The organism is Streptomyces sp. NPDC059861, from assembly GCF_042731435.1.
Taxonomy (GTDB): domain Bacteria; phylum Actinomycetota; class Actinomycetes; order Streptomycetales; family Streptomycetaceae; genus Streptomyces.
Genome location: NZ_JBHWJQ010000040.1, coordinates 1 through 54766, shown reverse-complemented (window position 1 = coordinate 54766; position 54766 = coordinate 1). Strand labels below are relative to the sequence as shown.

The window sequence follows — 54766 nt, the reverse complement described above, 5'->3', positions numbered from 1 at the left end:
CCGTCCGCCGCACCGAGGAGACACCCGTCGCCCCCGAGCGGACCCTGGTGGAGACCGCGGCCTTCACCATCGACCTGCTCGCCAAGCGGGCCGTACGGGACGGACGGGACGTGCGGCTCACACCGACCGAATGGCATCTGCTGGAGATCCTGGTCACCCACCCCGGCCGGCTCGTCACGCAGAAGCACCTGCTCCAGGAGGTCTGGGGGGTGTCCCAGCGCAACAAGACCAACTACCTGCGGGTCTACATGGCCCAGCTCCGGCGCAAGCTGGAAGCGGATCCCTCGCACCCCCGCTACCTCGTCACCGAACCCGGTATGGGTTACCGCTTCGAAGGGTGAACATGGCACGCGGCAAGCTTCGGATCTACCTCGGCGCCGCCCCGGGCGTCGGCAAGACGTACGCGATGCTCTCCGAGGGGCACCGGCGCGTCGAACGGGGCACCGACTGTGTGGTGGCGTTCGTCGAGCACCACAACCGCCCGCGGACCGAAGTGATGCTGCACGGTCTGGAACAGGTCGCCCGTCGGGAACTCGAATACCGGGGCGGCGTGTTCAGCGAGATGGACGTGGACGCCGTGCTGGCCCGGCGACCCCAGGTGGCGCTGGTCGACGAACTCGCCCACACCAACATCCCCGCCTCCCGCAACGCCAAGCGCTGGCAGGACGTCGAGGAGTTGCTGGCGGCGGGCATCGACGTGGTCTCCACGGTCAACATCCAGCACCTGGAGTCCCTCGGCGACGTCGTCGAGTCCATCACGGGCATCCGGCAGCGCGAGACCGTGCCCGACGAGGTCGTGCGGCGCGCGGACCAGGTGGAACTCGTCGACATGTCGCCCGAGGCGCTGCGCCGGCGGATGGCGCACGGCAACATCTACAAGCCGGACAAGGTCGACGCGGCGCTCTCCAACTACTTCCGGCCCGGCAATCTCACGGCCCTGCGCGAACTGGCGCTGCTGTGGGTGGCCGACCGTGTCGACGAGTACCTCACCGAGTACCGCAACGAACACCGGGTCTCGAAGATCTGGGGTTCGCGTGAGCGGATCGTGGTCGGGCTGACCGGCGGCCCGGAGGGCCGGACCCTCATCCGGCGCGCCGTGCGGCTGGCGGAGAAGGGCGCCGGCGGCGAGGTGCTCGCGGTGTACATCTCCCGCAGCGACGGACTGTCCGGTGCCTCGCCGAAGGAACTGGCCGTCCAGCGCACCCTGGTGGAGGATCTCGGCGGCACCTTCCACCAGGTGGTGGGCGAGGACATACCTGCCGCGCTGCTGGACTTCGCCCGCGGTGTCAACGCCACCCAGATCCTGCTCGGCGTCTCCCGCCGCAAGACCTGGCAGTACGTCTTCGGGCCGGGCGTCGGCGCGACCGTCGCCCGTGAGTCGGGGCCCGACCTCGACGTCCACCTCATCAACCACGCCGAGGCGGGCAAGGGCCGCGGACTGCCCGTGGCGCGAAGCGCGCGCCTGGGCCGGTCCCGCATCATCCGGGGCTGGCTCGTGGGCGTACTGGGTCCCGTGCTGCTGACCCTCCTGCTGACCGCCGTCACACCCGAGGTCGGCCTCGCCAACGACATGCTGCTGTACCTGACGCTCACGGTGGCGGCGGCCCTGCTCGGCGGACTGCTTCCGGCGCTGGCCTCAGCTGTGGTGGGCTCACTGCTGCTCAACTGGTTCTTCACACCACCGGTCCACACCCTGACGATCGCCGACCCGAAGAACATCGTCGCCATCGTCATCTTCATAGGAGTGGCGGTGTCGGTGGCCTCCGTGGTGGACCTGGCCGCCAGGCGTACCCACCAGGCGGCCCGGCTGCGGGCGGAGTCGGAGATCCTGTCCTTCCTCGCCGGCAACGTGCTGCGTGGCGAGACCAGCCTGGAAGAACTGCTGGAGCGGGTGCGTGAGACGTTCGGGATGGAGTCCGTGGGGCTGCTGGAGCGGCATTCCGACGTCGATCCCTGGACCTGCGCGGGCAGCGTGGGTCAGCGGCCGGCCGCGTCACCGGACGACGCGGACGTCGACATGCCGGTCGGTGACCACATGGCGCTCGCGCTGAACGGCCGCGTGCTGCCCGCCGAGGACCGGCGGGTGCTCGCCGCGTTCGCCGCGCAGGCCGTGGTCGTCCTGGACCGCCGACGACTCCAGGAGGAGGCGGACCAGGCGCGCAGGCTGGCCGAGGGCAACCGCATCCGTACGGCGCTGCTGGCCGCCGTCAGCCACGATCTGCGGACGCCGCTCGCGGGCATCAAGGCCTCGGTGTCGTCGCTGCGTTCGGACGACGTCGAGTGGTCCGAGCAGGACCAGGCGGATCTGCTGGAGGCGATCGAGGAGGGCGCGGACCGGCTCGACCACCTGGTCGGCAACCTGCTCGACATGTCCCGCCTGCAGACCGGCACGGTCTCGCCGCTGCTGCGGGAGATCGACCTCGACGAGGTGGTGCCGATGGCCCTCGGGGGCGTTCCCGAGGGCAGCGTGGACCTGGACATCCCGGAGACGCTTCCCATGGTCCACGTCGACAAGGGGTTGCTGGAGCGGGCGGTGGCCAACCTCGTGGAGAACGCGGTCAAGTACAGCCCGCCGGACACACATGTCCTGGTGTCGGCGAGCGCCATCAACGACCGCGTGGAGGTACGGGTCATGGACCGCGGGCCCGGTGTCCCCGACGAGGCCAAGGAACGCATCTTCGAGCCCTTCCAGCGCTACGGCGACGCCCCGCGCGGCGCCGGGGTCGGACTCGGCCTGGCCGTCGCCCGTGGCTTCGCCGAGGCGCTGGGCGGCACGCTCGACGCCGAGGACACGCCCGGCGGCGGCCTCACCATGGTGCTGAGTCTGCGCAGGGTGCCGGGCCGCAGACCGGGCCGTCCGGACTATTCGACGCAGGTGGTGTCGTAGCGAGGGACGGTCCTGCGGCCGGTGGTGCCTTCCGGCCTCCGGACCAGATGCGTCCCGGCCTCAGGACTCGATGTGTCCCGGCCTCAGGACTCGGGTCGGACCGACTCCGGCCGGTCGGTGACTTCCCGGGTGTCCAGCCGCAGCCGCCAGGCGTTGCGGCGGTGCAGGGCGGCCAGTTCGGACTCCAGCGGGGACGGCGGCACCGCGAGCACGGGGCAGCGGGCGTGGGCCAGGCAGTAGCGGCTCACCGAGGGGCCGAACGCCCGGTGCCAGGGCCCCCGGCGCCCGGCGCCGACGACCAGGACGTCGTCCGCACGGTCCGCGACGTCCACGAGGGCGCGCCCCGGCGTGCCCTGGGCCACCAGCGCACACATCACCACCCCGTGTCCCCGCTCGCCGAAGGCCCGCCGGAGGGCGGTCAGCAGCCGCTCACGGGCCGGCTCCCGCCACTCGTACGCCTGGACGCACGACGCCGTGGACCGGCTCGCGGCGAGCTGCCCGCCGGGCGGCTCCCAGGCCGGCACCGGCCACAGCTCGGCACCCCGGCACCGGGCCTCCCGGGCCGTCCGCCCGAGCGCCGTCAGACTCCCCAGGGAGCCGCTCACGCCGACGACGACGCGCGCGGCACCGGAGTTGTCGTGATCGGACATGGCGCCACCGTTCCCTCGCACACACTCGCGCGGCCGCTTCCCGCGTGCGGCCGCACCTCATCCCACCTCGGCGCGAGGGACGGGAACGGGCGGAAAGTCACTTCTTCGCACGCCTCCAGCGCCTTCCGGCGAGACCGACCGGCCGCTCCGTCAGCAACCCGTCAGCGTCGGCCCGCTCGCCGTCAGCATCGCGTCATGACCCGTCGGCGCCGCCGGACGCCGGGCATAGCGTCGGGCGAGAGCCCCGGCCCGCCTCCCCGCTCCGGGGCCCTTCAGCCACAGAAGGCAATCAGTTCAGGATCCTCCAGGAGGCATCCCATGGCAGATCTCATGTGCGACGACCCGGAGCCCTGCGAACGGTTCCCGGCCGGACCTCTCCACGTTCCCGTCCGGCCGGGACCGGCAGGCTTCACCGCGCGGCTCTTCCGCACCCCCCTCGGCGACCGTACGGCCGTGGGTTTCACCTCCGAGCAGCGGCTCAGGGCGACCCTGGGCCCCGACCAGGCGTGGATCCGGCTGGCCGAACCCGCCCTGCGCGCGCTGACCGCGCCGCTCGGGGTCACCACCGTCACGATCGACCCTCAGTTCTCGGCACCCGCGCCGGCCCGAAACACCGCCGCGGCGCCCGCGCCGAAGACCTCGCCCGCCCCGGAGCCCGCCTCCGCTCCCGGGAACCCCGTGCCGCACGCGGTGCCGGTACCGACGGCCCCGCGAGGCGCCTCCTGGAACCCGCAGGGCGTCGGCGTCCTGCGAGCGACCGGTGCCGCCGCCCTCGTTTCGGCGCTCGCGCTGTGGATCGGTTGAGAGGACCGCACGATGACAACGCTTCACGAACCCGCCGTCGCCACCACCGACGCCCTGTCGGTGTGGCCGGCCTCCACCACCGAGCAGCACCCCGGCGAACTCGCCGTGGGCGGCGTACAGCTCGCCGGCGTCGCCGAGCGTTTCGGCACACCCGTCTACGTCCTCGACGAGGCGGAAGTGCGCGAACGCTGCCGCACCTACCGGCACGCCTTTCCCGAAGCCGATGTCGTGTACGCGGCCAAGGCGTTCCTGTGCCGCGCGATGGTCCACTGGGTGGAGGAGGAAGGCCTCGGACTCGACGTCTGCTCCGCCGGTGAGCTGGAGCTGGCGGTCACCACGGGCTTCCCGCCGGAGAAGATCGTGCTGCACGGCAACGCCAAGTCGCCCCGGGACCTGGAGACCGCGCTGCGGCTCGGGGTCGGCCGCATCGTCATCGACGGCCCGTCCGAGATCGCCCGGCTGGCGGCGGCCGTCGGGCCCGAGGGGCACCAGAAGGTCATGGTCCGGGTGATACCCGGCATCAGCGCCGGCGGGCACGCCAAGATCCGCACCGGCACCGACGACCAGAAGTTCGGCCTGTCCATCGCCGACGGCTACGCCCAGCACGCCATCGCCCGCATCCTCGACCAGCCGCAGCTCGAACTGACCGGCCTGCACTGCCACCTGGGCTCGCAGATCACCAGCGTCAAGCCGTACCTCTCGGCCGTGCGGCGCATGGTCGGCCTGATGGCCCGCCTGTACGACCAGTACGGCCTGGCGCTGTCCGAACTCGACCTCGGCGGCGGCCACGGCATCGCCTACCGCCCGGGCGAACCGGCCCTGGACCTCACCACGCTGGCCCGCAAGGTGCGTACCGAGCTGACCGAGGCGTGCGCGGCGGCCGGGCTCAGGGTGCCGCGTCTGGTGATCGAACCGGGCCGCGCCATCGCCGGCCCGGCCGGCGTCGCCGTCTACCACGTCCTGGCCGTGAAGCGCACGGGCTCGCACACCTTCGTCGCCGTCGACGGCGGCATGAGCGACAACCCGCGGCCCGCCCTGTACGGCGTGCGTTACGCGCCCCGGCTGGTCGGCCGGCACAGCACCGCGGCCCAGGCCCCGGTGACCGTGGTCGGCCGGCACTGCGAGGCCGGAGACGTCCTTGCCGCCGACGTCGAACTGCCCGCGGACGTACGGCCCGGCGACCTCCTCGCCGTCCCCGTCGCGGGCGCCTACCACCTGTCCATGGCCTCCGGGTACAACATGGTCGGCCGACCGCCCGTGGCCGCCGTCGCCGACGGCCGCGCCCGGCTCCTGGTCCGCCGCGAGTCCCTGGACGACATCCGCAGCCGCGACGTGGGTCTGTAGGCCCGCGCGGCCCCCCCCGCAGACCGCCTCCGGCCGAGTGCCGCTCACGTCCTCGGCCGGAGGTGGCCCAAGCCCTTCGAAACGACATCTGAGGAACCCGTGACGGCCGAGAACGTGGTGGGGCTGATCGTCGCGATCGCCCTGCTCGCCTACCTGGTGATGGCCTTGATCAAGCCGGAGCGCTTCTGATGAGCGCGCCCGCACCCACCCGAGACAGACCCGCCGAGGCGGCACGGCCGCCCGGTCCGGAGCCGGCACGCAGGATCGGCGCCGGTCTGCTCGATCCGCAGCAGCTCTGGCGCGCCTTGCCCGCCGCGCTGCGCAAGCTGAACCCGCGCACGCTGGCCCACCACCCCGTCATGTTCGTCACCGAGATCGGCGCGGCCCTGACCACCGGACTCGCGATCGCCCGCCCGTCGCTGTTCGGCTGGCTCATCACCGCCTGGCTGTGGCTCACGGTCGTCTTCGCCAACCTGGCCGAGGCGGTCGCCGAGAGCCGCGGCCGGGCCCAGGCCGAGACGCTGCGCGGCATGCGCGGCCGGACCGTCGCGCGCCGCCTGGTGGGCGGCGTCGCGCACTTTCGCGCGGGCCGGTACGTCGAGGACCGCGTCGGCGCGGCAGAACTGCGCCGAGGTGACCTCGTGGTCGTCGAGGCCGGCGAACTCGTCCCCGGCGACGGCGATGTGGTCGAGGGCGTCGCCAGCATCGACGAGTCGGCCATCACCGGTGAATCCGCGCCGGTCATCCGCGAGTCGGGAGGCGACCGGTGTGCCGTCACCGGCGGCACCCGCGTGCTGTCCGACCGGATCGTCGTCCGCATCACACAGGAGCCCGGCGCGTCCTTCCTGGATCGGATGATCTCCCTCGTGGAGGGCGCCGACCGGCAGAAGACCCCCAACGAACTCGCGCTCAACCTGCTGCTGGTCATGCTGACCTTCGTCTTCCTGGTCGCGGTGGTCACGCTCCAGCCGATGGCGGTGTTCTCCAAGGACTTCATGGGGGCCGCGCACGACACCGAGGTGCTCACCGCGGACGGCGTCACCGGCATCGTGTTGGTCTCCCTGCTGGTCTGCCTGATCCCCACGACCATCGGCGGGCTGCTGTCGGCGATCGGGATCGCCGGTATGGACCGGCTGGTGCAGCGCAACGTCCTCGCCATGTCGGGGCGCGCCGTCGAGGCGGCGGGCGACGTCAGCACCCTGCTGCTGGACAAGACCGGCACCATCACCTTCGGCAACCGGCGGGCCGGCGCGCTGCTCCCGATCGGCGCGGTGACGGGACGGCAACTCGCCGACGCCGCCCTGCTGTCCAGCCTCGCCGACGAGACGCCAGAGGGCCGGTCGATCGTGGAGTACGCGCGGGAGAAGTTCGCCATGGAGCGGAGCGCGCACGCCGACGCCGCCTGGGTGCCGTTCAGCGCCACCACCAGGATGTCGGGCGTGGACCTCCCGGGAGGCCACCGGCTGCGCAAGGGCGCGGCCGCCGCGGTGGCCGCCTGGGTCCGGGACAACGGTGGTGAGGTGCCCGCCGGACTGCACGTCTGCGTGGACCAGGTCTCGGCCTCCGGCGGCACCCCGCTCGCTGTCGCCGAACACGTCGGCGACGGCCCCGCGCGGTTGCTCGGCGTCGTCCACCTCAAGGACGTCGTCAAGCCGGGCCTGCGCGAACGCTTCGCGGAGCTGCGCCGGATGGGTATCCGCACGGTGATGATCACCGGTGACAACCCGGTGACCGCCCGCGCGATCGCCGAGGAGGCGGGCGTGGACGACTTCCTCGCGGAGGCCGCTCCCGAGGACAAGCTCGCGCTGATCAGGAGGGAACAGGCGGACGGCAAGCTGGTCGCGATGACCGGTGACGGCACGAACGACGCCCCGGCGCTCGCGCAGGCCGACGTCGGCGTCGCGATGAACACCGGCACGTCGGCCGCCAAGGAGGCCGGCAACATGGTCGACCTCGACTCCGACCCCACCAAGATCGTCGACATCGTCGAGATCGGCAAGCAACTCCTCATCACCAGAGGTGCGTTGACGGCGTTCTCGCTCGCCAACGACATCGCCAAGTACTTCGCGATCCTTCCGGCGATGTTCGGCGGGGTCCACTCCTCCCTCGCCGCGGTCAACGTGATGCGACTGCACTCACCGACCTCGGCGATCCTGTCCGCGGTGATCTTCAACGCGGTGATCATCGTCGCGTTGATCCCGCTCGCCCTGCGCGGCGTGCGCTACCGCCCTGGCAGCGCCGACAAGCTGCTCACCCGCAACCTGTGGATCTACGGCGCGGGCGGGCTGCTCCTGCCCTTCCTCGCGATCAAGTTCATCGACGTCGCCGTAGTCCAGTTCATCCCGGGGATCTGACCATGAACCTCCTCTCCAGGACGCCTGCCTGGATCGGCCACCACGTGGCGGCGATCCGAGTGGTCGTCGTGCTCACCCTGCTCACCGGTCTCGCCTATCCGTTGGGGATGACCGCGATCGCCCAGGTGCCGGGACTGCGGGACAACGCCCGCGGCTCCGCGCTCGCCGAGGGCGGCAGCAGGCTCGTCGGCCAGTCCTTCCAGGACGGCGACGGCAACCCGATCCCGTACTACTTCCAGCCCCGGCCCTCCCACGCCGGCGACGGCTACGACGCCTCCGCCTCGGCCGCCGGAAACCTCGGCCCGGAGTCGACGGTGGACATCCTCGGCCCCGACGGCAGGCAGAGCCTGCTCACCGAGGTGTGCGGCCGCAGCAAGGCGGTCGGCGAGCTGGAACAGGTCGACGGCTCCCGCCCGTACTGCACACACGACGGTGTCGGGGCGGTCCTCGGTGTCTTCCGCGAGGACGGCACCACGGGCCGCGTCACCCGCGTGGTCAGTCTCAACCAGACCTGCCCGTCGAGGCCGTTCCGTGCGGCGTACGAGGGAGTCGGCGTCGAGTGCGCCGATCCGGACGAGGACTACGGCGATGCCGTCGTCACCCCGATCCGCGGTGACGCGCCCGCCGACCCGAGAGTCCCGGCCGACGCGGTCACCGCGAGCGCCAGCGGTCTCGACCCGCAGATCAGCCCCGCGTACGCCGCGCTCCAGACGCCGCGGATCGCCCGTGAACGCGCTCTCAGCGAGAACGACGTGCGCAAGTTCGTCGACGCGTCCACCACCGGCCGGGGCCTCGGCATCCTCGGCGAGCCGGCCGTGAACGTGGTCGAGCTCAACGCGGCACTCGACCGCGCCCATCCCATGAAGGGGATCTGACCGACATGTACGGCTGGCTTCAGGCCACCCTCGTCCTCGCGGTCGTCGTCGGACTGCACGTCCCGCTCGGCGACTACATGGCGCGGGCCCTCGACGGCGGGCGGCACGGACGCCCCGAGAAGGTCCTGTACAAGGTCTGCGGCATCGACCCGGACCAGCAACAGGACTGGCGGCACTACCTGTTCGCGCTCCTCGCCTTCAGCGCGGCGAGCGTCGCCGCCCTCTTCGCGCTGTTCACCCTGCAGGGCCGGCTGCCCTGGTCCACCGGCCACGAGGGCATGCCCTGGCGGCTCGCCCTGCACACCGCGGTCAGCTTCACCACCAACACCAGCTGGCAGAACTACGCGGGCGAGTCGACCACCGGTCACCTCGCGGTGATGGCGGGCCTGGGCGTCCAGGCGTTCGCCTCGGGTGCCGTCGGCCTGTGTGTGGCGCTGGTCCTCATCCGCGGCCTGAGGAGCCGCGACACCGACCGGCTGGGCAACTTCTGGGTGGACCTGTTCCGATCGGTCTTCCGGATCCTGCTGCCCCTGGCGGTCGTCTTCGGCATCGTGCTGATCGCACTGGGCGTCCCGCAGAGCCTGGGCGGCGCGCACACCGTGACCACGGTCGCCGGGGGAGAGCAGACCCTGCTCGGCGGCCCGGTCGGCTCCTGGGAGCCGCTGAAGCTGATGTCAGGTGACGGCGGAGGTGTCTTCAACGCCAACAGCGCCCACCCCTTCGAGAACCCCACCGCGGTCACCAACGCGATCGAGATCGTGCTGATGCTGCTGATCCCGACCGCCTTCATCCGCACCTACGGCCGGATGATCGGCTCACTGCGGCAGAGCTGGACCCTGCTCGCCGTGGTGGGCATCCTCTTCGGCCTGCTGCTCGCGGCCGGCAATCTGGCTCAGAGCGCCCACAACGGCACGGTCACGGAGGCGGTCGGCGGCCAGTACGAGGGCACCGAGACCCGCTTCGGCGTCCCGGCCTCCACGCTCTTCGGCGTGGCGGCCACCGGTACGGCCGACGGAGCGGCGAACGCGGCCTACGACAGCTTCTCCAGCCTCGGCGGCGGAGTGCTGCTGTCGGCGATGATGCTCGGCGAGATCGCTCCCGGCGGCACCGGCAGCGGGCTGTACGGCCTGATCATCGCCGTGATGGTGGCGGTCTTCATCGGGGGACTGATGGTCGGCCGGACACCGGAGTATCTGCGCAAGCGGCTGGGCTTCGCGGAGATGCGCTACGTCGTGCTGTACGCGCTGGTCTCTCCGACCGTCGTGCTCGCCTGTGTGGCGCTCGCGGTCGCGCTCGGCCACGGTCCCTCCTCCATGGGCAATCCCGGACCGCACGGGCTGACCGAACTCACCTACGCGTACACCTCCAACGTCAACAGCAACGGCAGCGCGATGGCGGGCTTCAACGGCGCCACCGACTTCCACAACCTGCTGATGTCGGCGGCGATGCTGATCGGCCGCTACGTGCCGATGGCGTTCCTGCTGGCGCTCGCCGGGCGGCTGGCCAGGCAGCGACCCAGGGTGGTCACCGTCGGCACGCTGCAGGCCCGCGGTGTGAACTTCGTGGTCCTGGCCACCGGTGCGGCTCTGCTGCTGGCGCTGCTGAACTACCTCCCCGCACTCTCCCTGGGGCCGCTCGCGGAGGGCCTGACATAGGGCGCGCATGACCGACTACTGGCAGTGACCGCTGCCGAACACGCGTCGGGGCCGGTGCGCGGTGTACGTCCGCGGGCCGGCCCCTCGTTCTCCCCGGGCGGTGCGAGCCGCCCGGTCCGTGCTCAGGCGGCGGTCATCACCTGGCTGCCGGCGGGCAGCCGGTGCGGGGCGATGATCTGGCCGTCCGGCAGGAGCTCACCGGTGTCCTCGAAGAGCACGACACCGTTGCACAGCAGGCTCCAGCCCTGCTCCGGGTGGTGCGCCACGAGACGGGCGGATTCCCGGTCGGCGGAGTCGGCGGTCGGGCACGGTGATTGGTGCTGGCACATGGAAGGGATCTTTCGCTCTGTTGTGTCGTCGGTGATCGCTGTCGTGTCTGTCCCGCGGCGTGAAGCTTCGTTCATGGCCGCCCCCCGTTGTCATAAGTCGGTCGAACCCAGTGTTGCCCCACGGGCGGCTTTCCGCAGGGATTTCGCCGCACCGCTTCCTCACAGGTTGATGACGCATCACCCGCGCGGACGGTTCATCCCAACTGCACTGTCACTTCGGGTGGTTCGGGGTGGCCGGATGGGGCTAGTCCGTACGGGTCGGACCGCGTTCCCGGCTCGTACGAGCGAAGCGGAACTCGTAGGAGCGGCAGCGGCGTACCCCGCCACCGGTGATCCGGTGACGGGGTACGGGAGACGGAGTGCGCCGCGTGACGTCCGCTCGGCGGTCAGGCCGGGGAGCCGAGCAGGGGCGTGGGCGGGGCCGGCGGCACCCGGAGGGTCAGCACCGGGAGCAGTTCGGCGACCCGGTGCGGGCGGTTCGCCGCGATGCCGGGCGGGGCGGGAGCGAGCGGGACGAGCAGATCGGTCGCCGCGGGGTGGCCGGCGGTCCCGTCGGAGGCGCGGTCCCCGTGGAGCCAGAGCGTGAGCATGTACAGGCCCGGCACGGACAGCAGACGTGCTTGGTACGACTGGGTGAGGGTCTCCGCCTGACGCAGCGCGCGCTCGGTGGAGACGATGTACGGCCCCTCGAAGAAGTGCGAGAACGCCCAGCCGTCCGGCGTGAGCATGCTCTCCGCCGCGGCGACCACATGGTCGCCGGAGCGGATCAGGAAGCGCCATCCGGCCAGTCGGGTGACCGGCTCGCCCTTCGTGGTGATCCGGTCCAGCACATGGACCGGCAGCGGCAGCTCGGGCGTGACAGGGCCCTGGGCGTTGCGCAGGGCGGGGGTTCGGGCCTCGCGGACCGCGGTGGGGGAACCGAGGGCCGTGAGGACGGAGCGAAGTGCGGGCGCGGGTGCCGGGGGGACAAGCAGCGGCATGGTGGGTCGCCTCTCATTCGACAGGCAGGGTGGCGCGACGGGGCGGGGGCGGACGGCGCTGTCAGCTCACGAAGGGCAGGGAGGCAGGCGAGGCCGGGGTCCGCGAACGATGGTGTGGTGTGAGGCCTGCCGGGCGTGATCGACGACGACAGTTTCCTCCGACCATGGGCGACGGCCTGCTGCCCTGCCGACCGAGTTTATACGACATTTGTTCAGCCGGTGTTTCGTCTAACCGTTCCCGGGCACTCGCACAAGAGTTCATTCGGTCAGCGATACGTGGAAATCATCCCGTTTTCGAAGGGGGGACACCGCGATGACCTCGGGCAATGCCCGAACAGCGGTCGGCCAATTCTCGTCGGCGTTTTTCACGAGGTCCTCGACGTCGAAAAGTGCATGCTGCGTCATGCCCGGTGAATGTGCCACCGATCTTCTTGGCTCAAGGGGCCAGAGTAGCGGCTGCGGTCGTTCACCGGGGGCGTTATGGATCGCTGGGGCTGGGCATCATCCACCCTGACCCGGACACCGGCGGCCGGATCTTTCGGCCCGCCCACCGAGGAGGGACGCTTCGATGGGGGAGAAGGTCGTGGCGGGCGCGTTCGACCTGTCCGATCGCCAGCGCTACCGCACCAAGCTCCAGCAGTGCCTGCTGGGGCTGGAGCGGCTGCTGGAGGAGAAGCGGTTCGATCGGCCCAAGAACCTGATGGGGCTGGAGATCGAACTGAATCTCGCCGGTGCCGACGGTATGCCGAGAATGCTCAACGGTCAGGTCCTGGAAAGGATCGCCAGCCGCGACTTCCAAACAGAACTCGCCATGTTCAACCTGGAAGTCAACATCGCCCCGCACCGGCTGGGGGGTCGGGTTTTCGACCGGCTGGAGGAAGAACTCCGTACGTCACTGGCATATGCCCACCGGAAAGCCGGTGAGGTGGATGCGGGAATCGTGATGATCGGTATTCTGCCGACCCTCGAACGCGACGACCTGGTCTCCTCGAACCTCTCCGACGTGGATCGCTACGTCCTGCTCAACGACCAGATCGTGGCCGCCCGGGGGGAGGACTTCACCCTGGACATCGACGGCGTGGAGCATCTGACCTGCACGTCGAAGTCGATCGCGCCCGAGGCCGCCTGCACGTCCGTGCAACTGCACCTCCAGGTCACCCCGGGACGGTTCGCCGACGTGTGGAACGCCGCGCAGGCCGCGACCGCCGCGCAGATCGCGGTGGGTGCGAACTCGCCGTTCCTGTTCGGCAGGGAGCTGTGGCGCGAGTCCCGGCCGCCGCTGTTCCAGCAGTCCACCGACACCCGCCCGCCCGAGCTCCAGGCGCAGGGCGTGCGGCCGCGCACCTGGTTCGGGGAACGTTGGATCAGCTCGGCGTACGACCTCTTCGAGGAGAACCTGCGCTACTACCCCGCGCTCCTGCCGATCTGCGACGACGAGGACCCGCTGGCCGTCCTGGACGCGGGCGGCGTGCCGAAACTCGCCGAACTGGTGCTGCACAACGGCACGGTCTACCGCTGGAACCGTCCCGTCTACGGCATCGCCGACGGCGTCCCGCACCTGCGCGTCGAGAACCGGGTCCTGCCCGCCGGGCCGACCATCACCGACGTCATCGCCAACGCGGCCTTCTACTACGGCCTCATCCGCGCGCTCGCCGAGGACTCCCGGCCGGTGTGGACCCGCTTGCCCTTCGAGGCCGCCGAGGCCAACTTCGACGCCGCGTGCCGGTACGGCATCGAGGCGCGCTTCACCTGGCCGCGGCGGGGCCGCTACGGCGGGACGACCGAGGTGGACGCGGTGAGTCTGGTACGCGACGAACTGCTGCCGCTCGCCGAGGCCGGGCTGGACGCCTGGGGCGTGGAACCGGCCGACCGGGACCTGTATCTCGGCGTGATCGACGAGCGGTGCAGGCGTCGGGTGAACGGCGCGTCCTGGCAGGTCGCGACCTTCCACCGGGCCCTGGAGAGCGGCCTTTCCCGCGAGGCCGCCCTGGCCGCGACGACGCGGCGCTACGCCGAGCTGATGCGCCAGGGCGAGCCGGTGCACACCTGGCCGGTCGGGGTGCCGGAGGCGGCTGCCCGGACGTCGTGAGCGCCGCCCGGCCGGTTCTCCGCGGCCGGGGCGGAACCAGGGGCCGGAGGCCGGGGCACAGGTACGTCTGCGAGGCTGTGCTGCGCACGTCTTGGACCAGGACGAAGATGTGCGCTGGGCAACTCGGCTGGAGGCGGGCGTGCAGGGTGAGTCGGGAACCGTGAAGGGCGCCCCGGCGGGCGGGGTGCCGTCGCGGCGGGTGCTGCGGGACGAGACCCTGCTCGTGCTCGGGCTCTCGCTGGGCGCCAGCGCCCTGTCCGCGCTCATCAGCTTCGCCGGGTCCGTCACCCGGCCCGGTGGGCTGAAGGACCAGGCCGCCACGCTCAACGCCTCCGCCGCGCCGGGTCGGCCCTGGCTCGATCTGGCCTGGCAGCTGTTCGGGATCACCACCGCGCTGATCCCCGTCGCCCTGGTCGCGCACTTCCTGATGCGTGAGGGGAAGAGCCTCAGGACCCTCGGCTTCGACCGCACCCGTCCCTGGCCCGACCTCGGGCGCGGGGCCGTGCTCGCCGCGGTGATCGGCAGCAGCGGCATCGCCTTCTACCTCGCCGCACGCGGGCTCGGATTCAACCTCACGGTCGTCCCCGAGGCCCTGCCCGAGGTGTGGTGGAAGTTCCCGGTGCTGATCCTGTCGGCCCTGCAGAACTCGATCGTCGAAGAGGTCATCGTCGTCGGCTATCTGCTGCGCCGGCTGGACCAGCTGGGCTGGTCGCCCGGCGCCGCGCTGACGGCCAGCTCCGTGCTGCGCGGCTCGTACCACCTCTACCAGGGCATCGGCGGCTTCATCGGCAACATGGTGATGGGCGTCGTCTTCGTCCATCTGTACCGGCGCTGGGGCCGCGTCGGCCCGCTGGTGGTCGCACACTCGCTGCTCGACATCGGGGCGTTCGTGGGATATGCCCTGCTCGCCGGCAAGGTGGGCTGGCTGCCCACCGCCTGAGGCTCCGTCGGGGCCCGCGCGTCCGAACGACAGGCCCTACTAGGCGAGCAGCTCGCCCTCGATCACCGTCACCGCCCGGCCGCCGAGCAGCGTGCGCCCGCCGCGCAGTTCCGTGCGGACGCGGCCGGAGCGGGGCGAGGCCTGCAGCCCGGTCAGCTCGGCGCGGCCGAGGCGCTCCGACCAGAACGGGGCCAGCGCGGTGTGGGCGCTGCCCGTGACCGGGTCTTCGTCGATGCCGACGTTCGGGAAGAAGCACCGGGAGACGTAGTCGTACCCGAGGGCCGGCTCCTGCGCGCGGGCGGTGGCGATGACGCCGCGCGCCGAGTGGGCGCCGACGGCCCTGTGATCGGGGCGCAGCGCGTGGACGGTCCGCTCGTCGGCGAGCTCCACCAGCAGGTCCCCGACGTTCGGGCCGGTGTCGAAGGCCGTCAGCGGCCGCGCGCCGAGCGCCTCGGCGAGCCCCTCGGGGACGTCGACCGGCGTGAGCGGCGCGGTGGGGAAGTCCAGCGTGATCGAACCGTCCTCCCGGGGCGTGGCCACGAGGACGCCGCTGCGCGTCGCGAACCGGACCGGGCCCTCGCAGGCACCCGTGGTGTGCAGCACATGGGCCGTGGCGAGCGTGGCGTGACCGCACATCGCCACTTCAGCCACCGGGGTGAACCAGCGCAGCGCCCAGTCGGCCTCGCCGCCCTCGGGCAGCGGGTGGGCGAAGGCCGTCTCGGCGTGGTTGACCTCCACGGCCACGCTCTGCATCCAGCCGTCCTCGGGGAACGCGTCGAGGAGCAGGACCCCGGCCGGGTTGCCGGTGAAGGGGCGGTCGGTGAAGGCGTCGACGATTCGAATCCGCATGGCCCCTGACGTTAGGACCCGCGCGAAGCCGCAGGCCAAGGCCAATTCGCGAGCACTGGACCCATTCCGGGCGCGGCTCCCGGCCGATGAGCGTTGCTCACCGAGCTGTTCCGATATATCGTTGAGACATCGCGACAGGTCAACGGTAGGTCTGCGCTAGATCAACGAACAGATGGAGTGATGACCATGCACAACCACGGATACGAGCGTGGACACGGACACGAGGGCCCCCGGCGCGGTCGTGGCGACTTCGACGCACTGCGCGCGGCCTTCGGCCCGTTCGGTCCGGGCGGACACGGTTTCGGTCACGGCGGCCCGGGCGGCTTCGGTGGCTTCGGCCCCGGCCCCTGGGGCGGACGAGGGCGCGGAGGTCCGAGGGGAAGGGCGCGGCGCGGTGACGTACGCGCCTCGATCCTCGCCCTGCTGAAGGACCGGCCGATGCACGGCTACGAGATGATCCAGGAGATCGCCGAGCGCAGCGGCGGGGCGTGGAAGCCCAGCCCCGGCTCGGTGTACCCCACCCTCCAGTTGCTGGAGGACGAGGGGCTGATCGTCAGTGAGTCGGAGGGCGGCAAGAAGCTGTTCTCGCTCACCGAGGCGGGCCGCACGGCGGCCGAGGAGGGCCCGGAAGCCCCCTGGGAGGAGGCCTCGCGCGGGGTCGACTGGGAGGCTCTCGGTGAGATCCGCCAGGCCGGCTTCGGACTGATGGAGGCCTTCAGCCAGGTCTGGAGGACCGGCGACAAGGAGCAGCGCGAGAAGGCGCTCACCGTCATCAACGAGGCGCGCAAGAAGCTGTATCTGATCCTCGCCGACGAGGCCTGACACCTGCCCCACGGCACCACAGGCGCCCCGCGGAACGATCCGCGGGGCGCTCTGCCGTGCGTCGAGGCCCAGGTGCGCGGCGGCATCACGTCACCAGGCCGGCCAGCTTCCTCAGCGACTCGTCCAGTGCGGCCGTCGCCGAGTCCTTGAGCTTGCCCGCCATCAGGGAGACCGCGGCACCGGTGAACTCCCCGTCGATACGGACCGTCGTGGCGTCTTCGTCGGGGACCAGGGTGTAGCGCGTGGTGACGGTCACGGACATCGGGCCCTTGCCGCGAATCGCCAGCACCCGGGCCGGTGTCAGCTCCTCCACGGTCCACTCGACCTCGGCCGGGAAGCCCATGAGCTTCATGTTCTCCTGGAAGGTGGCGCCGATCTCCAGGGTCGTCGGGCCGCCTTTGGGGAAGCTGGTGTGGGTCGCGTTCCACTCACCGTACGCGGACCAGTCCGTGAGCTGGGCCCACACCTTCTCGGCCGGTGCCTCGATGCGTGCCTCCGCGCTGACTTCGGCCATGCGACCACCTCTTCGTGTCGGGCTTCGGTGTCGCGGAACGTAGCCGCAGGGCCTGCAACATTCAATACTGACGAGGCGTCAGGAAATGTGGACGTGCCCGGCGCTGTGCCGGCGCGCGGCAGGCGGCGTGCGTCGTGCCGGTTTCGGCCTGATCTCATCCCTGAGGAGGAGATTCCGGCCAGGGATGTCCCCTGTCCGTGGGACGGGAAAATGGTTCTGGCCGGGGATGACCGGATCCGACGGGACTGGTGGGGTAGGGGTGTGCAATACCCGATCCCCCGGCAGCAGGCCGGCGAACACCCCCACGCGGACAACGATGCCAGTCTCAGCGACGAGCTGGCGGCGGTGGTCGCGGGTGCCCGCAGGCGGGCCGTGCGGGACGGGGACCGGCAGGTCGACACCGCCCATCTGCTGCACTCGCTCCTGGAGTACGACCCCGAGGTGCGCGCCGTCTTCGACAGCGAACCGCAGCTCGCGCGGCTGCTCGGCTACCTCGTGCAGCGCAGCATCGGCTACGGCCTGCGCTGGCAGAGCGCGGTCGAGGACTCCGGCGCGATCCCGGTCGTGACCGGGGTCCCGGGCCACTCGCCGCTGGCCGCCACGGCGATGGCGTACGCCGGGGAACGCGCCGCGCGCCGCGGCGACGGGCGGGCCCGGGGGCTCGATCTGCTCGCGGGGATCGTCGTGGATCCGCGGTCGCGGGCCGTCGAGGTGCTGGAGCGCGCCGGGGTGGAGGCGCCCGAGCTGTTCCTGCGGATCGAGCACGGCTCGCAGGAGTGCGTCGGAGGCGCCGAGGCCGGTTCCTGAGCGGGCGGCCGGAGTCCATTCGTCGAGACAGGAGCCATCGGGGATGACGGTCATGTCGCCGCCTGTCATCATGTCCGGGTGCATACGTCAGTCAGCAGTCGGGGAAGCCGCGGAAAGGGCACCGGGCTCACGCTCGCGCTCGGGTCGGCGGTCGCCTTCGGCGGATCGGGAGTCGCGGCCAAGCCGCTGATCGAGGCGGGCCTCGACCCGCTTCACGTGGTGTGGCTGCGGGTGGCCGGCGCGGCCCTCGTGATGCTGCCGCTCGCCGTGCGCCACCGCGCGCTGCTGCGCCGCCGGCCCGCGCTGCTCGCCGGGTTCGGCCTGCTGGCCGTCGCCGGTGTGCAGGCCTGCTACTTCGCCGCGATATCGCGCATCCCGGTCGGCGTCGCGCTGCTCGTCGAGTACCTCGCGCCCGCCCTGGTGCTCGGCTGGGTGCGGTTCGTGCAACGGCGGCCGGTGACGCGCGCCGCGGCGCTCGGCGTGGTCCTCGCGGTCGGCGGCCTCGCCTGCGTGGTCGAGGTGTGGTCCGGACTCGGCTTCGACGCCCTCGGACTGCTGCTCGCCCTCGGCGCCGCCTGCTGCCAGGTCGGCTACTTCGTGCTGTCCGACCAGGGCAGCGACTCCGGCGCCGACGCCCCGGACCCGCTCGGCGTGATCGCGTACGGGCTGCTGATCGGCGCCGCCGTGCTGACCGTCGTGGCCCGCCCGTGGGGAATGGACTGGTCGGTGCTCGCCGGCTCCGCCCGAATGGACGGCACCGCCGTCCCCGCCGGCGCGCTGCTCGCCTGGATCGTGCTGATCGCGACCGTCGTCGCCTACGTCACCGGCGTGGTCTCGGTACGCCGGCTCTCCCCGCAGGTCGCGGGCGTCGTGGCGTGCCTGGAGGCGGTCATCGCGACCGTGCTGGCCTGGGTGCTGCTCGGCGAGCACCTCTCGGCGCCGCAGATCGTGGGCGGGGTGATCGTCCTGATCGGTGCGTTCATCGCGCAGTCGTCGACGCCCGCCAAGGGCTCGCCGGAGCCGGTGGTGGCCGGTGGCGGACCCGAGCGTGAGTTGTCGGCCCGGGGAACGGCCGCATAGAGTGCTGATCATGTATTCGGACGCGCGCGTTCTTCCGCCTCCGGCCGCCTGAGGCGGGCCCTCCGGACCTCCATGCCCCGCGCTGTCGCGCAGGGCTGAACGGTGCTGCCCGCGGAAGTCGTCCGCGGACCCCGCACAGCGGCGGTCCTTCCCGAACTTCTGCGCTCCTGGCGCAATGCGGAGAAACGCGTGTCCACCATTGCTTCCGGCCTGCCCGTCGGGCGAGGCCTCCTGTATCTGATCGTCGCCGGTGCCGCCTGGGGCACCGCGGGCGCGGCAGCCTCACTGGTCTACCGCTCCAGTGACATGGGCTCCGTCGCCCTGTCGTTCTGGCGCTGCGCGGCCGGCCTGCTCCTCCTGCTCGCCGCCCGCCATCTGCGCCCGCGCGCCGTCGCGGCCGCCCCCGAGCCGCTCGCCCGCAAGGCGCTGCGGATCGGCGCGATCGGCCTCGGGCTGGCGGTGTTCCAGACGGCCTACTTCGCCGCCGTCTCCGCCACCGGCCTCGCCGTCGCCACCGTCGTCACCCTCGGCGCGGGCCCCGTCCTCATCGCGCTCGGCGCACGCCTGACCATGGGGGAGCGGCTCGGCCGCGCCGGCGTGCTGGCGGTCACCGGCGCGCTCAGCGGCCTCGGAGTGCTCGTGCTCGGCGGCGGCGACACCGCCGTACGCCCCTGGGGGATCGCGCTCGCCCTGCTGTCCGCGGCCGGGTACTGCGCGATGACCCTGCTCACCCGTTACTGGGGCCGCGGGGGCGGCGCCGACGCCTCCGCCACCACCGTCTGGGCGTTCGCGGTCACGACCCTGTGCCTGCTGCCGTTCGCGCTGACGGAGGGCCTGGTTCCGCACACGGCGGAACCCGCCCTGCTGCTGTGGCTCCTCGTCTACATCGCGGCGATCCCCACGGCCCTCGCCTACGCCCTCTACTTCGCGGGCGCGGCCGTCGTACGGTCGGCCACCGTGTCCGTGATCATGCTGCTGGAGCCGGTCAGCGCGGCGGTCCTGGCCGTCACCCTGCTCGGCGAGCAGCTCACCACCGCCACCCTGGCCGGCACCCTGCTGATGCTGGGCTCGGTCGCGGGACTGGCGGTGGCCGAGGCGCGCGGGGCGCGTGGGCTCAGCGCGCGGTGAGGTAGCCGGGCAGGTCGGTGCCGGGCGCCAGGTCGGCGGCAGGCACCGGTGTGCCGTATCCCTTGCGCAGCGGGACCAGGCCGGCCCAGTGCGGCAGCGCCAGGTCCTCGGGCTCGTCGTTGACGCCGCCGGTGCGGGCCTTCGCGGAGACCTGGTCGAGGTCGAGGCGGATGACGGCGGTGGCGGCGAACTCCTTCTTGTTGGCGGGCCGTGAGTCACGCGAGCGGCCCGCCACCACGTGGTCGACCAGCGCGTCGAGGGCCAGCCGCTTCTCCTCCGGATCCGTGACGTCATGGGCGACGCCGTGCACCAGCACGGAGCGGTAGTTGATCGAGTGGTGGAAGGCCGAGCGGGCCAGGACCAGCGCGTCGACGTGGGTGACCGTCAGGCACACCGGGAGGCCGGGCTCGGCCTGCCCGGTCATCCGCAGCGGGCGCGAGCCGGTCGAGCCGTGCACGTAGAGCCGCTCGCCGACCCGGGCGTAGAGCGTCGGCAGGACCACCGGCGCGCCGTCGCGGACGAAGCCGAGGTGGCAGACGTACCCCTCGTCGAGTATCGCGTGCACCAGGTCCTTGTCGTACGACGCGCGGTCCGGTGAGCGGGTGGGGACGGTGCGGTCGCTCGGGGTGTAGGCGGCGGCCTGCGACGTCGTCTCCTGGGTCCCCTGCATGGCGTTCTCCATTGTACTAGTGCATACTGGTCTTTGTGCTAGGAGAATATCGGATCGAGGGCCGGGGCGCAGCGGAGATTTCCGCGAGCGTGGAGCGCGCGGTGGCGGCGGGCGCGCTGGCGCCGGGGCAACTGCTGCCGCCCATGCGGGAGTTGGCGTTCCGCCTCGGAGTGAACCCGAACACCGTGGCCGCCGCCTACCGGACCCTGCGGGAGCGCGGGGTCATCGAGACCGACGGGCGGCGCGGCAGCCGGGTGCGGTACAAACCGGCCACCACCGGCCGTGAGGAGATCGCGGTGGACGTGCCGGAGGGCGTGCGGGACATGGCGGCCGGTAACCCGGACCCGGCGTTGCTGCCGTCGCCGGCGGCCGCCTTCGCCGAGGCGACGGGCGGGGCGCCGGTGCTGTACGGGGAGACGCCCGTGGAGCCCGAACTGGCGCGCCTCGCACGGGCCGGGATGGACGCCGGGGGAGTGCCCGCGGGCCCGATCGCGGTGACCTCCGGTTCGCTGGACGCCGTCGAGCGGGTGCTGGCCGCCCACCTCAAGCCCGGGGACGCCGTCGCCGTGGAGGATCCCGGGTGGGGCGGCCTGCTCGACCTGGTGCCGGCCCTCGGGCTGCGCACCCTTCCCGTCGCCCTCGACGACGACGGCCCGCTCCCCGACGAGGTGGACGGCGCGCTGAAAGCGGGCGCCCGGGCCCTCGTCGTCACGGACCGCGCGCAGAACCCCACCGGCGCCGTGCTGAGCGCCGCACGCGCGCGTGCCCTGCGTTCGGTGCTCGGAGAGCATCCGGCGACCCTGCTGATCGAGGACGACCACGGCCACGGCATCGTCGACGTGCCCCTGCATCCCCTGGCCGGCGTCACCCGGCACTGGGCCTTCGTCCGCTCGGCGGCCAAGGCGTACGGACCCGACCTGCGGCTGGCCGTGCTCACCGGTGACGAGGTCACGCTGGACCGGGTGCGCGGGCGGCAGCGGCTCGGGCCCGGCTGGGTCAGCCGGATCACCCAGCGCGCGGTGGCACATCTGTGGGCCCACGGCGCGGTGGACACGGCGGCCGTCTCGGCGGCGTACGGACGGCGCCGGGGCGCGCTGATCGACGCGCTCGCGCGGCGCGGGGTGGCGGCGTACGGACGCACCGGCCTGAACGTCTGGATCCCGGTACCGGACGAGACGGCGGCCGTCTCCCGTCTGCTGCACGCCGGGTGGGCCGTCGCCCCCGGCGCCCGCTTCCGCATGAGCGCCCCGCCCGGGATCCGGATCACCGTCGCCACGCTCACCGAGGCCGAGACGGAACCGCTGGCGGACGTGATCGCCGCAGCGGTGCGGCCGGCGCCGGCGCGCAGCCACGTGTAGGAGGTGTCCGGAACGATGGCGCCATGAACGAGGACGTCATTCCGGTCCTGCGCGTGGCCGACGCCGCCGCGGCGGTGCGCTGGTACGAGCGCCTGGGGTTCGTCCGGCTGGGGGAGCACCGCTTCGAGCCGGGACTGCCGGCGTTCGTGGAGGTCGCGCGGGGGCCGGTGAGCCTGTTCCTGTCGGAACACACCGGCGACGCCCGGCCGGACACGCTGGTCTGTCTGAGGCTCACCGACGTCGACGGGGTCGCCGCCGAGTTCGGCGTGCCGGTGGAGGAGGCTCCGTGGGCCCGGGAGATCGAGCTGCGGGACCCCGACGGCAACGGCTGCGGATCGGCACGCCGAAGGACTGAGCGCGGGGCCCACCCACGCGGCGAGCCCCGATCCGCCCCTGAGGCGAGCGCCGCGCGCGTGGGCGGCGTCGGCGCCCCGGCTTCATCTCCTGGGGCGCACCTGGGTCAGTGCCGCCCCCGCCAGCACGATCACCGCTCCCACCGGTGTCGACCACGTCAGCGACTCGCCCAGGATGGCGACGCCCGCCGCCGTGGCGATGACCGGGATGAAGTAGGTGACCATCTGGGCGGTGGTCGGCCCGACCTCGGCGACCAGGCCGTACTGGATGAGCACCGCGAAGCCCGTGCCCAGGGCGCCCAGGGCCGCGACGGCGAGCAACGGCACCACCGGGAGACGGCTCGGCATGCTGGTGAACAGCGGTGTCACGACGGCCAGTTGCAGCGTGGCCAGCATCAACTGGGCGCCGGTGAGCGACAGATGCGAGTTCCCGGATCCGGCCAGTGTGCGCCGGACGTAGATCCAGCCGATCGGATAGCTGAGCGAGGCCAGCAGTGCCAGGGCCGTGCCGGTGGGGTCGACGCCGGTGAAGCCGTGCCAGGCGCCGAGCACCGTCAGCACGCCGAGAAAGCCCAGGCCCAGCCCCGCCACCCGGACCCGGGTGGGCCGGTCCTCGGAGAGGGCGACCATCGAGAGGGCCATGCCCCACAGCGGCGAGGTGGCGTTGCAGATGCCGGCGAGCGTGGACGGGATCGTCAGCTCGGCGTAGGCGAACAGGGAGAACGGCAGCGCGTTCAGCAGGAACGCGGCGACCGTCAAATGGGCCCAGGTGCGCGCGCCGCGGGGGAGCCGCTGGCGCTTCGTCGCCATCGCCGCCGCGAGCACCGCCGTGCCGAACAGCAGCCGGCCGAGGGTCACCTGGAAGGGGGCGTAGCCGTCGGTGCCCACCTTGATGAGCAGAAAGCTGAAGCCCCAGACCAGGGACAGCGCCGCGAAGCGGACTCTCCAGTCGATCGTGCGGCGGGCGGGGGCCCGGAGCGGGCCGTGCGTGGCGCCATGCGTGGCGTCGGTCGTGGCGGTGGTCACGGAAGCAACCATGCGGGACGTGACCTCGTAGAACAAGCGAGATTTCGCACCCGGTATCTCGTAGCATCGCTTATATGTTGAGCCTGGACCGTCTTCGCACCCTCGACGCGCTCGCCCGGCACGGTTCGGTGAGCGGCGCGGCCGAGGGGTTGCACATCACCACCTCGGCCGTGTCCCAGCAGCTGGCCAAACTGGAGCGCGAAGTCGGCCAGCAGCTGCTCGCCAAGCACGGCCGGGGCGTCCGGCTCACCGACGCAGGCCGGCTGCTGGCGCAGCACGCGTCGCGCATCCTGTCGCAGGTCGCCCTCGCCCAGTCCGACCTGGAGGCGCAGCGCGGGCAGGTCGCCGGGGAGCTGCGCCTGTCGGCGTTCCCGACCGCCGCGCGCGGACTGTTCCCCGGCGCGCTCGCCACCCTGCGCGCCGCCCACCCCGCGCTGCGGCTGCGCACCTGCGAGCTGGAGCCGGAGCGCGGCATCCAGGGCGTGGTGCGCGGCGACATCGACCTGGCGGTGGTCCTGGACTGGTACAACAAGCCGATGGCACTGCCCGACGGCCTGGTCAAGGCGTCGATCCTGGACGATCCCGCCGACGTGGCGATGCCCGCCGGGCATCCGCTCGCCGACCGGGACGAGGTGGACCTCGGGGAGTTCGCCGAGGACGAGTGGATCACCTGGGGGCAGGGCGAGTTCTGCCACGAGTGGCTGATGTTCACCCTGCGCTCGCGCGGCGTCGAGCCGATCCTCGGGCACCGCGCCGCCGAGACGCACACCCAGCTCGCGCTGGTCGCCGCCGGGCTCGGCGTCTGCGTCTGCCCGCTGCTCGGCCGCCACCCCCTGCCCGCCGGGGTCGTCACCGTGCCGCTGAAGCAGCGGGTGCGACGACACGTGTACGTCGTCTGGCGGGCGGACGCCGACCGACGGCCGTCGATCAGGGCGGCGGTGGCGGCACTGCGGTCGGCGGGCGAGAGTGTCGGCTGACCCCGCGCTACGGCGAACCGAGCTTTCGGAAGTCCCAGGAGACCGTCTTCGCCGGTGTGAGCCGCATCCAGGCGTGCCGTCCGTCGTGCGGCATCTCCTGCAGCGCGAAGTTCTTGCGGGCGAACAGCGTCTCAGGCAGGTCGAGTTCGGCGCACAGCTCGCCGGTGCGCGGGGCCTCGCCCACGAACTCGACGGTCCCGGACAGCTCGACGCCGCGCAGCTCGTCGTACTCCTCCCCGGTGTCGACCACGATCGCCACCCGTGGATCGCGCCGCAGATCGGTCCACCGCTTGCTGCGCACCACCGAGTACAGCCACATCGAGGTGCCGTCCCAGGCGAACCACAGCGTGCTCGCGTGCGGCGCCCCGTCGGCCGAGACCGTGGCGACCCGGCAGGTGCGCTGGCTGGTCAGGAACGCGTCCAGCTCACCGGGCGTCATCATGATCTTCCGGCCCCGGCGCTGAGTGGCTGTCATGTGTTTCCCCTCGGCTTTCCCCTCGGAAGAACGGCATCTGACGGACTGTCAGAAAAGCATGGACCGTCTTCCGTCCCTGTGCAATGGTGGCTGACCTCACCGGCTCCCACATCGCCGGCCATCAGGGGGGCGCCATGCCGTCGTACGAACAGCTCGGTGAACTGCTCGACCCTGCGAGCACGGTGCTCCTGACCGTCGAGTGCCAGCAGGGCGTGGTCGGCCCGGACAGTGCCCTGCCGGAGCTGGCGAAGGAATTCCGCTCCTCGGGCGCCCTCGGCAATGTGGCCCGACTGGTGGCCGCCGCCCACGAGACCGGCGTCCAGGTGATCCACGCCATCGCCGAACGCCGCCCCGACGGCCGTGGCGCGAACCGCAACGCCCGCCTCTTCCGCGCCGCCGAGCGACTGCCCGTCCGGCAGCTGTCCGGCACCGCGGCGGTGCGCGTCGCGGCCCCCATCGAGGTCACCGAGGAGGACTTCGTCGTACGGCGGCTGCACGGCCTGTCGCCGATCCAGGGCACCGACGTCGACGCGCTGCTGCGCAATCTGGGCTGCCGCACCCTGATCGTCACCGGCGTCTCGGCGAACGTGGCCGTGCCCAACGCGGTGTTCGACGCGGTGAACCGCGGCTACACGGTCGTGGTGCCGTCCGACGCCGTCGCGGGGGTGCCCGCCGACTACACCCCCGCGATGATCCGCAACACCCTCGCGTTGGTCGCCACGGTCGCGACCACGGACGAGGTGCTCGGCTGCTTCGGACGCCCGCGTCGTCGCTGACCCTCAGGCGAGGCGGATCTCGTCGCCCGACACGACGATCTCCGAAGCCGCCAGCGGCTGGGTCGCCGGCCCCTGCTGCACGCTGCCGTCGGTGGCCGAGAACCGGCTGTCGTGACAGGGGCAGATGATGACCCCGTCCTTGACGTCCTTCACCGCGCAGCCCTGATGGGTGCACTTGGAGGAGAACGCCTTGTACTCGCCCGCCGTCGGCTGCGTGACCACCAGGTCGCCGAGGACCTTCCCGCCGCCCTCGGGGATCTCGGAGGTCTTGGCGAGGGCGGTGCCACCGTCGGCACCGGAGCCCGCGCCGGCCCCGGAATCGGAGTCGACGCCGGTGCTGGACGAGTCGTCGCCCGACCCGCACGCGGTCAGCGCGACGGCGAGCCCGGCGGCCCCGGCCGCCGCGATGACGGTGCGGCGGGCCGGACCCGACTCGGTGTGAAGCGATTGGCTGGGCATGCTGGCATTCCCTTCCACGGACACTGGGTGATCCCTTGATCTGTTCAGCAGTACGGTCGGCGGAGGGCCGAAGTTCAGCGGCCGAGCCTAACTTCACTCGATCGAGATCTGGCGGGAACGACCGCGACGCGGTACCGGCAGGCCGGGGCCGACGGCACCGAACACCCCAGTAACCTGGGGCGATGCTCAAGGAAGTCATCGCGACCCGCTACATCACGCCGCTACGCGAGGGTGGCTCGCTGCCGGGACTCGTCGAGGCCGACGACTTCGGGACATATGTGATGAAGTTCACCGGTGCCGGGCAGGGCCGCAAGACGCTCGTCGCGGAGGTCGTCTGCGGCGAACTCGCCCGCCGGCTCGGCCTGCGCGTCCCCCGTCTGGTGACGGTCGGCCTGGACCCGCTCCTCGGGCTCGGCGAGCCCGACCAGCAGGTCCAGGACCTGCTCCGGTCCAGCGGCGGCCCCAACCTCGGCATGGACTTCTTGTCCGGCGCGCTCGGCTTCGACCCCCTCGCCTTCACGGTGGGCCCCGAGGAGGCCGGGCGGATCGTCTGGTTCGACGCGCTGGTCAACAACGTCGACCGCTCCTGGCGCAACCCCAACCTGCTGATGTGGCAGGGCGACCTGTGGCTCATCGACCACGGCGCCACCATGATCTGGCACCACAACTGGCCCGGCGCCGAGGCCTCCGCCGCCCGCCCCTACGATGCCTCGGACCACGCCCTGCGGACCTTCGCGCCGGACGTCACGGCGGCCGCGGCCGGGCTCGCCCCCCTCGTCACCGAGGACCTGCTGGCCGAGGTCACCGCCGAGATCCCCGACGCCTGGCTGACCGGCGAGCCCGGCTTCGACACCCCCGACGACCTGCGCAGGGCCTACGCGCGGCCCCTGCTGGCGCGCGCCGCCGTCATCCACGAACGCATCGAGGGGATCAAGTGAGCGAGCGCCACATCACCAGGGCCGGCCAGGGCGGCGGCCGGGACGTCTTCGAGTACGCGCTGCTGCGGGTCGTACCGCGCGTCGAACGTGGCGAGTGCATCAACGCGGGCGTGCTCGTGTACTGCCGCGCCAAGGCGTACGTCGGTGCCCGCACCCACCTCGACGAGGCGCGGCTGCTGGCCCTCGACCCGGACGCGGACGTGGCCGGAGTGCGTGCAGCGCTGCGCGCGGCGGAGAGCGTCTGCGGGGGCGGGGAGGCGGCCGGACAGGCGGCGGGCGATGACGCCGGGCGGCGTTTCCGCTGGCTGATCGCGCCCCGTTCCACGGTCGTCCGGCCCGGCCCGGTGCACACCGGGCTGACCCTCGATCCGGCGGCCGAGACCGAACGGCTGCTCGACCTGCTGGTGAGGTGATGGATCACATGCACCCGATGGGCCGTTGACACCGGGTGCCAGGGCTTCTAGCGTCACGTCTGCTGAAGGTACTAAGCGGTCGCTCATCGAAGAGAGTGCCGTTGAGCCGCATCCCAAGGGCGAGGAGAAGCAGCAATGTCCACCACTGAGCAGCGGGTCGCAGTCGTCACCGGCGCCGCGCGCGGCATCGGGGCCGCCACCGCCGTACGCCTGGCGGCCGAGGGCCGCGCGGTCGCCGTGCTCGACCTCGACGAGGCCGCCTGCAAGGACACCGTGGAGAAGATCACCGCGGCCGGTGGCAAGGCCATCGCCGTCGGCTGCGACGTCTCCGACGAGGCGCAGGTCGAGGCGGCCGTCGCCCGGATCGCCGAGGAGCTCGGCGCGCCGGTGATCCTTGTCAACAACGCGGGCGTGCTCCGCGACAACCTGCTGTTCAAGATGAGCGTCGCCGACTGGGACACCGTCATGAACGTGCACCTGCGCGGCGCCTTCCTGATGTCGAAGGCCTGCCAGAAGCACATGGTGGACGCCGGCTTCGGCCGCATCGTCAACCTGTCCTCCTCCTCCGCCCTCGGCAACCGCGGCCAGGTCAACTACTCCGCCGCCAAGGCCGGTCTGCAGGGCTTCACCAAGACCCTCGCCAAGGAGCTCGGCAAGTTCGGCGTCACCGCCAACTCCGTCGCCCCCGGCTTCATCGCCACCGACATGACCGCCGCGACCGCCGAGCGGGTCGGCATGGGCTTCGACGACTTCAAGGCCGCCGCCGCCACCATGATCCCCGTCCAGCGCGTCGGTGAGCCCGACGACATCGCCAACGCCATCGCCTTCTTCACGGGCGAGGCGGCCGGATTCGTCTCCGGCCAGGTGCTGTACGTCGCCGGCGGACCGCTCGACTAGGGGGCACGGACATGACTGAACTGCCCGAACTCTCCGGCAAGGCCGCCCTCGTCACGGGCGGCAGCCGCGGCATCGGCTACGGCGTCGCCGAGGCGCTGGTGGCACGCGGTGACCGCGTCTGCATCACCGGCCGCAACGAGGAGGCCCTGAAGGAGGCTGTCGAGCAACTCGGCTCCGACCGGGTCATCGGCGTCGCGGGCAAGGCCCACGACCTCGACCACCAGGCCATCGCCGTGGAGCGCACGATGGAGGCCTTCGGCCGGGTCGACTACCTGGTCAACAACGCCGGCACGAACCCGGTGTTCGGGCCGATCGCCGACCTCGACCTCGACGTGGCGCGCAAGGTCTTCGAGACCAACGTCGTCTCGGCGCTCGGGTTCGCCCAGAAGACCTGGCACGCCTGGCAGAAGGAGAACGGCGGCGCGATCGTCAACATCGCCTCCGTGGCCGGTGTCGCCCCCTCGCCCTTCATCGGCGCCTACGGCATCAGCAAGGCCGCGATGATCAACCTGACCCTGCAGCTGGCGCACGAGTACGCGCCCAAGGTTCGGGTCAACGCGATCGCCCCGGCGGTGGTGAAGACCAAGTTCGCGCAGGCCCTGTACGAGGGCCGGGAGGCGGAGGCCGCGTCGGCCTATCCGCTAGGCCGGCTCGGCGTGCCTTCCGACATCGGCGGCGCCGCCGCGTTCCTCACCTCGACGCAGGCCGACTGGATCACCGGTCAGACGCTCGTCGTGGACGGCGGCATCTTCCTCAACGCCGGGGTCGGCTGACCGGATCGGTTCTCTTCGGACGGGGGCGTCGGCTCCGTCAACGATGATCGCTTGACGCGAATTTGTTGACGAAATCGGCGCCCCTGTCGACAAATTGGCGGCGTACGGGGCGATGACAACGTCGTCATGCGGAAGCTGATCAATGACCTCGCGCAAGCATGGTTCAGGCCGAGTTTGCCTGCGATAGGGTCTGCCGACCCTTGGTATGGCAGATCGAGGAGCGTGCGCGTGTTCAACCGGAACCGAGGCCTGCGGCAAGTGGCGGCGATCGCTTCCATATCCCTGTTGGCCGGTTGCAGCCTGTTCTCGGACGGCGACCCTGCCGAAGGGGGGCCGATCGTCGTGGGGACCACCAGCGCCCCCAGCACGCTGGATCCGGCCGCGTCCTGGGACGGCTCCTGGGAGCTGTTCCGCAACATCTACCAGACGTTGCTGAGCTACCCCACCGGCACCACCACGCCCCAGCCCGACGCCGCCGAGAGCTGCAAGTTCGCCGACGCGACCAACCGGGTGTACAGCTGCAAGCTGCGTGGGGGGCTGACCTTCTCCGACGGCGACGCGCTCGACGCGCAGGCCGTCAAGCACTCCATCGACCGGATCCTGGCCATCGACGCGCCGGGCGGTCCCGCCGGGCTGCTGGGCAGCCTGGACCGGGTGCAGGCGCTCGGCGACCGCGAGGTCGTCTTCCACCTCAAGACCGCGGACGCCACCTTCCCGTTCGTGCTCGCCACCCCCGCCATGTCCGTCGTCGACCCCGACGACTACCCGGCCGACAAGCTTCGCGAGGACGGCGGGGTGACCGGCTCCGGGCCGTACCTCCTCGACTCGTACGACGAGGGCACGCGGGCCGAACTCGTGCGCAACGACAGCTACAAGGGCTTCGCCGAACGAAGAAACGATGCGGTCACCATCCGTTACTTCCATGAATCCGGTGCCATGGTCAAGGCACTGCGCGACCAGGACATCGACGTGACCTACCGCGGTCTCGCCGCCGACGACATCGTCGCGCTGCAGGGCAGGGACGCCGACGAGACCCTCCAGCTCGTGGAGGGCGCGGGCGCCGACATCAGCTACCTGGTGTTCAACCCGAAGGACTCGTGGGCCGGCAAGCCGTCCGTGCGCCGGGCCGTCGCCCAGGTCGTCGACCGGCCGAGAATCGCCCACGCGATCTACAAGGACACCGTCGACCCGCTGTACTCGATGGTCCCCAAGGGCCTCACCGGCCACACCACCGGCTTCTTCGACAACTTCGGCGACCCCGACCCGGACAAGGCCCGCTCGATCCTCAGCGACGACGGCATCGACGAGCCGGTCCCGCTCACCTTCTGGTACACCACCGACCGCTACGGCTCCGAGACCGCCGTCCTGTTCCAGGAGCTCAAGCGGCAGTTGGAGGCCTCCGGCCTGTTCCAGATCACGCTGAAGAGCCGGCCCTGGAAGACCTACGTCGAGGGCTACCAGAAGGGCGAGTACCCGGTGTTCGGGCGTGGCTGGTTCCCCGACTTCCCGGACGCCGACAACTACATCGCGCCCTTCGTCGGCGAACAGAACGCCCTCGGTACGCCGTACCCGGCGCCCGAGATCACCGGGGAGCTGCTGCCCCGCTCCCGCCGCGAGAGCGACCGCGCCCAGGTGGAGTCCGACTTCGAGGAGGCCCAGCAGATCCTCGTCCGGGACGTACGGCTGCTGCCGCTGTGGCAGGGCAAGCAGTACGTCGCCGCCAGCGTGGAGATCTCCGGCGCCGAGCGCGCCCTGGACCCGTCGACGATCATGATGGTGTGGGAGCTGTCCCGGAAGACCAGCTGGTGAGGCGGCCCGTGGCGGCCGTTGTCAGTGGTCGCCGGTAGGTTCTGTGCTCTGGAACCGACCGCACACCGTAAGGAAGTTGACGTGACCGACATCGCCATGCTGCCCGAGTCCTGGCGCGGGGTCCTGGGCGACGAACTGCACAAGCCCTACTTCAAGGAGCTGACGGAGTTCGTGGAGGAGGAGCGGGCTGCCGGTCCCGTCTACCCGCCGCGCGAGGAGGTCTTCGCGGCGCTCGACGCCACGCCTTACGAGCGGGTGAAGGTCCTGGTCCTCGGCCAGGACCCGTACCACGGCGAGGGCCAGGGCCACGGCCTGTGCTTCTCGGTGCGTCCCGGGGTGAGGACCCCGCCCTCGCTGCGCAACATCTACAAGGAGATGCAGCAGGAGCTGGGCCTGCCGGTCCCGGACAACGGCTATCTGATGCCGTGGGCCCGCCAGGGAGTGCTCCTGCTCAACGCGGTGCTGACGGTCCGGGCCGGCGAGGCCAACTCGCACAAGGGCAAGGGCTGGGAGAAGTTCACCGACGCGGTGATCCGCGCGGTGGCCCAGCGGCCCGACCCGGCGGTGTTCGTGCTGTGGGGTAACTACGCGCAGAAGAAGCTGCCGCTGATCGACGAGACGCGGCATGTGGTGGTGAAGGGTGCGCACCCCTCGCCGCTGTCGGCGAAGAAGTTCTTCGGCTCCCGTCCGTTCACGCAGATCGACGAGGCGATCGCGCGGCAGGGACACGAGCCGGTGGACTGGCGCATCCCGAACCTGGCCGACCTGGCCTGATGTGCGAGGAGCCGAGGGGCCGGCCGGCGTTCCGGGTCGGCCCCGCCTCGCCGGGATTGCCGGTGGCGGCCGTTAGCGTCGGCACGGACGGGACGTCGGTGAGCGCGCGGAGGATGCGGTGTCGGAGCAACAGGAGCAGGCGGCGCCGGATGCCGTGATGACGCGGATCGGGCAGGTCGTCATGCTGCACCACGCGGGGGACCGCGAGGAGGCCCGGCACCGCTTCCTCCAGCTGTGGGCGGAGATCGGCGAGGACGGTGACCCGCTGCACCGCTGCACGCTGGCCCACTACATGGCCGACGCCCAGGACGACCCGTGTGACGAACTGGCCTGGGACCTCAGGGCGCTGGGCGCCGCGGAGGAGCTGAGCGACGACCGCCTCGCGGCCCACGAGGGCGCCCTCGCGGTGCGCGCCCTGTACCCCTCCCTGCATCTGAACCTCGCCGCCGACTACGTCAAACTCGGCCGCTCCGACGCCGCCCGTACGCATCTCCGCCGGGCTCGCGGAGCGGCGGACGCGCTGGCCGACGACCCGTACGGGGAGGGGGTGCGGGCGGCCATCGGGCGGATGGAGCTGCGGCTCGGGGACGGGGGTTCGCCGGGTGGGAGTGCCTGGGGGCCGCCTCGCCAGCGGCCGTGAGCGTACCGGCGCCGAGGCGGCTGCCTCACCGGGCCCAGGTCTGTGAGGCAGCCGCCTTGTCGGCCCTGGATCTGTGAGGCGGCTGCCTCACCGGCCGTAGGTCTGTTCGCAGATCACCGCCTCCGGGCTGTCCGGGCGCCAGCCGCCGTACTTCCTGCCCAGGGCGCACACGTCGGTGTTCGCGCCGATCGTGGCGGAGACGTCCGGGACCGAGGCAGGCGGTGGCTGCCGTGGGCGGCGCGGCTCCGGGCGGGGCGGGTCGGAGTGCGGGCGGGACTGCGCGCGCGGCGGGGACGGGACTCGCTGGACCGGTGCCGGGGCCTGCGCAGGGGGACGGCGTGACTCCGGCGCGGCGGTGCCGGGCCGGCGGGACGGGCCGATCAGCTCCAGGGCCTCGCGGGCCGGCGCCTGCACGATCTGCGGCTCGGTGCGGCCGTCCCGACCCGGTGCCGACGGCGGGGCCGGCGCCGGCGGCACGGCGGCGGAACCCCGCTGGACGGTCACACAGCCGGAGACCGTGGAGAGAGCCACGGTGACGAGCAGCGTCGCGGTGGTCGTCGTTCGATGCACCCGCGCAACTCTGGTGGCTCGGCCCCCGCGGGACCCGATGGACAAGCGCAGTTTGCTCCGGACGGGTGAAGTACGCCCCCGCAGGGAGGGTGCGCGAATCGCCGGGCTGACGTTCGGAGCGCGTCCGGTGGGCCGGGCCGGTGCGCCGGGCCCGCGGGTCTAGTCGCCCGTCGCCCCGTCCACGCGCTCGCGGATCAGATCCGCGTGGCCGTTGTGGCGGGCGTACTCCTCGATCATGTGGGTGTAGATCCAGCGCAGGTTGAACGGCTTGTCGGTGTTGCGGCTCCGGCCCTTGGAGAGGTCGTCCAGTGCGAAGCCGGCCGTGTTGGTCCGGGCGGTCGCGATCTCCGCCTGCCAGGTGGCGTACGCCTCCGCCCAGGTGTCCGCCTCGGTGAGGTGGAACTCGCCGTCGCGGTCCTCCTCGGTGTAGTAGATGGGCCCCGGGTCGTCGCCGACCAGCACCTTGCGGAACCAGCCCCGTTCCACCTCCGCCATGTGCCGCACCAGCCCCATCAGGGACAGCTCGGACGGCTCCACGGCCGCGGTCCGGAGCTGCGCGTCGCTCAGTCCCTCGCACTTCCACGCCAGCGTCTGCCGGTGATACTCCAACCAGCCCTCCAACATGGCCCGTTCATCGGCGTCCTGGGCGGGCTCGCGGCGCTCCGTCGTCATGAGCGCATCCTCGCTCACCCCGAGAGATTCACCAAGGCGTTTTACGACGGCCCGGCCACCCGGCCGAATCCGCCTCCGGCACCCGGCCGAATCCGGCTCCGGCAGCCTCGCTGAATCCGGCTCCGGCAGCCGCGCTGAATCCGGCTCCGGCAGCCGCGCTGAATCCGGCTCCGGCAGCCTCGCTGAATCCGGCTCCGGCAGCCTCGCTGAATCCGGCTCCGGCAGCCTCGCTGAATCCGGCTCCGGCAGCCTCGCCGAATCCGGCTCCGGCAGCCTCGCCGAATCTCGCTCCGGCAGCCCGGCTGAGTCTGGCTCCGGCAGCCCGGCTGAGTCCGGCTCCGGCAGCCGCGCCGAATCCGCCTCCGGCAGCCCGGCCGAACCCGGCTCCGGCAGCCTCGCCGAGTCCCGCGCCAGCAGTCCCGCCGAGCCTCACGTCGGCGGCCCCGCCGAGCATCGCGCTGAGCAGCTCCCGCAGATCTGCCCGCACCTCGTCCAGACCTGGCGCCTCGCCCGCAGGCCGTGAAGGCCTCGCGGCTGAACACGAGGGCCGGCAGGGCAGGAACGGTCGTGCGCGACGTCATGGTTGCCGGGCTGTCGAAGGCCGCACCGGAGCTCCTCCAGCGAAGCTTCGACGGTATCGCCGACCGGCGCCCGCAGGGGCCGCCGTATGCTTCCGGGCAGACCCCCGCAGGCAAGCAGTGAAGGAGCCCCCGTGAAGGTCGGCTGCATCGGACTCGGTGACATCGCGCAGAAGGCGTATCTGCCGGTGCTCGGGGTCCAGCCCGGGGTCGAACTGCATCTGCAGACCCGCACGCCCGCCACGCTGTACCGCGTCGCCGACAGCCTTCACCTGCCGCCCGCGCAGCGCCACGGCACCCTGGACGACCTCCTCGCCCAGAACCTCGACGCCGCCTTCGTGCACGCGCCCACGCTCGTGCACCCCGAGATCGTCACGCGGCTGCTCCAGGCGGGCGTCCCGACGTACGTCGACAAGCCGCTGGCGTACGAACTCGCCGACTCCGAGCGGCTGGTGGCGCTCGCCGAGGAGCTGGGCGTGAGTCTCGCCGTCGGCTTCAACCGGAGGCACGCGCCCGCGTACGTGCAGTGCGCCGAGCATCCGCGCGAGCTGATCCTCATGCAGAAGAACCGGGTGGGGCTGCCCGAAGAGCCGCGCACGATGATCCTGGACGACTTCATCCACGTCGTGGACACGCTGCGCTTCCTGGTGCCGGGCGAGATCGACGACGTGACCGTGCGCGCCCGCAGCGTGGACGGGCTGCTGCATCACGTCGTGCTCCAGCTCGCCGGGGACGGCTTCACCGCGCTCGGCGTGATGAACCGGCTCAGCGGGTCGGCCGAGGAGATCCTGGAGATCTCGGGTCAGGACACCAAGCGGCAGGTGACCAACCTCGCCGAGGTGGTGGACCACAAGGGCCAGCCGAGCCTGCGGCGGCGCGGCGACTGGGTGCCGGTGGCCCGGCAGCGCGGCATCGAGCAGGCCGTGCTGGGATTCCTCGACGCCGTGCGCGCGGGCAAGCCGCTCAGCGCCCGGGACGCGCTGGCGACTCACGAACTGTGTGAGCGGGTGGTCCTGGCGGTTCAGGAGCGCTCCGGCGCGGCCGCCTGACCGACCGCCCGCCCTCCACGAGCACCAGGGCGAGCAGCACCAGCAGGGCGGCATGGACCGGCCAGGCGCCCAGGCGGGCGTACGGCGTGACCCCGTCGGCCAGCGGCACCTCGTACACCCGTGCGATGCTCGCGTCCGTCCCGAGCGCCGGGCCGATCCGCCGTCCCTCGGGGCCGTACACGGCGGAGACGCCGGTCAGGGTCGCGTGCACCATGGGGCGGCCGCTCTCGGCGGCCCGCAGCGCGGCCAGCGAGGCATGCTGCGCGGGCGCCCAGCTCTGCTGGAACGTCGAGGTCGCCGACTGGGCGACCAGCACGTCGGCGCCGCCGCGGGCGAGGCTGCGGCTGATGTCGGGGAAAGCCGACTCGAAGCAGACCATCGGGCCGACCCGCAGCCCGCCTCCGGCGTCCATCACGACCTGCTCGGTGCCGCGCCTGCGGTCCTCGGCCGCGGCCTCGCCCACGGAGGTGGCCCAGCCGAACAGCGAGCGCAGCGGGATGTACTCGCCGAACGGGACCAGCCGCATCTTGTCGTAGCGGTCACCGGTCGGGCCGTCCGGGCCGATCAGCACCGAGCTCTTGTAGATGCCGGGCCGGTCGGAGCGGCGGGCGTCCACGTTCACCAGGATCGGGGCGCCGGTCTCCCGGGACAGCGCCGCCACGCGCCGGGCCAGGTCGGGCCGGTCGCCGAGGTCGTAGCCGACGCTGCTCTCGCCCCAGACGATCAGGTCGGGGTCCTGCCCGGCGAGCCGTCCGGTGAGTTCTTCCTCGCGGTCGAAGCGTGGGCCGGGGCCCGCGACGACACCCGGCTGTACGACGGCCACCCGCGCCTCGCCGTCGACGTGCGGGCGCGGCGACCAGACCCAGGCCGCCGAGGTGGCCGCGGCGGTGGCGAGCAGGGTGGCCAGGGCCGGTGTCCGGGACGCGCGCACCGACACGAGCACGGCGACCGCGACATTGACGGCCACCAGCAGCAGGCTCAGCAGCCACACCCCGCCCACCGACGCCAGCCGCAGCGCCGGTCCCACCTGCCACTGACTGGCGCCCAGCATGCCCCAGGGGCCGCCGAGCCCCTGCCAGGACCGCACCAGCTCCACCGCCAGCCAGCCCGACGGCAGCACCAGCAGCGCGGCCGCGATCCGCCCCGGTGACGGCACCCCGCCGAGGAACCGGCGGACGAGCCAGCCCCACGGTGCCCACAGCGCCCCGAGCAGGGCCGCGATGACAAAGGTGAAGACATGCAGGTTGGGCAGCAGCCAGTGGTGCACGGCCAGCATGAACCCGAAGCCGCCGCACCAGCCGTCGTACAGCGCCCGCCGTCCGGTCGGCGCGGTGCGTACGAGCAGGATCCACGGCACCAGGGCGACGTAGGCGAACCACCACAGGGAGGGAGCCGGGAAGGCGAGCATGGGCAGTGCGCCCGCCACCGCGGCGGTCGCGGAGCGCCACCACGGGGAGTCGAGCCGGCGGCCCAGCGTCTTCATACGGCGCCTCCCTACCCCGTGGATCCAGTGTGCGCGCGGCGGGCGATCTCGGTACAGCGGGCGCCCGCTCAGTCGATCACAGGTACCCCGGTCCCCTGCGGCATACGCCGCCACTTCTCCCGCACGACGACCTCGTGCAGCCGCCAGCCCTCGGCCGTGCGCCGGACCTCGAAGGCGTACCGGCCGCCGCACACGAAGTCGGGCTCCGCCGAGCCGTCCGTCGCGAGGCGCATCGGATTGACGTAGTCGGCCTGGACCCGGGCCGTGTCCCCGGTGTCCCGCTCCAGGACCCCGAAGCGGATCCGGCGGTTGACGATGAGGTGCTGGCGCATGGCGAACACGCGCAGGCTCTCGGCCAGCCACGTGGCGACCTGTACTGCGTCCCCCTCGATGCCGCCGGCCGAGCGGTAGTCCGCCCGGCCGTCCGGGGTGAACAGCTTCCGGTACGCCTCCCAGTCGCCGTCGTCCACCGCCACGGCGTAGTCGGTGACCAGACCGTCGACGGCCAGCCTGTCCATCACGGTCGCGAGCTCCACGCGCTGCGTCATCGGCTCAGTGTTGGGTACGGGGCGGGCCGCGCCAAGAGGGCGTGCCGTGATATTCGGTGGTCGTATCCGACCGGAGCGCGCGAAGCTGTCCGGCGTGAACGATCAGACCGGTCGCCCCGAGCCGAGATTCCGCGTTCGGGCCCGCCACACCGACTCCACGCTCACGGTCTACCAGGCGTACCGCCCCGGCATCGGCCTCCCGGCGGCCCGCGCGGGCCGCTTTCCGGCCACGTGGAAGCGCGAGCGGATGACCTGGGTCAAGCCGTCCTTCCTGTGGATGATGTACCGCTGCGGCTGGGGCACGAAGGCGGACCAGGAGACCGTCCTCGCCGTCGAGATCACCCGCGAAGGCTTCCTCTGGGCCCTGCGGCACGCCTGCCTCTCGCACCACGTGCCCGGACTGCACGCCGGCAAGGACGTGTGGCGGGAGCAGTTGCGCTCGGCGGCCGCGCGCGTGCAGTGGGACCCGGAGCGCGATCTGCGGCTCGCCCCGCTGCCGCACCGGTCGCTCCAGCTGGGACTGGCGGGGGAGGCGGCGGAGCGGTACGCGGACGAGTGGATCGTCGGGATCGAGGACGTGACGCCGCTTGCCAGGGAGGTACACGGGCTGGTGCGGGCGGGTGAACTCGCGCGTGCGGAAACGCTGTTGCCGCGGGAGCGGCCGTATCCGCTGGACGAGGGGGCGCTTACGCACCTGCTGCCAGAGGCGCGGCATGACGCGTCCCCCGGGTGAGCGCCCCTTCAGGTGGCTTCCTTCGTTGCCTCAGTTGCCTCAGTTGCCTCCGCGCAGGCGCTGGAAGGCCGTCGGGGTGGGTCTGGCGGGCAGGAAGCCCCTGATCCGGTGGGCGCATTCGGTGGGGTCCGAGAGGCTGGTGTCGCACTCGATGTCGTAGACGCCGTGCGCGTGGACCTGCTTCAGCTGGCGGGCGGCCAGGCCGGGCGGCCGGTCCCCGCGCTCCCGCTCCCGCCGCTCCAGCTCGTCCACCGGGCACCGCACGCCGACGAGGACCACGTCCTGCGGCACGAACAGGGAGAGGCAGTCGTTGAGCCGCCAGTCGGCGCTCAGGATGTGGTCCATGACGACGTTGTTGCCGGCGGCGGCCATGCCGGCGACCGCGCGGTGGTAGCCCTGCCAGGTGCGGTGCAGGACGGTGTCGACCTCGCCGGGCGGCACGGGGACGCGGGAGCGCATGGCGTGGAAGGCGTCGGCCGGCATGTGGAAGTACGGCTCGTCTAGGATCCGCAGCAGCTCGGTCGCGATGCTCGACTTTCCCGAACTGGACGTGCCGTTGAGGAAGATGATCAGGCCACGGCGCGGTGGCACATCGGTGAGATGTCGCATGTACGGTGATTCGCCCCGGACTTGTTCTCAGGCCGCCTCGATGATCGCGCCGCGGATCGCCGCGGCCCACTCGACGACCAGCAACTCGTACTCCGCCCGCTCCTGTGGTGACAGGGAGCCGCCCGCGCGCGTCCACAGGGCGCGGATCTGCTCGTTCACCTCGGCAGCGGAGCGCGCTGAACCAGGGGTCACGGAATCGGGGAACATGCGAGCAAGCGTAGGGGCAGGCACTGACACTGCGCTACCGGGCGGCTACTCATCCCGTATGGGCTTGCTCACGGCCGACGGAATCCGGTCGCGTGCGGCCAACGTAGGCGCACAGGCCACATCGTCGGCTCACGGGCTCACAAGGGAACGGCCCCCGGGGAGTCCCCGGGGGCCGTCCGCTCAGCCGCCTGCTGATTCGGCAGCGTGTGGACTCAGTACGCCGAAGGTGACCAGAACGATGATCACGATGCCGAGCGCGATGCGGTACCAGACGAACGGCATGAAGCTCTTGGTCGAGATGAACTTCATGAACCAGGCGATGACCGCGTAGCCGCTGACGAAGGCGATCACCGTGGCGAAGATCGTCGGCCCCCACGACACATGGCCGGTCTCCATGGCGTCCTTGAGTTCGTACCCGCCCGAGGCGAGCACCGCCGGGATGGCGAGCAGGAAGGAGTAGCGGGCCGCCGCCTCGCGGGTGAAGCCCATGAAGAGGCCGCCGGTGATGGTCGCGCCGGAGCGGGAGACGCCCGGGACGAGCGCCATGGCCTGGCAGAGGCCGAAGATCAGGCCGTCCCGCACGCCCAGTTCCTTGAGCGACTTGCGCTCCTTGGCCGCCCGGTGCCGTCCGCCGGTCTCGTCGCGCGCGGCTATCCGGTCGGCGATGCCCATGATCACGCCGACCACGATCAGCATGGTGGCGGTGATGCGCAGATCGCGGAAGGGCCCGACGATCTGGTCCTTGAGCGTCACGCCGAGCACGCCGATCGGAATCGAACCGACGATCACCAGCCAGCCCATCCGCGCGTCGTGGTCACCGCGCCACGCCTTGTCGTAGAGCGAGCGGGTCCACGCCGACAGAATGCGCCCGATGTCCTTGCGGAAGTAGATCAGCACGGCTGCCTCGGTGCCGATCTGGGTGATCGCCGTGAAGGCGGCACCGGGGTCCTCCCAGCCCGAGAAGGCCGCGGTCAGGCGCAGGTGTGCGCTGGAGGAAACGGGAAGGAACTCGGTCAGCCCCTGGACGAGTCCGAGGATGAGTGATTCAAACCAAGACATGAAGTTACGGAGTCCAAGTGCCGATCGCGGAACGGACGGAGGACACACCTAGCCCCCGCGCGCGGTGATCGGGTGTGTTGAGGGGCAGCGTAGCGCCCCCTGTCGACACGGCCGACACAGGGGTTTCCCAGGGGATCGGCGGTGCTCCGCCGGGGGTGTTGACCGGCCGTTGCGCCGGGCTTACGTTGCAGACTGGGGAAAGCGCTTGCTACATGCCGTGCCAGTCACATGACCAGGACCCCGGAGGAGTGCTGATCAGGTTCATGCCCACATCCGCGACCTCGGTGCCATCGGCGGCAGAGACGACGTCCACGGCCACCAGGCCCGCCGGCACCCGCGATCCCGAGACGTCCCGAACCTTCTCCGTCCCCCTCTCCGGCCGTCCCGTGAGAACCGCCGTCATCGGCACCGGTGGCATCGCCCGCGGCTGTCATCTCCCCGCCCTCACCCGGCTCGCCGATGAGGGCGAGGCGGAGGTCGTCGCGGCCGTCGACATCGACCGTGACGCCGTCGAGGCGTTCTGCGCGGAAGGCGGGATACCGTACGCGTACACCGACATGGAGCGGATGCTGCGGGAGCGGTGGCCCGACCTGGTGACGATCTGCACGCCGCCCACGCTGCACCGCGAGCAGACGATCGCCGCGCTGCGCGCCGGTGCCTGGGTGTGGTGCGAGAAGCCGCCCGTGCCCGCGCTCGCCGACTTCGACGCCGTCGAGGCGGCGGAGGGCCCGGCTGGTGGGCCGTACGCGTCGATCGTCTTCCAGCACCGGTTCGGCTCGGGCGCCGCCCATGTGCGCCGGCTGCTCGCCGAACAGGCCATGGGGCGACCGCTGGTCGCACACTGCCAGACCACCTGGTACCGCAACGCCGCCTACTACGCCGTGCCCTGGCGTGGCCGCTGGCGGACCGAGGGCGGCGGGCCCGCCATGGGGCACGGCATCCACCAGATGGACCTGCTCCTCGATCTGCTCGGCCCGTGGAGCGAGGTGCGGGCGATGGCCGGCCGGCTGGTGCACGACGTGGAGACCGAGGACGTCTCGACCGCCCTGGTCCGCTTCGAGAACGGCACGATGGCCACGGTCGTGAACAGCGTCCTCAGCCCCGACGAGATGAGCCGCATCCGCGTCGACTGCGAGCGCGCCACCGTCGAACTCACCCACCTGTACGGGTACGCCAACGTCGACTGGCGCATCACACCGGCGCCGGACGTACCGTCCGAACAGGCCGAGAGCTGGCGGGACTTCGGGGCCGACGTACCCAGTTCGCATCTGGCGCAGCTGCGTGAGCTGGTCGCCGGCATGCGCGCGGGTGAACGGCCGCGCAGCAGCGGGCCGGACGGGCGCAAGAGCCTGGAGCTGATCACCGCGCTGTACAAGTCCGCGTTCACCGACACCACCGTCCGCCGGGGCGAGATCGGGCCCGGCGACCCGTACTACACGGCCCTGCACGGAGGCGCGCCCGCCTGGGCGCCCGTCGCCGGCGAGACCGACGCGCCTCAGGAGGTGCCCGCATGACCGGTCCGCGGATCGTCCACGCGCACGGCGACCGGATCACGGTCTTCGAACCGACCACCGGCGTTAAGCTGTTCACGTACGTCTACCGGCCGGAGGCGGCCTGGGAGGCTCCCAAGCCCTATCTGCACCCCGTGCGGACCCTGGGCGACGCGGTCGTCACGGACTACCGGCCCAACGACCACCGCTGGCACAAGGGCCTGCAGATGACGGCCTCCCACCTGTCCGGCCAGAACCTGTGGGGCGGCAACACCTACGTGCACGGAGAGGGGTATCTCGCCTTGCCCGAGCGCGTGGGGTCGATGGCGCACGCCGGGTTCGACGAGGTCGCCTCGGACGGCACCCGCGCCGTGATCGCGCAGCGGCTCACCTGGCATCCGCACAGCGGGGAGCTGTGGGCGGACGAGCGGCGCCGCATCGAGGTGCACGACGTGGACCCGGCGGCGGGTTCCTGGGCGCTGACCTGGACCAGCGCCGTCACCAACCGGCGCGACGAGCCCCTGCTGTTGGGCAGCCCGACCACCGCGGGGCGCGAGATGGCCGGCTACACGGGCCTGTTCTGGCGGGGACCGCGCGCCTTCCGCGACGGACGCGTCCTCGGGCCGGACGGCGAGGGGCCGGGCCTGATGGGCCGGCAGGCGCCCTGGCTGGCTTACTCGGGCGAGCACGACGGCGTCGACGGCCACGCCACCCTCGTGTTCGCGCACGCCCCGGAGAACGACCACACCGGTGCCGGCGGCGCCCACCCCGCCCACTGGTTCGTCCGCAACGAGCCGTTCGCCGCCGTCGCCCCCTCCTGGGCCTTCCACGACGAACTGGAGCTCGCGCCGGGTGGCACCCTCACCCGCCGCTACCGGGTCGTCGTCGCCGACGGCGCCTGGGAACGCGACGAGATCGCCAAGTACCTGGAGGCACACCCGTGGTGACCACCGAAGGACTGACGGGCCTGTTCACCGGCCTGCCGGGCGGCGTCGCCGTGTCGCACCTGACCGTCTACGACTGGCCGGCGGCGGACGGGGTGTGCGGCGGAACTCCGCATCTGCACCTGACCTGTTCGGAGGCGTATGTCGTCACCGGCGGCCGGGGCGCGGTGCAGACGCTCACGACGTCCGGCCACGAGGTCACGCCGCTCGCGGCCGGCACGGTCGCCTGGTTCACCCCGGGCACGATCCACCGGCTGGTCAACGACGACGACCTGCGCATCACCGTGCTGATGCAGAACAGCGGGCTGCCGGAGGCGGGGGACGCGGTGCTCACCCTGCCGCCGGAGTACCTGGCTGACCCGGAGACGTACGCCGCCGCCACCACGATCCCGGCGGACGCGCCCGTCGCGGAGCAGGAGCGGGTGGCCCGTGCCCGGCGCGATCTCGCCCTCGAGGGCTACCGCGCGCTGCGCGCGTCCGGCCCGGAGGCGCTGGCGGAGTTCCACCGGGCCGCGGGAGCGCTCGTACGGCCCCGGCTGGCCGAGTGGCGGGAGCGCTGGCGGCGGGGCGCCGAGGCGGCCGCCGCGGCGACGGGGGAGCAGTTCGACCGGCTGGAGCGGGGTGACGTGTCGCACCTCGCGGCGGCCGTCGTCAGGTCCGAACAGCCCGTGGCACGCGGGAAGTTCGGCATGTGCGGGCGGCTGGACGTCTACCCCGGCGACCAGGGTCTGGCCCGGACTACGTCGCCGTGGGGCCGGTGACGGTCCAGCCCGGGGACCGGGGGTGTGGGGTCAGGTCGCCGTGCTGGACCGCGTCGCCGCAGGACCGGCAGGTGACCTGCGGGACCAGTTCGTGGCCGCAGCTGTGTTCGAGGATCATGGGGCGGTCGTCCTCGCGCAGATGGCGGTCGCCCCAGTCCATGAGGGTGAGCAGGACCGGCTGCAGTTCGAGGCCCGCCTGGGTGGGCCGGTACTCGAAGCGCTGGGGGCGCTCGCTGTAGACCCGCTTGGTGAGGATCCTGGCGTCGACCAGGCGGCGCAGCCGGGTGGCCAGGATGTCGCGCGGGGCGCCGGTGTTGCGCACGAGCTGGTCGAAGCGGCCGTTGCCCAGGAACACCTCCCGCAGCACGAGCAGCGAGTACTTCTCGCCGACGAGCGCCAGGGTGTCGGCGATCGAGCAGGGGCGCGGGTCCTTGGTGGCGGCCATACGGTCCAGTCTAGGAGAAGGTTTGATTTTCCAACCTACGGGGCTATGGTGAGTTGGAATTTCCTACTCACCGGTAGTCGACCCGGTGCCCGCTCCGGCGGCCAAGGAGGCCCGCAGCATGCGTGACGCAGTCATCGTCGAAGCCGTACGCACCCCCATGGGCAAGGGCAAGCCGAACGGCTCGCTCGCGCACATCCACCCCGTCGAACTCCTGGCCCACACCCTGCGCACCCTCGTCGAGCGCTCCGGCGTCGACCCGGCGCTGATCGACGACGTCATCGGCGGCACCGTCGACCAGGTCGGCGAGCAGGCCATGAACACCACCCGGTACGCCGTGCTGTCGGCGGGCTTCCCGGAGACCGTCCCCGCGACCACCGTGGACCGGCAGTGCGGCTCCTCCCAGCAGGCCGTGCACTTCGCGGCGCAAGGCGTGCTGTCGGGCGCGTACGACATGGTGGTCGCCTGCGGTGTCGAGTCCATGAGCCGCGTGCCGATGTGGTCGAACGTCCCGCCCGGCAAGGACCCGTTCGGCCCCGGCGTCGCCCAGCGGTACCCGGAGGGCCTCCTCCCGCAGGGCATCAGCGCCGAGCTGATCGCCGCCAAGTGGTCCATCACGCGCGAGCAGATGGACGCCTTCGCCGTCTCCTCGCACCGCAGGGCCGCCGCGGCCTGGGACGGCGGCCTGTTCGACGCCGAGGTCGCGCCCGTCGACGGCGTCGCGCGGGACGAGTGCGTACGGCCGGGCAGCACCACCGAGATCCTGGCCGGCCTCAAGCCCGCGTACCACGACCCCGCCTTCGCCGAGCGCTTCCCGCAGATCGAGTGGAACGTCACCGCGGGCAACGCCAGCCCCGTCAACGACGGCGCCTCCGCCGTGCTCATCACGTCGAGCGAGACCGCCGCCCGTCTCGGCCTGCGCCCCCTGGCCCGGCTGCACAGCTTCGCCGTCACCGGCTCCGACCCGCTGCTGATGCTCACCGGCGTCGTGCCGGCGACCGAGAAGGTGCTGCGCAGGGCATCCCTGACCCTGGACGACATCGACCTGTTCGAGGTCAACGAGGCCTTCTCGAGCGTCGTGCTCGCCTGGCAGCAGGAGACCGGCGCCGACCTGGCCAAGGTCAACGTGCACGGCGGCGCCATCGCCCTCGGGCATCCGCTGGGCGCCAGCGGCACCCGGCTGACCACCACGCTCGTGCACGCCATGCGGGAGCGTAGCGCCCGCTACGCCCTGCAGACGATGTGCGAGGCGGGCGGGCTGGCCAACGCGATGATCCTGGAAGCCCCGTAGGTCCTCCGGTCGCGGGTCAGCCGCGCAGGTGGTGGCGTTTGCGCCACGCCACCACCGCGCCCGCCAGGCCCGGAATCGCGATGGCGGCCATCGCGATCAGGAACACCGGCGACGTCGGCGTGGAGGCGCGGGCGCCGGCGACGACGTACGCGGCGGTGTTCGGCAGCGAGCCGAGCGCCGTGGCGAGCAGGAAGGGCAGCCAGCCCATCTTCGAGACGGCGGCGCAGTAGTTGGCGGCCCAGAACGGCACGCCCGGGAACAGCCGCACCGCGAGCATCGAGCGGAAGCCGTGCCGGCTGAACTGCCGGTCCACGGTCTTCAGGAACTTGCCGCGCAGCAGCGGCCGCAGCGCGTCCTGGCCCAGGAGCCGGCCCAGCCCGAAGGCGATCCCGGCGCCGATCACCGAACCGGCGACCGCCGCGGCGATGCCCAGCTCGGAGCCGAACAGCGCCCCCGCCGCCAGGTTGAGCAGGGGCCGCGGCACGAACGCCACGGTGATCACGCCGTACGCGACGGCGAAGATGAGCGCCGCCACGACACCGCCGAGCTGCGGCGGCCAGCCGTGCGCGAGCAGCCGCTGCGGCTCGAAGAGCAGCACCGCCGCCCCGGCCCCGACCAGCAGGGCGACGAGCACGGAGAAGCGGGCCCAGGGCGACAGCAGAAGTCTGACGCAGCGGGCGGCGAGGCCGACGGCCGCGGCACCGCCGGAGACGGGGACGACGGCGGCGAGTTCGGTGGCGGTCACCGCGAGTTCGGTGGCAGTGGCCCGGGGAGAGGCCGGTGCGGTGCCCCCAGAGCGGTTGTGGGCATCGAGCATTGGGCGACACTAACCGACGGATATGTGTGATCGCCGTATGGTTCGTCTCATGAGCGTCACAGGTGCGCGAACGGCGGGTGTCCCGCGCAGCCGACTCGCCGACACGTTGCTGCCACGGCTCACCGCCGCCTACACCGCCGCGGCCGACCCGGCGCGCGCGGCGCCCATGCGGGCGTACATGAAGGACGTCGCGCCCTTCCTCGGCCTGACCACGCCCGTGCGCCGCGCCCTGTCCCGCACGGTCGTCGAGGACACGCCCCGCCCGGACGAGGCCGACTGCACCGCGGTGGCGCTGCGTTGCTGGCAGTTGCCCGAGCGCGAGTTCCACTACTTCGCGGTCGACTATCTGCGCCGTCATGTGAGCCGCTGCTCGTCGGGTTTCCTGCCGGTTGCCCGGCGGCTCGTCACCACCGTCCCGTGGTGGGACACCGTCGACCTGCTCGCCGCCCATGTGGTGGGTCCGCTGGTGGCCGCCGATCCCGGACTGAAGACCGACATGGACGCCTGGATCCTGGACGACGACCTGTGGGTCGCCCGGACGGCCCTGCTCCACCAACTGCGCTACAAGGAGCGCACCGACAGCGAACGACTCTTCTCCTACTGCCTGCGCCAGTCCGGGCACCCGGACTTCTTCGTCCGCAAGGCGATCGGCTGGTGCCTGCGGGAGTACGCCAAGACCGACCCCGACGCCGTACGCGACTTCCTCGCGCGGGAGCGGGGGCGGTTCGCGCCACTGTCGGTGCGGGAGGCGCTGAAGAACGTCGGGCCCTGACCCGGTGCCGCCGAACTGCCCGCCTCGATAAATCGGTCGACGCGCCCGGCGGCGTCGGCGAGTATCGACGTCATGTTCCGGCACGCCTTCCACCTCGCAGCATCCGCGGTCGCGGATGCCCCGAAGGCTGCCGCCCTGATCCTCCTGGCCGCTGTCGACGGCGCCCGAAGCTGACCCTCCCCGGAAAGTCCGGCGGACCCCGCAGGGGGAGGGTCGGCCGGTCACCGGGGTCCCCGTCACCATCGAGACGCTTCGAGGTATCGCCATGCCCAAGACGGCTTACGTGCGCACCAAACCGCACCTGAACATCGGCACCATGGGTCACGTCGACCACGGCAAGACCACCCTGACGGCCGCCATCACCAAGGTCCTCGCCGAGCGGGGCACCGGCACGTTCGTGCCCTTCGACCGGATCGACCGCGCCCCCGAGGAGGCGGCGCGCGGCATCACCATCAACATCGCGCACGTCGAGTACGAGACCGACACCCGGCACTACGCGCACGTGGACATGCCGGGCCACGCCGACTACGTCAAGAACATGGTCACCGGCGCGGCGCAGCTGGACGGGGCCATCCTCGTCGTCTCCGCGCTCGACGGGATCATGCCGCAGACCGCCGAGCACGTGCTGCTCGCCCGGCAGGTGGGCGTCGACCACATCGTCGTCGCCCTCAACAAGGCCGACTCCGGCGACGAGGAGCTCATCGACCTCGTCGAGCTGGAGGTACGCGACCTGCTCACCCAGCACGGGTACGGGGGCGACTCCGTACCGGTCGTACGGGTGTCCGGGCTGCGGGCGCTGGAGGGCGACCCCCGGTGGACCGCGTCCGTCGAGGCGCTGCTGGACGCGGTGGACACGTATGTGCCCATGCCGGAGCGGTACCTGGACGCGCCGTTCCTGCTGCCGGTCGAGAACGTGCTGACCATCACCGGGCGCGGCACGGTCGTCACGGGGGCCGTGGAGCGCGGCACGGTCCGGGTCGGTGACCGGGTGGAGGTGCTGGGGGCCGAGGTGTCGTCCGTCGTCACCGGCCTGGAGACCTTCGGCAAGCCGATGGACGAGGCGCAGGCCGGGGACAACGTGGCGTTGCTGCTGCGTGGCGTGCCCCGGGACGCCGTGCGCCGGGGGCATGTGGTCGCCGCGCCGGACAGCGTGGTGCCGCGACGCCGGTTCTGTGCGCAGGTGTACGTGCTGTCGGCGCGTGAGGGCGGGCGCACCACGCCGCTCTCCACCGGGTACCGGCCGCAGTTCTACATCCGTACCGCGGATGTGGTCGGCGACATCGACCTCGGTGAGGTCGCGGTCGCACGCCCGGGGGAGACGGTGACGATGAGCGTCGAGCTGGGACGGGAGGTGCCCCTGGAGCCGGGCCTCGGCTTCGCGATCCGCGAGGGCGGCCGGACGGTCGGCGCCGGCACCGTGACGGCCGTGGACTGAGGCCGTCGCAGGGTCGCGGGGTCGCCTTCGGGAGGCGACCCCGCGGCCACCTCGGGCCGGGCTGGAGCACATCCCGCCCGGCCCGGTTCCGCCCCGTCCTCCGCCCGGCCCCGCTCCGGCTCGTGATGCCCGCCCGCACCACCCGCGCCGGCGCGTGACCTCGCCGGCGCGCGCCCCGGCACAATGGAGCCGTGAGTGAGCCGATACCTGTCAGCCGAGTCGTCGATCACGGCACCGCCAAGCTCATGCCGGACGTCGACCGGGAGCGGGCCTGGCTGCTGACCGTCGACGGGGCGCCGCAGTCCTACGTCGACCTCGACGAGCCGACGTATCTGGAGTTCGAGTACGTGCGGCGGCTCGGGCATGTGCTGGACGGCGTCGCGCAGGCGGGCCGGCCGCTGGACGTGGTGCATCTCGGCGGAGGTGCGCTCACGCTGCCGCGGTACGTGGCGGCGACGCGGGCCGGATCACGGCAGGACGTCGTGGAGGCCGACCGGGGGCTGGTGGATCTGGTCGGCGAGTATCTGCCGGTCGGCGAGGGTGCCGGAGTCTCGGTGCACGTCGCGGACGCCCGGGACTGGCTGGCCGGCGCCCCGGCCGACTCGGCGGACGTGGTCGTCGGCGACGTCTTCGGCGGCTCACGGGTGCCGGCCGGGTTCACCTGCGTCGGCTACGCCCGTGACGTCGAGCGGCTGCTGCGCCCCGACGGGGTCTACATGGCCAATCTGGCCGACGCCGCGCCGTTCGCCTTCCTCCGCTCCCAGCTGGCCACGTTCGCCACCGCGTTCCCGGAACTCGCGCTGATCGCCGAGCCCGCCGTGCTGCGCGGGCGGCGGTTCGGCAACGCGGTGCTGGTCGCCGCGCACCGTCGGCTCGACACGGCAGCCCTGGCCCGCCGCACCGCCGCCGACGCCTTCCCGGCCCGCGTCGAACACGGGCCCGCGCTGCGCGCGTTCATCGGGGACGCCCGGCCGGTCGGGGACGCGGACGCGGTCCCCTCACCCGAGCCCCCCGACGGGACGTTCCGCATCGGCTGAGGCCGGCGCGCCCTTGGCCACCGGATGGGTACGGCGCCGCAGGTTGCGCACGTCCGGGACGCACAGCACCGCCGCGGTGACCACCACGACGAGCGTCGCGCAGCCCCACAGCGCCGCCGTCCGCCCGAACGCCACCTCGGCCGGGCCCGCCATGGCCGTCGCCAGCGGAACCATCGCGACCGAGCCGAACCAGTCGTACGCCGAGACGCGCGAGAGCTTGTCCTCCGAGATCTCCTGATGCAGGGCGGTCATCCAGGAGACCCCGAAGATCTCCAGCGTCACCCCGGTCACGAACATCACCGCGCACAGGCCCCAGACCGGCACGGGCACCGCCAGCGCCGCGGACGGCAGAGCCAGCGGGAAGACACCGAGGGTGCCGGCGAGGAGCAGCCGGCGTGGTTTCCAGCGGGTCATCAGCAGCGCGCCGACGACCGTGCCCGCGGCGAAGAAGCCCAGTGCCAGACCCCAGGGCGCGGCTCCGCCCAGATGGTCCCGGGCGACCAGCGGGCCGTAGACCGCTTCGGCGGCCGCCACCACCGCGTTGGCGATCGAGAACTGGACGACGACACCCCACAGCCAGGGCCGGCCGGCGACCTCCCGCCAGCCCTCCCGCAGATCGGCGAGCAGCCCGCCGCCCGGTTCGCGCGGCGGGATGTGGCTGACGTCCAGGAAGGCGCGCAGCGCCCCGGCGACGGCGAACGCGGCCGCGTCCGCCGCGAGCACCCAGCCCGGTCCGATCGCGGCGACCATCGCACCACCGACAGCCGCCCCGCCCAGGGCCGCACCCTGCATCGCCATCCGGAACACCGCGAACGCGCGGCTCACCTGATCGCCCTGCACGGAGGACATCAGCATGCCTTCGGCGGCGGGGCTGAAAAACGCCTGTCCGGTGCCGCCGAGCGCACTCAGCAGCATCATGTGCCACAGCTGTGCCTCGCCGGCGAGGACCAGGACGGCGAACAGGCCCTGCGAGACACAGTTGAGGGCGTTCGCGGCGACCATCACGCGGTGCCGGGGCAGCCGGTCCGCGACCGCGCCCCCGATCAGCAGGAAGAGCACCAGCGGCAGGGTGCGGGCAGCCGCCACAAGGCCCACGTCACCGCCGTCGCCGCCCGCCTCCAGCACGGCGAAGGCGGCGGCGACGAGCGCGCCGTTGCTGCCGAGGTGGGTGACGACCGCCGCGGCGGTCAGCAGGCTGTAGTTGCGTCCCGCCCAGGCGGGTCTGCGGGGGCGGGAGGCTCCGGCGACGGTGTTCACCGGCCGACTATCACCGCCCCACCCCCGACTTGCCAAACCGATTGTGCGTCAGCCTCCGGTGGGCTCCCCGTGCAGCCGTACGGTGCTCAGGATCTGCATGATGGTCGCCTTGGGCACCTCGCCCTCGACCCCCTTGGCCCCGTAGAAGTTCCAGGACACGAAGTCGCCGACGGAGTTCTTGAAGCCGAACGTGGCCGCCTTGCCGTCGCTGGCGCACTTGCCCTTCTGGGGCGTGTTCGTCGACTCGGCCCAGGCGATGCTGCCCTCGATGCCCGACTTCGTGGTATAGGGCTCCGCCTTCTCCTCGAACTTCATGCTCTTCTTGTCCGGCTGGGTGTAGCCGCCGTAGACCCACCAGGGGACCGTGTTGATGGCGACCTCGTCGGTGTCCTTGGCGCCGTCGGCACCCTTGGTGCCCACGGCGGCCAGGTGCGTGTCCTCGGTGCGGCCGTCCTTGTTCTCGTCGGTCGTGCACCACTTCGACTTGTAGTACGCCGGTGCCGACATCACGATCAGCGGTTCACCGCTGTCCGACTTGTCGTCCTCGAAGCCGATGGTCACCCCCGGCGACTCGACCTCCCAGTCCGCCGGCACGTCGAAGGCGACGCCGCGCTTGGGGTTGATGACGACCTTCCAGCCGTCGATCGTCGGCTTCTCGGCCTCGCTGTTGCGCGGGTTGTCCTCCGACCCCGACGCGGAGTCACTGGGTTCCGTGGAGGTCGACGGCGACTGGCTCGTCTTCGGCTTGTCGCCGCCGTCGGCCTTGTCGTCCTTGTCCCCGCCGAGGACCAGGAAGCCCGTGACACCGGCGGTCAGGACCACGGCGGAGGCCGCGATGATCGCGACCAGCTTCGTCCGGTTGCCGCCCCCGCTCCCGCTCCCGCCGGGCTGCGGCTGCCCCATCGGCGCGGGCGTGCCCCACTGCGGCTGCTGCGCATAGGGGTTGGGCTGCTGGTATCCCGCCTGCTGATACGGATTCGGCTGCTGGTACCCCGGCTGCTGGTACGGGTTGTTCTGTCCCTGCGGGTTCTGCTCGCCCCCGGGCGGCTGCTCTCCTGGCCACATGAGCGGTAACCCTAGTAGGGCCAGGGACACGATTCGGTCACCGGGCTTTGTCAGGGACGTAGCAATTCAGGAATCCGAGGGCATGGCGTACCGCCGTACCGTGCCGAGGAAGTGCGGTGAACCCGGGCGTGCGGGTGGTGAGTTGGGGTCGCCGAGCCGTGGGACGGTCCCGCCGGCGGCGGCTGATCCCTGGGCGCGTGCGTCGCGATGGTACGACGATCATCGCGCGGATCTGGCCAGTGTGGGCTACTCGTGGGTAACATGCGGTCATGAGCGCAGATCAGATGTCGATCGGCGAGTTGCTCGCCGCCACGGTGCCGATGGTTCGGACGCTGAACCTCGAGTACCTGGAGACCACTCCGGAGAAGGCCGTGCTGGCCCTGCCGGACCAGAGCGAGTACCGCAATCACGTCGGCGGGCCGCACGCGGGTGCGATGTTCACCCTGGGCGAGTCGGCCAGTGGCGCGATCGTGCTGGCCGCGTTCGGTGACCAGCTCTCGCGGGCCGTGCCGCTGCCGGTGCATGCCGAGATCGCGTTCAGGAAGATCGCCCTGGGCCCCGTCACGGCCACCGCGACCCTCGGGCGCCCGGCCGCCGAGGTCGTCGCCGAACTCGACGAGGGCAAGCGTCCCGAGTTCCCGGTGGCCGTCGCCATCCAGCGCGAGGACGGGGCGGTGACCACGGAGATGACCGTTGTGTGGACTCTGCGTCCCAACAGCTGAGAGTTTCTCCGAGAAGGGCCCCGGCGCACCGCCGGGGCCCTTCTCGGGCAAGGACCCCCTCGCGGGGACCCGCCGGTCGTCCTCACAGGCCGGCGCCCGTGCGGCGGAAAGCGTGGTCGTACTCCTCTTGTCCTCGGGTTCGGGCTCGGACTCGAGCGACCAGCGCACGGCCAAGGGTTCGCACCGCGTGCCGCGTTCCTCGAAGTTGGAGATTCTGTGCGTCAACCCGCCTGACACTCACACAAGTTGAGGGTCGCACCACGCCCTTCTTCGAATGCGGGTGCGGATACCAGGGGTAACACCGGCATTTTCCGGACCCTTGAATCCCGGGCTCTCGAACTCCTTGTTTCCTGTGCGGCGCATGTGCGAAGGTGTGCCACCCGCGGGCTGGTAAAGCACAGGTCAGGCTCATAAGTACGCACCAATCAGCACCTGCTTTCCGACGGAAGCGCATTTCGTGCGCGTCCTCGGCTCGGAAGGAAATGGTTCAGTGCAGCCCCCTCACCCCCCACGCCCGCCCTACCCGCCCCGACCAGGACCGCGCCCGGTCGAGTCCGACCGCGATCTCCTCGCCCGCATCGCCGATCCCGAGCCGGACGCCAGGGCCGCCGCACTGCTGCTGGCCCGGCACTGGCGCGCGGTGCACGAATACGCCGTCATCTGTCTTGCCGCGTCCACGGTTTCGGCGTCGATGGCGGCCGGCGCCGCGTTCCAGCAGGTCCTCGGTCGACGGATGGCCGGCGGCGCACTGCGGCCGCAGCTTCTGACGGCCGTCCGGAACACGGTCCGCGAATGGGCCGCCGAGGACGATGTCCTGGCCCTGCTGCCGGAACTCGGCAAACCCAGCGGAGGGCGCGGACTGCGCGCGGTGAAGTCCGTGACGCCCGAAAGGCGACGCCTCGCTGAGCGCGCTTTCCATGCCCTTCCGTCGGCTTCCCAATGCCTCCTGTGGCACTCCGAGGTCGAGGCGGAGACGATAACCGTACCGGCCGGTCTGCTGGGCATTGACGCCCTTACCGCGTCCTCCGGCCTGGACCGGGCGCACGAGGAATTCCGGTCCGGCTGCGTACGCGCCCACAGGGAACTCGCGCCGACCAGGGAATGCCGTTTCTACAACCGCCTCCTGGACGTCCCCATGCGGCGCGGCGGCGCCCTGCTGCCCGATGTGCAGCAGCATCTGACGCGGTGCCCGCACTGCCGTCACGCCGCCGAACAACTCAGTCATTTCGACGGTGGCCTGGACGTCCTGCTCGCCGAAACCGTGCTCGGCTGGGGCGCCCAGCGCTATCTCGACTCCCGCCCCGGCCGCACCCCGGCCCCGTCGCTCCCGCCCCGCCCCCTCACCGTCGTCCGTCCGTTCGGTGCCGCCCGCCCCAGAGCCGGCGGACGCCACCGGCCGGCGCAGGCCGGATCGCTCACCATGCCCCGACGTCACGCCCGGGCCGTGGTCGTCGGCGTCGGCCTGACCTCCCTCGTGCTGCTCGCGACCGTGCTGTCGGTCAAGGGCTGGTCCGACGACAACGGTGTCCCGGACCCCGGCGCCACCTGGGGAGCCCCGAGCAGCCGCACGGTGCACCCCGGTCCGGGGCCCAAGGATCCGTCCACCGGAACCCCGTCGGCCGCCTCCGTGGAACGCCCGGTCGAGGTGGCCCGGGGACGCCTGCGCAGCCTCGCCGTCGGCCTCTGCCTCGACGGCCGGGGCACCGCGGCCGTGCTGATGCCCTGCTCGGCCACCGGCTCACAGCAGTGGTCGTACCAGGACGACGGGCAACTCCGCAGCGTCGCCGACCCCTCGCTCTGCCTCGACGCCGACGCCGACGCCGACGCCGACGCAGACGCAGACGCAGACGCAGACGCCGGCACCGCAGCGGTCACGCTGTCCGACTGCGTCGCGCCCTCCGGGCAGGTGCAGTACGACCTCACCGTGCGCGGCGAACTGCTCCTTCGCCGGGGCAACGGCCGACTCGTCGCCCCTGGACCGGGGAGGGAACTGGTCGTCGCCGCGCGGGACGGCTCCTTGGAGCAGCGGTGGCGGCTGGAGGCGGTGGGCGAGGCGACACGGGAGTCCGGGGGAACGGGTCGGACCCGGCCGCGGAGCGCCGAGGGCCGGGAGCGCGACGATCGCGGCGGCCGGCCGGAAAGACGGAGCGCCGAGGCCCACCGGGACGACCGCCAGGGCAACCCCGACCGCATCGGCGACTCCGACCGGCGCCACGGCGAAGATCCTCGCGACGGAAACCGACACGGCGACGACTCCCGTCGTGACGGAGACCACCACGGCGACAACCAGGGCAGTGACGACGGCCCGAGCGGCCAGGAGTCCGAGACCCCGCCGGGCGAGTACGAGACCCGGGTCGCCCAGGCCGGCTGCTGCGACGAACAGCCCCCGCCCGCCGCGCCCGTCGCCCCACCGCGAGCCGAAGCCGGCGTGCACAACCTGACGGACGCGGTCCAGGCGGCGGCCACGTCGCACGGAGCGGCGGTGACGCGGCCGCTGCTGGGCTGAACCGCCCCTCCGTCGTTCCGGGGTCACCCCACCGAGGTTGCCCCCGCGTTCGCTTGTTGTCGGCTCGCCCGCGCTCGGCGGCAACGCGCTCAGCACGACCGTGAGCCAGGAGCACCGGTGCGATCTGTGGGACCCGGGAGTGTCATCGTGACCCGGTAGGCTGCGCGGCGTGGGGGCCGGGGCGGGGGCCCGCCCGCCCCCCCCCCGGCCCGGGGCCCCGTATGGCCCCACGCCCCCCGCGACCCGCCTCAGCGGGGCCATGGACCCGTTGAAG

General features: G+C 72.0%; 58 protein-coding genes and 1 pseudogene (1 of these 59 cut by a window edge). 38 read left to right on the top strand and 21 right to left on the bottom strand.

Going from position 1 to position 54766, the window contains the following annotated elements; translation table 11 throughout:
• Both ACFV6X_RS29035 and ACFV6X_RS29030 read left to right on the top strand, forming a co-directional pair.
• Nucleotides 1–341 carry the end of a response regulator gene (locus ACFV6X_RS29035; RefSeq protein ID WP_385388316.1) on the top strand. It extends 343 nt beyond the left edge of the window, so 341 of the gene's 684 nt are visible here — the last part of the coding sequence; its start codon lies beyond the left edge, outside the window; the stop codon is at nucleotides 339–341.
• A 2-nt stretch (nucleotides 342–343) separates the two neighbouring features.
• A complete protein-coding gene (locus tag ACFV6X_RS29030) occupies nucleotides 344–2887 on the top strand; it encodes a DUF4118 domain-containing protein (protein ID WP_385388314.1) in 2544 nt (847 codons plus the stop codon).
• 83 nt (nucleotides 2888–2970) lie between these two features.
• On the opposite strand, the gene ACFV6X_RS29025 is transcribed toward ACFV6X_RS29030, so the two are convergent.
• Nucleotides 2971–3537, bottom strand: coding sequence for a universal stress protein (locus ACFV6X_RS29025; RefSeq protein ID WP_385388311.1), 567 nt, complete (start codon nucleotides 3535–3537; stop codon nucleotides 2971–2973).
• 318 nt (nucleotides 3538–3855) lie between these two features.
• Here ACFV6X_RS29025 and ACFV6X_RS29020 point away from each other — a divergent pair, with 318 nt between their 5' ends.
• The 6 genes from ACFV6X_RS29020 to kdpA all read left to right on the top strand — a co-directional run bounded on the left by ACFV6X_RS29020 (nucleotide 3856) and on the right by kdpA (nucleotide 10569).
• Nucleotides 3856–4341: an SAV_915 family protein gene (locus tag ACFV6X_RS29020; protein WP_385388309.1), complete on the top strand. Its 486-nt coding sequence runs from the start codon at nucleotides 3856–3858 to the stop codon at nucleotides 4339–4341.
• Between the two features lie 12 nt (nucleotides 4342–4353).
• Nucleotides 4354–5685, top strand: coding sequence for a diaminopimelate decarboxylase (gene lysA, locus ACFV6X_RS29015; RefSeq protein ID WP_385388306.1), 1332 nt, complete (start codon nucleotides 4354–4356; stop codon nucleotides 5683–5685).
• Between the two features lie 99 nt (nucleotides 5686–5784).
• Entirely contained in the window at nucleotides 5785–5874 is a 90-nt protein-coding gene (gene kdpF / locus ACFV6X_RS29010; protein WP_385388304.1) for a K(+)-transporting ATPase subunit F, read from the top strand.
• Entirely contained in the window at nucleotides 5874–8039 is a 2166-nt protein-coding gene (gene kdpB, locus ACFV6X_RS29005; RefSeq protein ID WP_385388301.1) for a potassium-transporting ATPase subunit KdpB, read from the top strand. Before kdpF ends, kdpB begins: the two co-directional genes overlap by 1 nt.
• 2 nt (nucleotides 8040–8041) lie before the next feature.
• Nucleotides 8042–8914, top strand: a complete 873-nt coding sequence (locus tag ACFV6X_RS29000; protein ID WP_385388299.1) for a potassium-transporting ATPase subunit C — start codon at nucleotides 8042–8044, stop codon at nucleotides 8912–8914.
• Between the two features lie 5 nt (nucleotides 8915–8919).
• On the top strand, nucleotides 8920–10569 hold the full coding sequence (gene kdpA / locus ACFV6X_RS28995) for a potassium-transporting ATPase subunit KdpA (protein WP_385388296.1): 1650 nt from the start codon (nucleotides 8920–8922) through the stop codon (nucleotides 10567–10569).
• A gap of 122 nt (nucleotides 10570–10691) precedes the next feature.
• On the opposite strand, the gene ACFV6X_RS28990 is transcribed toward kdpA, so the two are convergent.
• From ACFV6X_RS28990 to ACFV6X_RS28980, 3 genes are all read right to left on the bottom strand, one after another.
• A complete protein-coding gene (locus ACFV6X_RS28990) occupies nucleotides 10692–10898 on the bottom strand; it encodes a DUF5999 family protein (RefSeq protein ID WP_365448143.1) in 207 nt (68 codons plus the stop codon).
• A gap of 386 nt (nucleotides 10899–11284) precedes the next feature.
• Nucleotides 11285–11878, bottom strand: coding sequence for a hypothetical protein (locus tag ACFV6X_RS28985; protein WP_385388293.1), 594 nt, complete (start codon nucleotides 11876–11878; stop codon nucleotides 11285–11287).
• A gap of 258 nt (nucleotides 11879–12136) precedes the next feature.
• Complete coding sequence (locus ACFV6X_RS28980) at nucleotides 12137–12283, bottom strand: hypothetical protein (protein ID WP_385388291.1); 147 nt, start codon at nucleotides 12281–12283, stop codon at nucleotides 12137–12139.
• Nucleotides 12284–12446: 163 nt separating this feature from the next.
• Between ACFV6X_RS28980 and ACFV6X_RS28975 the strand changes: the two genes are divergently transcribed.
• A complete protein-coding gene (locus ACFV6X_RS28975) occupies nucleotides 12447–13967 on the top strand; it encodes a glutamate--cysteine ligase (RefSeq protein ID WP_385388288.1) in 1521 nt (506 codons plus the stop codon).
• A 139-nt stretch (nucleotides 13968–14106) separates the two neighbouring features.
• Nucleotides 14107–14907: a CPBP family intramembrane glutamic endopeptidase gene (locus ACFV6X_RS28970; RefSeq protein ID WP_385388360.1), complete on the top strand. Its 801-nt coding sequence runs from the start codon at nucleotides 14107–14109 to the stop codon at nucleotides 14905–14907.
• A gap of 39 nt (nucleotides 14908–14946) precedes the next feature.
• Here ACFV6X_RS28970 and ACFV6X_RS28965 read toward each other — a convergent pair whose 3' ends face one another.
• On the bottom strand, nucleotides 14947–15756 hold the full coding sequence (locus ACFV6X_RS28965) for a PhzF family phenazine biosynthesis protein (RefSeq protein ID WP_385388285.1): 810 nt from the start codon (nucleotides 15754–15756) through the stop codon (nucleotides 14947–14949).
• A gap of 186 nt (nucleotides 15757–15942) precedes the next feature.
• On the opposite strand from ACFV6X_RS28965, the gene ACFV6X_RS28960 reads away from it, so the two are divergent.
• Nucleotides 15943–16578 carry a PadR family transcriptional regulator gene (locus ACFV6X_RS28960; RefSeq protein ID WP_385388282.1) on the top strand — a complete coding sequence of 212 codons (636 nt, stop codon included), beginning with the start codon at nucleotides 15943–15945 and terminating at the stop codon, nucleotides 16576–16578.
• An 85-nt stretch (nucleotides 16579–16663) separates the two neighbouring features.
• Here the strand turns inward: ACFV6X_RS28960 and ACFV6X_RS28955 are convergent, their stop codons facing one another.
• Nucleotides 16664–17092 (bottom strand): SRPBCC family protein, encoded by a 429-nt coding sequence (locus ACFV6X_RS28955; RefSeq protein WP_385388280.1) that lies wholly within the window; start codon nucleotides 17090–17092, stop codon nucleotides 16664–16666.
• Between the two features lie 261 nt (nucleotides 17093–17353).
• Between ACFV6X_RS28955 and ACFV6X_RS28950 the strand changes: the two genes are divergently transcribed.
• The 3 genes from ACFV6X_RS28950 (at nucleotide 17354) to ACFV6X_RS28940 (ending at nucleotide 20107) form a co-directional block, all read left to right on the top strand.
• On the top strand, nucleotides 17354–17899 hold the full coding sequence (locus ACFV6X_RS28950; protein ID WP_385388277.1) for a Clp protease N-terminal domain-containing protein: 546 nt from the start codon (nucleotides 17354–17356) through the stop codon (nucleotides 17897–17899).
• A 78-nt stretch (nucleotides 17900–17977) separates the two neighbouring features.
• The gene (locus ACFV6X_RS28945; protein ID WP_385388275.1) at nucleotides 17978–18979 is read left to right on the top strand and encodes a DMT family transporter; all 1002 of its coding nucleotides are present in this window, start codon (nucleotides 17978–17980) and stop codon (nucleotides 18977–18979) included.
• Nucleotides 18980–19168: 189 nt separating this feature from the next.
• Nucleotides 19169–20107, top strand: a complete 939-nt coding sequence (locus ACFV6X_RS28940) for a DMT family transporter (protein WP_385388272.1) — start codon at nucleotides 19169–19171, stop codon at nucleotides 20105–20107.
• Here ACFV6X_RS28940 and ACFV6X_RS28935 read toward each other — a convergent pair.
• Nucleotides 20094–20777 (bottom strand): pyridoxamine 5'-phosphate oxidase family protein, encoded by a 684-nt coding sequence (locus ACFV6X_RS28935; protein WP_385388269.1) that lies wholly within the window; start codon nucleotides 20775–20777, stop codon nucleotides 20094–20096. The two genes, ACFV6X_RS28940 and ACFV6X_RS28935, sit on opposite strands and share 14 nt — an antisense overlap.
• Nucleotides 20778–20812: 35 nt before the next feature.
• Here ACFV6X_RS28935 and ACFV6X_RS28930 point away from each other — a divergent pair, with 35 nt between their 5' ends.
• Both ACFV6X_RS28930 and ACFV6X_RS28925 read left to right on the top strand, forming a co-directional pair.
• Nucleotides 20813–22135: an aminotransferase class I/II-fold pyridoxal phosphate-dependent enzyme gene (locus ACFV6X_RS28930; RefSeq protein ID WP_385388266.1), complete on the top strand. Its 1323-nt coding sequence runs from the start codon at nucleotides 20813–20815 to the stop codon at nucleotides 22133–22135.
• 23 nt (nucleotides 22136–22158) lie between these two features.
• Nucleotides 22159–22490: pseudogene (locus tag ACFV6X_RS28925) on the top strand (glyoxalase superfamily protein).
• Between the two features lie 82 nt (nucleotides 22491–22572).
• Here the strand turns inward: ACFV6X_RS28925 and ACFV6X_RS28920 are convergent.
• Entirely contained in the window at nucleotides 22573–23526 is a 954-nt protein-coding gene (locus tag ACFV6X_RS28920; RefSeq protein ID WP_385388264.1) for a DMT family transporter, read from the bottom strand.
• 62 nt (nucleotides 23527–23588) lie between these two features.
• Here ACFV6X_RS28920 and ACFV6X_RS28915 point away from each other — a divergent pair, with 62 nt between their 5' ends.
• A complete protein-coding gene (locus ACFV6X_RS28915) occupies nucleotides 23589–24491 on the top strand; it encodes a LysR family transcriptional regulator (RefSeq protein ID WP_385388261.1) in 903 nt (300 codons plus the stop codon).
• Between the two features lie 7 nt (nucleotides 24492–24498).
• On the opposite strand, the gene ACFV6X_RS28910 is transcribed toward ACFV6X_RS28915, so the two are convergent.
• A complete protein-coding gene (locus tag ACFV6X_RS28910; RefSeq protein ID WP_385388258.1) occupies nucleotides 24499–24966 on the bottom strand; it encodes a pyridoxamine 5'-phosphate oxidase family protein in 468 nt (155 codons plus the stop codon).
• 134 nt (nucleotides 24967–25100) lie between these two features.
• Here ACFV6X_RS28910 and ACFV6X_RS28905 point away from each other — a divergent pair, with 134 nt between their 5' ends.
• Nucleotides 25101–25742 (top strand): cysteine hydrolase, encoded by a 642-nt coding sequence (locus ACFV6X_RS28905; protein WP_385388255.1) that lies wholly within the window; start codon nucleotides 25101–25103, stop codon nucleotides 25740–25742.
• 3 nt (nucleotides 25743–25745) lie between these two features.
• On the opposite strand, the gene ACFV6X_RS28900 is transcribed toward ACFV6X_RS28905, so the two are convergent.
• Complete coding sequence (locus ACFV6X_RS28900; protein ID WP_385388253.1) at nucleotides 25746–26201, bottom strand: Rieske (2Fe-2S) protein; 456 nt, start codon at nucleotides 26199–26201, stop codon at nucleotides 25746–25748.
• 182 nt (nucleotides 26202–26383) lie between these two features.
• On the opposite strand from ACFV6X_RS28900, the gene ACFV6X_RS28895 reads away from it, so the two are divergent.
• From ACFV6X_RS28895 to ACFV6X_RS28865, 7 genes are all read left to right on the top strand, one after another.
• A complete protein-coding gene (locus ACFV6X_RS28895; RefSeq protein WP_385388251.1) occupies nucleotides 26384–27139 on the top strand; it encodes a HipA family kinase in 756 nt (251 codons plus the stop codon).
• Nucleotides 27136–27552, top strand: coding sequence for a DUF3037 domain-containing protein (locus tag ACFV6X_RS28890; RefSeq protein ID WP_385388248.1), 417 nt, complete (start codon nucleotides 27136–27138; stop codon nucleotides 27550–27552). Before ACFV6X_RS28895 ends, ACFV6X_RS28890 begins: the two co-directional genes overlap by 4 nt.
• A 135-nt stretch (nucleotides 27553–27687) precedes the next feature.
• On the top strand, nucleotides 27688–28449 hold the full coding sequence (gene fabG, locus ACFV6X_RS28885) for a 3-oxoacyl-ACP reductase FabG (protein WP_385388246.1): 762 nt from the start codon (nucleotides 27688–27690) through the stop codon (nucleotides 28447–28449).
• An 11-nt stretch (nucleotides 28450–28460) separates the two neighbouring features.
• Complete coding sequence (locus tag ACFV6X_RS28880) at nucleotides 28461–29222, top strand: SDR family oxidoreductase (RefSeq protein ID WP_385388244.1); 762 nt, start codon at nucleotides 28461–28463, stop codon at nucleotides 29220–29222.
• 228 nt (nucleotides 29223–29450) lie between these two features.
• The gene (locus ACFV6X_RS28875) at nucleotides 29451–31031 is read left to right on the top strand and encodes an ABC transporter substrate-binding protein (RefSeq protein WP_385388241.1); all 1581 of its coding nucleotides are present in this window, start codon (nucleotides 29451–29453) and stop codon (nucleotides 31029–31031) included.
• Nucleotides 31032–31112: 81 nt separating this feature from the next.
• Entirely contained in the window at nucleotides 31113–31805 is a 693-nt protein-coding gene (gene ung, locus ACFV6X_RS28870; RefSeq protein ID WP_385388239.1) for a uracil-DNA glycosylase, read from the top strand.
• A gap of 118 nt (nucleotides 31806–31923) precedes the next feature.
• Nucleotides 31924–32445 (top strand): hypothetical protein, encoded by a 522-nt coding sequence (locus ACFV6X_RS28865; protein WP_385388237.1) that lies wholly within the window; start codon nucleotides 31924–31926, stop codon nucleotides 32443–32445.
• A gap of 87 nt (nucleotides 32446–32532) precedes the next feature.
• Here ACFV6X_RS28865 and ACFV6X_RS28860 read toward each other — a convergent pair whose 3' ends face one another.
• On the bottom strand, nucleotides 32533–33015 hold the full coding sequence (locus ACFV6X_RS28860; RefSeq protein WP_385388235.1) for a hypothetical protein: 483 nt from the start codon (nucleotides 33013–33015) through the stop codon (nucleotides 32533–32535).
• Nucleotides 33016–33174: 159 nt separating this feature from the next.
• Nucleotides 33175–33687: a DinB family protein gene (locus ACFV6X_RS28855; RefSeq protein ID WP_385388232.1), complete on the bottom strand. Its 513-nt coding sequence runs from the start codon at nucleotides 33685–33687 to the stop codon at nucleotides 33175–33177.
• On the opposite strand from ACFV6X_RS28855, the gene ACFV6X_RS28850 reads away from it, so the two are divergent.
• From ACFV6X_RS28850 to ACFV6X_RS28840, 3 genes are read left to right on the top strand one after another with little or no spacing between them, the layout of a single operon-like run.
• Nucleotides 33686–34210 (top strand): hypothetical protein, encoded by a 525-nt coding sequence (locus tag ACFV6X_RS28850; protein ID WP_385388230.1) that lies wholly within the window; start codon nucleotides 33686–33688, stop codon nucleotides 34208–34210. The genes ACFV6X_RS28855 and ACFV6X_RS28850 overlap by 2 nt on opposite strands.
• 44 nt (nucleotides 34211–34254) lie before the next feature.
• Nucleotides 34255–34389: a hypothetical protein gene (locus tag ACFV6X_RS28845; RefSeq protein WP_385388228.1), complete on the top strand. Its 135-nt coding sequence runs from the start codon at nucleotides 34255–34257 to the stop codon at nucleotides 34387–34389.
• Nucleotides 34390–34399: 10 nt separating this feature from the next.
• Nucleotides 34400–35314: a Gfo/Idh/MocA family protein gene (locus tag ACFV6X_RS28840; RefSeq protein WP_385388226.1), complete on the top strand. Its 915-nt coding sequence runs from the start codon at nucleotides 34400–34402 to the stop codon at nucleotides 35312–35314.
• On the opposite strand, the gene lnt is transcribed toward ACFV6X_RS28840, so the two are convergent.
• The gene (lnt, locus tag ACFV6X_RS28835; RefSeq protein ID WP_385388223.1) at nucleotides 35229–36797 is read right to left on the bottom strand and encodes an apolipoprotein N-acyltransferase; all 1569 of its coding nucleotides are present in this window, start codon (nucleotides 36795–36797) and stop codon (nucleotides 35229–35231) included. The genes ACFV6X_RS28840 and lnt overlap by 86 nt on opposite strands.
• A gap of 68 nt (nucleotides 36798–36865) precedes the next feature.
• The gene (locus ACFV6X_RS28830) at nucleotides 36866–37345 is read right to left on the bottom strand and encodes a nuclear transport factor 2 family protein (RefSeq protein WP_385388221.1); all 480 of its coding nucleotides are present in this window, start codon (nucleotides 37343–37345) and stop codon (nucleotides 36866–36868) included.
• Between the two features lie 94 nt (nucleotides 37346–37439).
• Between ACFV6X_RS28830 and ACFV6X_RS28825 the strand changes: the two genes are divergently transcribed.
• Nucleotides 37440–38078 (top strand): DUF4291 domain-containing protein, encoded by a 639-nt coding sequence (locus ACFV6X_RS28825; RefSeq protein WP_385388219.1) that lies wholly within the window; start codon nucleotides 37440–37442, stop codon nucleotides 38076–38078.
• 39 nt (nucleotides 38079–38117) lie between these two features.
• Here ACFV6X_RS28825 and ACFV6X_RS28820 read toward each other — a convergent pair whose 3' ends face one another.
• The 3 genes from ACFV6X_RS28820 to ACFV6X_RS28810 all read right to left on the bottom strand — a co-directional run bounded on the left by ACFV6X_RS28820 (nucleotide 38118) and on the right by ACFV6X_RS28810 (nucleotide 39953).
• The gene (locus tag ACFV6X_RS28820; RefSeq protein ID WP_385388217.1) at nucleotides 38118–38687 is read right to left on the bottom strand and encodes a chloramphenicol phosphotransferase CPT family protein; all 570 of its coding nucleotides are present in this window, start codon (nucleotides 38685–38687) and stop codon (nucleotides 38118–38120) included.
• Nucleotides 38688–38714: 27 nt separating this feature from the next.
• The gene (locus ACFV6X_RS28815; RefSeq protein WP_365459284.1) at nucleotides 38715–38894 is read right to left on the bottom strand and encodes a hypothetical protein; all 180 of its coding nucleotides are present in this window, start codon (nucleotides 38892–38894) and stop codon (nucleotides 38715–38717) included.
• A 180-nt stretch (nucleotides 38895–39074) separates the two neighbouring features.
• On the bottom strand, nucleotides 39075–39953 hold the full coding sequence (locus ACFV6X_RS28810) for an undecaprenyl-diphosphate phosphatase (protein WP_385388215.1): 879 nt from the start codon (nucleotides 39951–39953) through the stop codon (nucleotides 39075–39077).
• A gap of 263 nt (nucleotides 39954–40216) precedes the next feature.
• Here ACFV6X_RS28810 and ACFV6X_RS28805 point away from each other — a divergent pair, with 263 nt between their 5' ends.
• Genes ACFV6X_RS28805 through ACFV6X_RS28795 form a run of 3 tightly spaced genes read left to right on the top strand, consistent with a single transcriptional unit; the run spans nucleotide 40217 to nucleotide 43148 of the window.
• Nucleotides 40217–41467: a Gfo/Idh/MocA family protein gene (locus tag ACFV6X_RS28805; RefSeq protein ID WP_385388213.1), complete on the top strand. Its 1251-nt coding sequence runs from the start codon at nucleotides 40217–40219 to the stop codon at nucleotides 41465–41467.
• Complete coding sequence (locus ACFV6X_RS28800) at nucleotides 41464–42390, top strand: PmoA family protein (protein WP_385388211.1); 927 nt, start codon at nucleotides 41464–41466, stop codon at nucleotides 42388–42390. Before ACFV6X_RS28805 ends, ACFV6X_RS28800 begins: the two co-directional genes overlap by 4 nt.
• Nucleotides 42384–43148 carry a cupin domain-containing protein gene (locus tag ACFV6X_RS28795; RefSeq protein WP_385388208.1) on the top strand — a complete coding sequence of 255 codons (765 nt, stop codon included), beginning with the start codon at nucleotides 42384–42386 and terminating at the stop codon, nucleotides 43146–43148. The genes ACFV6X_RS28800 and ACFV6X_RS28795 overlap by 7 nt, the downstream gene beginning before the upstream one ends.
• Here ACFV6X_RS28795 and ACFV6X_RS28790 read toward each other — a convergent pair.
• Nucleotides 43126–43593 (bottom strand): winged helix-turn-helix transcriptional regulator, encoded by a 468-nt coding sequence (locus ACFV6X_RS28790; RefSeq protein WP_385388205.1) that lies wholly within the window; start codon nucleotides 43591–43593, stop codon nucleotides 43126–43128. The genes ACFV6X_RS28795 and ACFV6X_RS28790 overlap by 23 nt on opposite strands.
• 118 nt (nucleotides 43594–43711) lie before the next feature.
• On the opposite strand from ACFV6X_RS28790, the gene ACFV6X_RS28785 reads away from it, so the two are divergent.
• Complete coding sequence (locus tag ACFV6X_RS28785; protein ID WP_385388202.1) at nucleotides 43712–44881, top strand: thiolase family protein; 1170 nt, start codon at nucleotides 43712–43714, stop codon at nucleotides 44879–44881.
• Nucleotides 44882–44897: 16 nt separating this feature from the next.
• Here ACFV6X_RS28785 and ACFV6X_RS28780 read toward each other — a convergent pair whose 3' ends face one another.
• Nucleotides 44898–45698 (bottom strand): TVP38/TMEM64 family protein, encoded by an 801-nt coding sequence (locus tag ACFV6X_RS28780; RefSeq protein WP_385388200.1) that lies wholly within the window; start codon nucleotides 45696–45698, stop codon nucleotides 44898–44900.
• Between the two features lie 49 nt (nucleotides 45699–45747).
• On the opposite strand from ACFV6X_RS28780, the gene ACFV6X_RS28775 reads away from it, so the two are divergent.
• From ACFV6X_RS28775 to ACFV6X_RS28765, 3 genes are all read left to right on the top strand, one after another.
• Entirely contained in the window at nucleotides 45748–46470 is a 723-nt protein-coding gene (locus ACFV6X_RS28775) for a DNA alkylation repair protein (RefSeq protein ID WP_385388198.1), read from the top strand.
• Between the two features lie 265 nt (nucleotides 46471–46735).
• Complete coding sequence (tuf, locus tag ACFV6X_RS28770) at nucleotides 46736–47905, top strand: elongation factor Tu (RefSeq protein WP_385388196.1); 1170 nt, start codon at nucleotides 46736–46738, stop codon at nucleotides 47903–47905.
• A 191-nt stretch (nucleotides 47906–48096) separates the two neighbouring features.
• Nucleotides 48097–48942: a spermidine synthase gene (locus tag ACFV6X_RS28765; RefSeq protein ID WP_385388194.1), complete on the top strand. Its 846-nt coding sequence runs from the start codon at nucleotides 48097–48099 to the stop codon at nucleotides 48940–48942.
• Here ACFV6X_RS28765 and ACFV6X_RS28760 read toward each other — a convergent pair.
• Nucleotides 48904–50199 (bottom strand): MFS transporter, encoded by a 1296-nt coding sequence (locus tag ACFV6X_RS28760; RefSeq protein ID WP_385388193.1) that lies wholly within the window; start codon nucleotides 50197–50199, stop codon nucleotides 48904–48906. The genes ACFV6X_RS28765 and ACFV6X_RS28760 overlap by 39 nt on opposite strands.
• Nucleotides 50200–50247: 48 nt before the next feature.
• Nucleotides 50248–51264 carry a hypothetical protein gene (locus tag ACFV6X_RS28755; protein WP_385388191.1) on the bottom strand — a complete coding sequence of 339 codons (1017 nt, stop codon included), beginning with the start codon at nucleotides 51262–51264 and terminating at the stop codon, nucleotides 50248–50250.
• 284 nt (nucleotides 51265–51548) lie between these two features.
• Between ACFV6X_RS28755 and ACFV6X_RS28750 the strand changes: the two genes are divergently transcribed.
• Nucleotides 51549–51986 carry a DUF4442 domain-containing protein gene (locus ACFV6X_RS28750; protein ID WP_385388357.1) on the top strand — a complete coding sequence of 146 codons (438 nt, stop codon included), beginning with the start codon at nucleotides 51549–51551 and terminating at the stop codon, nucleotides 51984–51986.
• 490 nt (nucleotides 51987–52476) lie between these two features.
• On the top strand, nucleotides 52477–54492 hold the full coding sequence (locus tag ACFV6X_RS28745; RefSeq protein ID WP_385388189.1) for a ricin-type beta-trefoil lectin domain protein: 2016 nt from the start codon (nucleotides 52477–52479) through the stop codon (nucleotides 54490–54492).
• The last annotated feature ends 274 nt before the right edge of the window (nucleotides 54493–54766 follow it).

Coding starts and splice junctions, on each gene's coding strand:
- ACFV6X_RS29030 (WP_385388314.1), top strand. CDS start 344: ATGGCACGCGGCAAGCTTCGGATCTACCTCGGCGCCGCCCCGGGCGTC.
- ACFV6X_RS29025 (WP_385388311.1), bottom strand. CDS start 3,537: ATGTCCGATCACGACAACTCCGGTGCCGCGCGCGTCGTCGTCGGCGTG.
- ACFV6X_RS29020 (WP_385388309.1), top strand. CDS start 3,856: ATGGCAGATCTCATGTGCGACGACCCGGAGCCCTGCGAACGGTTCCCG.
- lysA (WP_385388306.1), top strand. CDS start 4,354: ATGACAACGCTTCACGAACCCGCCGTCGCCACCACCGACGCCCTGTCG.
- kdpB (WP_385388301.1), top strand. CDS start 5,874: ATGAGCGCGCCCGCACCCACCCGAGACAGACCCGCCGAGGCGGCACGG.
- ACFV6X_RS29000 (WP_385388299.1), top strand. CDS start 8,042: ATGAACCTCCTCTCCAGGACGCCTGCCTGGATCGGCCACCACGTGGCG.
- kdpA (WP_385388296.1), top strand. CDS start 8,920: ATGTACGGCTGGCTTCAGGCCACCCTCGTCCTCGCGGTCGTCGTCGGA.
- ACFV6X_RS28990 (WP_365448143.1), bottom strand. CDS start 10,898: ATGTGCCAGCACCAATCACCGTGCCCGACCGCCGACTCCGCCGACCGG.
- ACFV6X_RS28985 (WP_385388293.1), bottom strand. CDS start 11,878: ATGCCGCTGCTTGTCCCCCCGGCACCCGCGCCCGCACTTCGCTCCGTC.
- ACFV6X_RS28980 (WP_385388291.1), bottom strand. CDS start 12,283: ATGACGCAGCATGCACTTTTCGACGTCGAGGACCTCGTGAAAAACGCC.
- ACFV6X_RS28975 (WP_385388288.1), top strand. CDS start 12,447: ATGGGGGAGAAGGTCGTGGCGGGCGCGTTCGACCTGTCCGATCGCCAG.
- ACFV6X_RS28965 (WP_385388285.1), bottom strand. CDS start 15,756: ATGCGGATTCGAATCGTCGACGCCTTCACCGACCGCCCCTTCACCGGC.
- ACFV6X_RS28960 (WP_385388282.1), top strand. CDS start 15,943: ATGCACAACCACGGATACGAGCGTGGACACGGACACGAGGGCCCCCGG.
- ACFV6X_RS28955 (WP_385388280.1), bottom strand. CDS start 17,092: ATGGCCGAAGTCAGCGCGGAGGCACGCATCGAGGCACCGGCCGAGAAG.
- ACFV6X_RS28935 (WP_385388269.1), bottom strand. CDS start 20,777: ATGCAGGGGACCCAGGAGACGACGTCGCAGGCCGCCGCCTACACCCCG.
- ACFV6X_RS28920 (WP_385388264.1), bottom strand. CDS start 23,526: ATGGTTGCTTCCGTGACCACCGCCACGACCGACGCCACGCATGGCGCC.
- ACFV6X_RS28915 (WP_385388261.1), top strand. CDS start 23,589: ATGTTGAGCCTGGACCGTCTTCGCACCCTCGACGCGCTCGCCCGGCAC.
- ACFV6X_RS28910 (WP_385388258.1), bottom strand. CDS start 24,966: ATGACAGCCACTCAGCGCCGGGGCCGGAAGATCATGATGACGCCCGGT.
- ACFV6X_RS28905 (WP_385388255.1), top strand. CDS start 25,101: ATGCCGTCGTACGAACAGCTCGGTGAACTGCTCGACCCTGCGAGCACG.
- ACFV6X_RS28900 (WP_385388253.1), bottom strand. CDS start 26,201: ATGCCCAGCCAATCGCTTCACACCGAGTCGGGTCCGGCCCGCCGCACC.
- ACFV6X_RS28895 (WP_385388251.1), top strand. CDS start 26,384: ATGCTCAAGGAAGTCATCGCGACCCGCTACATCACGCCGCTACGCGAG.
- fabG (WP_385388246.1), top strand. CDS start 27,688: ATGTCCACCACTGAGCAGCGGGTCGCAGTCGTCACCGGCGCCGCGCGC.
- ACFV6X_RS28880 (WP_385388244.1), top strand. CDS start 28,461: ATGACTGAACTGCCCGAACTCTCCGGCAAGGCCGCCCTCGTCACGGGC.
- ACFV6X_RS28850 (WP_385388230.1), top strand. CDS start 33,686: ATGAGCGCATCCTCGCTCACCCCGAGAGATTCACCAAGGCGTTTTACG.
- ACFV6X_RS28855 (WP_385388232.1), bottom strand. CDS start 33,687: ATGACGACGGAGCGCCGCGAGCCCGCCCAGGACGCCGATGAACGGGCC.
- lnt (WP_385388223.1), bottom strand. CDS start 36,797: ATGAAGACGCTGGGCCGCCGGCTCGACTCCCCGTGGTGGCGCTCCGCG.
- ACFV6X_RS28830 (WP_385388221.1), bottom strand. CDS start 37,345: ATGACGCAGCGCGTGGAGCTCGCGACCGTGATGGACAGGCTGGCCGTC.
- ACFV6X_RS28820 (WP_385388217.1), bottom strand. CDS start 38,687: ATGCGACATCTCACCGATGTGCCACCGCGCCGTGGCCTGATCATCTTC.
- ACFV6X_RS28815 (WP_365459284.1), bottom strand. CDS start 38,894: ATGTTCCCCGATTCCGTGACCCCTGGTTCAGCGCGCTCCGCTGCCGAG.
- ACFV6X_RS28810 (WP_385388215.1), bottom strand. CDS start 39,953: ATGTCTTGGTTTGAATCACTCATCCTCGGACTCGTCCAGGGGCTGACC.
- ACFV6X_RS28805 (WP_385388213.1), top strand. CDS start 40,217: ATGCCCACATCCGCGACCTCGGTGCCATCGGCGGCAGAGACGACGTCC.
- ACFV6X_RS28800 (WP_385388211.1), top strand. CDS start 41,464: ATGACCGGTCCGCGGATCGTCCACGCGCACGGCGACCGGATCACGGTC.
- ACFV6X_RS28790 (WP_385388205.1), bottom strand. CDS start 43,593: ATGGCCGCCACCAAGGACCCGCGCCCCTGCTCGATCGCCGACACCCTG.
- ACFV6X_RS28785 (WP_385388202.1), top strand. CDS start 43,712: ATGCGTGACGCAGTCATCGTCGAAGCCGTACGCACCCCCATGGGCAAG.
- ACFV6X_RS28780 (WP_385388200.1), bottom strand. CDS start 45,698: ATGCTCGATGCCCACAACCGCTCTGGGGGCACCGCACCGGCCTCTCCC.
- ACFV6X_RS28775 (WP_385388198.1), top strand. CDS start 45,748: ATGAGCGTCACAGGTGCGCGAACGGCGGGTGTCCCGCGCAGCCGACTC.
- tuf (WP_385388196.1), top strand. CDS start 46,736: ATGCCCAAGACGGCTTACGTGCGCACCAAACCGCACCTGAACATCGGC.
- ACFV6X_RS28755 (WP_385388191.1), bottom strand. CDS start 51,264: ATGTGGCCAGGAGAGCAGCCGCCCGGGGGCGAGCAGAACCCGCAGGGA.
- ACFV6X_RS28750 (WP_385388357.1), top strand. CDS start 51,549: ATGTCGATCGGCGAGTTGCTCGCCGCCACGGTGCCGATGGTTCGGACG.